Annotated in this window: 52 protein-coding genes (2 of these 52 running past the window's edge); 32 read left to right on the top strand and 20 right to left on the bottom strand. The window is 51.1% G+C overall.

From position 1 onward, the window contains the following. The 4 genes from KDX31_11815 to KDX31_11800 all read right to left on the bottom strand — a co-directional run. On the bottom strand, positions 1-687 hold the 5' portion of the coding sequence (locus tag KDX31_11815) for a homoserine kinase (protein ID UTW02045.1). 258 nt of this gene lie to the left of the window's left edge; only the first 687 of its 945 coding nucleotides appear in the window; it begins with the start codon at positions 685-687; its stop codon lies off the left edge, out of view. A 69-nt stretch (positions 688-756) separates the two neighbouring features. Then, positions 757-1,692, bottom strand: coding sequence for a lipoyl synthase (lipA, locus tag KDX31_11810; protein ID UTW02044.1), 936 nt, complete (start codon positions 1,690-1,692; stop codon positions 757-759). 152 nt (positions 1,693-1,844) lie between these two features. Beyond that, a complete protein-coding gene (gene gcvT, locus KDX31_11805) occupies positions 1,845-2,960 on the bottom strand; it encodes a glycine cleavage system aminomethyltransferase GcvT (protein UTW02043.1) in 1,116 nt (371 codons plus the stop codon). Positions 2,961-3,452: 492 nt separating this feature from the next. Beyond that, on the bottom strand, positions 3,453-4,088 hold the full coding sequence (locus KDX31_11800) for a helix-turn-helix transcriptional regulator (protein ID UTW02042.1): 636 nt from the start codon (positions 4,086-4,088) through the stop codon (positions 3,453-3,455). 306 nt (positions 4,089-4,394) lie between these two features. On the opposite strand from KDX31_11800, the gene KDX31_11795 reads away from it, so the two are divergent. The 5 genes from KDX31_11795 to KDX31_11775 all read left to right on the top strand — a co-directional run bounded on the left by KDX31_11795 (position 4,395) and on the right by KDX31_11775 (position 12,339). Next, on the top strand, positions 4,395-5,774 hold the full coding sequence (locus KDX31_11795; protein ID UTW02041.1) for an L-serine ammonia-lyase: 1,380 nt from the start codon (positions 4,395-4,397) through the stop codon (positions 5,772-5,774). Between the two features lie 37 nt (positions 5,775-5,811). Further along, complete coding sequence (locus KDX31_11790; GenBank protein ID UTW02040.1) at positions 5,812-7,116, top strand: serine hydroxymethyltransferase; 1,305 nt, start codon at positions 5,812-5,814, stop codon at positions 7,114-7,116. 68 nt (positions 7,117-7,184) lie between these two features. Beyond that, positions 7,185-7,571 (top strand): glycine cleavage system protein GcvH, encoded by a 387-nt coding sequence (gene gcvH, locus KDX31_11785; protein UTW05382.1) that lies wholly within the window; start codon positions 7,185-7,187, stop codon positions 7,569-7,571. A gap of 161 nt (positions 7,572-7,732) precedes the next feature. After that, entirely contained in the window at positions 7,733-10,642 is a 2,910-nt protein-coding gene (gene gcvP / locus KDX31_11780) for an aminomethyl-transferring glycine dehydrogenase (GenBank protein UTW02039.1), read from the top strand. Between the two features lie 1,163 nt (positions 10,643-11,805). Further along, a complete protein-coding gene (locus tag KDX31_11775; protein ID UTW02038.1) occupies positions 11,806-12,339 on the top strand; it encodes an HD domain-containing protein in 534 nt (177 codons plus the stop codon). Positions 12,340-13,019: 680 nt separating this feature from the next. Here the strand turns inward: KDX31_11775 and KDX31_11770 are convergent. Continuing rightward, complete coding sequence (locus tag KDX31_11770; GenBank protein ID UTW02037.1) at positions 13,020-13,223, bottom strand: hypothetical protein; 204 nt, start codon at positions 13,221-13,223, stop codon at positions 13,020-13,022. Positions 13,224-13,534: 311 nt separating this feature from the next. Between KDX31_11770 and KDX31_11765 the strand changes: the two genes are divergently transcribed. Beyond that, complete coding sequence (locus tag KDX31_11765; GenBank protein UTW02036.1) at positions 13,535-14,116, top strand: NAD(P)H-dependent oxidoreductase; 582 nt, start codon at positions 13,535-13,537, stop codon at positions 14,114-14,116. Continuing rightward, on the top strand, positions 14,116-14,733 hold the full coding sequence (locus KDX31_11760) for a DUF938 domain-containing protein (protein UTW02035.1): 618 nt from the start codon (positions 14,116-14,118) through the stop codon (positions 14,731-14,733). The genes KDX31_11765 and KDX31_11760 overlap by 1 nt, the downstream gene beginning before the upstream one ends. A 167-nt stretch (positions 14,734-14,900) precedes the next feature. On the opposite strand, the gene KDX31_11755 is transcribed toward KDX31_11760, so the two are convergent. Then, positions 14,901-15,107 (bottom strand): cold-shock protein, encoded by a 207-nt coding sequence (locus tag KDX31_11755; GenBank protein UTW02034.1) that lies wholly within the window; start codon positions 15,105-15,107, stop codon positions 14,901-14,903. 626 nt (positions 15,108-15,733) lie between these two features. After that, positions 15,734-16,291 carry a DUF2058 domain-containing protein gene (locus KDX31_11750; GenBank protein UTW02033.1) on the bottom strand — a complete coding sequence of 186 codons (558 nt, stop codon included), beginning with the start codon at positions 16,289-16,291 and terminating at the stop codon, positions 15,734-15,736. Between the two features lie 284 nt (positions 16,292-16,575). Here KDX31_11750 and KDX31_11745 point away from each other — a divergent pair, with 284 nt between their 5' ends. Together KDX31_11745 and KDX31_11740 are read left to right on the top strand one after the other, a co-directional pair. Beyond that, positions 16,576-17,127, top strand: a complete 552-nt coding sequence (locus KDX31_11745) for a TIGR00730 family Rossman fold protein (GenBank protein ID UTW02032.1) — start codon at positions 16,576-16,578, stop codon at positions 17,125-17,127. A gap of 97 nt (positions 17,128-17,224) precedes the next feature. After that, positions 17,225-17,611 carry an acyl-CoA thioesterase gene (locus KDX31_11740; GenBank protein ID UTW02031.1) on the top strand — a complete coding sequence of 129 codons (387 nt, stop codon included), beginning with the start codon at positions 17,225-17,227 and terminating at the stop codon, positions 17,609-17,611. A 112-nt stretch (positions 17,612-17,723) separates the two neighbouring features. Here the strand turns inward: KDX31_11740 and KDX31_11735 are convergent, their stop codons facing one another. Next, complete coding sequence (locus tag KDX31_11735) at positions 17,724-18,299, bottom strand: flavodoxin family protein (GenBank protein ID UTW02030.1); 576 nt, start codon at positions 18,297-18,299, stop codon at positions 17,724-17,726. Between the two features lie 104 nt (positions 18,300-18,403). Here KDX31_11735 and KDX31_11730 point away from each other — a divergent pair, with 104 nt between their 5' ends. Further along, the gene (locus KDX31_11730) at positions 18,404-19,315 is read left to right on the top strand and encodes a LysR family transcriptional regulator (GenBank protein ID UTW02029.1); all 912 of its coding nucleotides are present in this window, start codon (positions 18,404-18,406) and stop codon (positions 19,313-19,315) included. A 91-nt stretch (positions 19,316-19,406) separates the two neighbouring features. After that, complete coding sequence (locus KDX31_11725; protein UTW02028.1) at positions 19,407-21,521, top strand: 4Fe-4S binding protein; 2,115 nt, start codon at positions 19,407-19,409, stop codon at positions 21,519-21,521. A 58-nt stretch (positions 21,522-21,579) separates the two neighbouring features. On the opposite strand, the gene KDX31_11720 is transcribed toward KDX31_11725, so the two are convergent. Then, complete coding sequence (locus KDX31_11720) at positions 21,580-22,176, bottom strand: LysE family translocator (protein ID UTW02027.1); 597 nt, start codon at positions 22,174-22,176, stop codon at positions 21,580-21,582. A gap of 140 nt (positions 22,177-22,316) precedes the next feature. After that, positions 22,317-23,219, bottom strand: coding sequence for a LysR family transcriptional regulator (locus KDX31_11715; protein ID UTW02026.1), 903 nt, complete (start codon positions 23,217-23,219; stop codon positions 22,317-22,319). A 112-nt stretch (positions 23,220-23,331) separates the two neighbouring features. On the opposite strand from KDX31_11715, the gene KDX31_11710 reads away from it, so the two are divergent. Further along, positions 23,332-23,613: a peptidylprolyl isomerase gene (locus tag KDX31_11710; GenBank protein ID UTW02025.1), complete on the top strand. Its 282-nt coding sequence runs from the start codon at positions 23,332-23,334 to the stop codon at positions 23,611-23,613. Here KDX31_11710 and KDX31_11705 read toward each other — a convergent pair. Then, the gene (locus KDX31_11705; protein UTW02024.1) at positions 23,610-24,623 is read right to left on the bottom strand and encodes a ChaN family lipoprotein; all 1,014 of its coding nucleotides are present in this window, start codon (positions 24,621-24,623) and stop codon (positions 23,610-23,612) included. The two genes, KDX31_11710 and KDX31_11705, sit on opposite strands and share 4 nt — an antisense overlap. A 76-nt stretch (positions 24,624-24,699) precedes the next feature. Between KDX31_11705 and KDX31_11700 the strand changes: the two genes are divergently transcribed. Beyond that, entirely contained in the window at positions 24,700-24,936 is a 237-nt protein-coding gene (locus tag KDX31_11700; protein UTW02023.1) for a hypothetical protein, read from the top strand. Between the two features lie 16 nt (positions 24,937-24,952). On the opposite strand, the gene KDX31_11695 is transcribed toward KDX31_11700, so the two are convergent. After that, positions 24,953-25,384, bottom strand: coding sequence for a PilZ domain-containing protein (locus KDX31_11695; GenBank protein UTW02022.1), 432 nt, complete (start codon positions 25,382-25,384; stop codon positions 24,953-24,955). An 820-nt stretch (positions 25,385-26,204) separates the two neighbouring features. Here KDX31_11695 and KDX31_11690 point away from each other — a divergent pair. The 6 genes from KDX31_11690 to KDX31_11665 all read left to right on the top strand — a co-directional run bounded on the left by KDX31_11690 (position 26,205) and on the right by KDX31_11665 (position 29,779). Beyond that, a complete protein-coding gene (locus KDX31_11690; GenBank protein ID UTW02021.1) occupies positions 26,205-27,176 on the top strand; it encodes a bifunctional helix-turn-helix transcriptional regulator/GNAT family N-acetyltransferase in 972 nt (323 codons plus the stop codon). After that, positions 27,173-27,925 carry an AzlC family ABC transporter permease gene (locus KDX31_11685; GenBank protein UTW02020.1) on the top strand — a complete coding sequence of 251 codons (753 nt, stop codon included), beginning with the start codon at positions 27,173-27,175 and terminating at the stop codon, positions 27,923-27,925. Before KDX31_11690 ends, KDX31_11685 begins: the two co-directional genes overlap by 4 nt. After that, a complete protein-coding gene (locus tag KDX31_11680; protein UTW02019.1) occupies positions 27,918-28,238 on the top strand; it encodes an AzlD domain-containing protein in 321 nt (106 codons plus the stop codon). The genes KDX31_11685 and KDX31_11680 overlap by 8 nt, the downstream gene beginning before the upstream one ends. Before the next feature lie 188 nt (positions 28,239-28,426). After that, positions 28,427-28,669 (top strand): hypothetical protein, encoded by a 243-nt coding sequence (locus KDX31_11675; GenBank protein UTW02018.1) that lies wholly within the window; start codon positions 28,427-28,429, stop codon positions 28,667-28,669. A 191-nt stretch (positions 28,670-28,860) separates the two neighbouring features. Further along, entirely contained in the window at positions 28,861-29,334 is a 474-nt protein-coding gene (locus tag KDX31_11670; protein ID UTW02017.1) for a peroxiredoxin, read from the top strand. A gap of 43 nt (positions 29,335-29,377) precedes the next feature. Beyond that, a complete protein-coding gene (locus KDX31_11665) occupies positions 29,378-29,779 on the top strand; it encodes an SMI1/KNR4 family protein (GenBank protein ID UTW02016.1) in 402 nt (133 codons plus the stop codon). 41 nt (positions 29,780-29,820) lie between these two features. Here KDX31_11665 and KDX31_11660 read toward each other — a convergent pair whose 3' ends face one another. Further along, positions 29,821-31,014, bottom strand: coding sequence for a YbfB/YjiJ family MFS transporter (locus KDX31_11660; protein UTW02015.1), 1,194 nt, complete (start codon positions 31,012-31,014; stop codon positions 29,821-29,823). 148 nt (positions 31,015-31,162) lie between these two features. Between KDX31_11660 and KDX31_11655 the strand changes: the two genes are divergently transcribed. Then, positions 31,163-32,023, top strand: coding sequence for a LysR family transcriptional regulator (locus KDX31_11655; protein UTW02014.1), 861 nt, complete (start codon positions 31,163-31,165; stop codon positions 32,021-32,023). 15 nt (positions 32,024-32,038) lie between these two features. On the opposite strand, the gene KDX31_11650 is transcribed toward KDX31_11655, so the two are convergent. Beyond that, complete coding sequence (locus tag KDX31_11650; protein ID UTW02013.1) at positions 32,039-33,799, bottom strand: DEAD/DEAH box helicase; 1,761 nt, start codon at positions 33,797-33,799, stop codon at positions 32,039-32,041. Between the two features lie 251 nt (positions 33,800-34,050). On the opposite strand from KDX31_11650, the gene KDX31_11645 reads away from it, so the two are divergent. Next, entirely contained in the window at positions 34,051-34,860 is an 810-nt protein-coding gene (locus tag KDX31_11645) for a mechanosensitive ion channel (protein ID UTW02012.1), read from the top strand. Positions 34,861-34,904: 44 nt separating this feature from the next. Here KDX31_11645 and KDX31_11640 read toward each other — a convergent pair whose 3' ends face one another. The 3 genes from KDX31_11640 to KDX31_11630 form a co-directional block, all read right to left on the bottom strand. Continuing rightward, positions 34,905-37,133 (bottom strand): hypothetical protein, encoded by a 2,229-nt coding sequence (locus tag KDX31_11640; protein ID UTW02011.1) that lies wholly within the window; start codon positions 37,131-37,133, stop codon positions 34,905-34,907. A 93-nt stretch (positions 37,134-37,226) separates the two neighbouring features. Further along, positions 37,227-37,490 (bottom strand): membrane protein insertion efficiency factor YidD, encoded by a 264-nt coding sequence (yidD, locus tag KDX31_11635; protein ID UTW05381.1) that lies wholly within the window; start codon positions 37,488-37,490, stop codon positions 37,227-37,229. Between the two features lie 85 nt (positions 37,491-37,575). After that, entirely contained in the window at positions 37,576-38,961 is a 1,386-nt protein-coding gene (locus KDX31_11630) for a PhoH family protein (protein ID UTW02010.1), read from the bottom strand. A 132-nt stretch (positions 38,962-39,093) separates the two neighbouring features. Between KDX31_11630 and cobB the strand changes: the two genes are divergently transcribed. Next, entirely contained in the window at positions 39,094-39,801 is a 708-nt protein-coding gene (gene cobB / locus KDX31_11625) for an NAD-dependent protein deacylase (protein UTW02009.1), read from the top strand. A gap of 169 nt (positions 39,802-39,970) precedes the next feature. Beyond that, entirely contained in the window at positions 39,971-41,353 is a 1,383-nt protein-coding gene (locus KDX31_11620) for an LOG family protein (protein UTW02008.1), read from the top strand. A gap of 14 nt (positions 41,354-41,367) precedes the next feature. Here KDX31_11620 and KDX31_11615 read toward each other — a convergent pair whose 3' ends face one another. Both KDX31_11615 and KDX31_11610 read right to left on the bottom strand, forming a co-directional pair. Further along, positions 41,368-44,391 (bottom strand): L-glutamate gamma-semialdehyde dehydrogenase, encoded by a 3,024-nt coding sequence (locus tag KDX31_11615; GenBank protein UTW02007.1) that lies wholly within the window; start codon positions 44,389-44,391, stop codon positions 41,368-41,370. A gap of 183 nt (positions 44,392-44,574) precedes the next feature. After that, entirely contained in the window at positions 44,575-45,759 is a 1,185-nt protein-coding gene (locus KDX31_11610) for an acetyl-CoA C-acyltransferase family protein (protein ID UTW02006.1), read from the bottom strand. A gap of 160 nt (positions 45,760-45,919) precedes the next feature. Here KDX31_11610 and KDX31_11605 point away from each other — a divergent pair, with 160 nt between their 5' ends. From KDX31_11605 to KDX31_11565, 9 genes are all read left to right on the top strand, one after another. Then, positions 45,920-46,861 carry an AEC family transporter gene (locus tag KDX31_11605; GenBank protein UTW02005.1) on the top strand — a complete coding sequence of 314 codons (942 nt, stop codon included), beginning with the start codon at positions 45,920-45,922 and terminating at the stop codon, positions 46,859-46,861. A gap of 17 nt (positions 46,862-46,878) precedes the next feature. Next, on the top strand, positions 46,879-47,628 hold the full coding sequence (locus KDX31_11600; GenBank protein ID UTW02004.1) for a TIGR00266 family protein: 750 nt from the start codon (positions 46,879-46,881) through the stop codon (positions 47,626-47,628). A 127-nt stretch (positions 47,629-47,755) separates the two neighbouring features. Then, positions 47,756-48,715, top strand: a complete 960-nt coding sequence (locus tag KDX31_11595; GenBank protein ID UTW05380.1) for a peptidoglycan DD-metalloendopeptidase family protein — start codon at positions 47,756-47,758, stop codon at positions 48,713-48,715. Continuing rightward, positions 48,655-49,116, top strand: coding sequence for a polymer-forming cytoskeletal protein (locus KDX31_11590; protein ID UTW02003.1), 462 nt, complete (start codon positions 48,655-48,657; stop codon positions 49,114-49,116). Before KDX31_11595 ends, KDX31_11590 begins: the two co-directional genes overlap by 61 nt. Before the next feature lie 3 nt (positions 49,117-49,119). Next, a complete protein-coding gene (locus KDX31_11585; protein UTW02002.1) occupies positions 49,120-49,914 on the top strand; it encodes a class II glutamine amidotransferase in 795 nt (264 codons plus the stop codon). Positions 49,915-49,947: 33 nt separating this feature from the next. After that, positions 49,948-53,883: an ATP-dependent RNA helicase HrpA gene (gene hrpA / locus KDX31_11580; GenBank protein ID UTW02001.1), complete on the top strand. Its 3,936-nt coding sequence runs from the start codon at positions 49,948-49,950 to the stop codon at positions 53,881-53,883. A gap of 461 nt (positions 53,884-54,344) precedes the next feature. Further along, a complete protein-coding gene (locus KDX31_11575; GenBank protein UTW02000.1) occupies positions 54,345-55,352 on the top strand; it encodes a porin in 1,008 nt (335 codons plus the stop codon). A 161-nt stretch (positions 55,353-55,513) separates the two neighbouring features. Further along, on the top strand, positions 55,514-56,206 hold the full coding sequence (locus KDX31_11570; GenBank protein UTW01999.1) for a VacJ family lipoprotein: 693 nt from the start codon (positions 55,514-55,516) through the stop codon (positions 56,204-56,206). 301 nt (positions 56,207-56,507) lie between these two features. Then, complete coding sequence (locus KDX31_11565) at positions 56,508-57,173, top strand: SDR family oxidoreductase (protein UTW01998.1); 666 nt, start codon at positions 56,508-56,510, stop codon at positions 57,171-57,173. 44 nt (positions 57,174-57,217) lie between these two features. On the opposite strand, the gene KDX31_11560 is transcribed toward KDX31_11565, so the two are convergent. Next, positions 57,218-57,671: the 3' portion of an NYN domain-containing protein gene (locus tag KDX31_11560; protein UTW01997.1), read on the bottom strand. It continues 20 nt past the right edge of the window; the window shows 454 of its 474 coding nt (coding positions 21-474); its start codon lies beyond the right edge, outside the window — the gene reads right to left on this strand; the stop codon is at positions 57,218-57,220.

Here is a 57,671-nt window from a genome sequence, read left to right as displayed (position 1 = left end):
GTCAAAACACCAGGCGTTCAGGGTGACACACAGGTCATACAGGTAGGGGGCCGAGCAGGCATGATAAAAATCTATCAGTCCACAGAGTGTGTCGCCTTCAAACAAGGCGTTGTCCGGAAACAGGTCTGCATGAACAGGGCCGCCCGGCAGGTCGCTCCAGAGGATTTGTCCGGCATCCATCAGGTTGTGCTGCAGGGTCTGCTGATCATCGGCTGACAGGTGAGGCATCAGTCTGGCCCCCAGATCTGAACACCACTGATAGATATCTACCGTCTGTTGGTTTTCGAGTTGTGCCGAGAACTGGTGCATCTGCGCCAGCGTCAGCCCTATAATACTCGCCTGCTGATCATTGGGGTTTTGCAGCGGGCTACCCGAGAGTCGTGACATCAGGACCGCAGGACGGTCGTTCAGTTGTCCATACAGGCTGTTGTCTTGCAAATGGATCGGTCTGGCACAGGCGACACCCTGCTGTGTCAGGTGCTCGATATAATCAAGAATAAAGGGTAGCTGCTCATGGCTGACTGACTCCACCAGTGTCAGGACAAACTCTCCGTCCGTGGTGGTAACAAAATAGTTCGTATTTTCTACACCGGCTTCAATGCCCTGAAAATCGATTAGCTCGCCTACACTGTATTGCTGCAGGTAGCGTTCAAGTTGATCCCGGGTGACTGGTGTGTAGACAGACATTGTCAGTTCCTTTACTCGTTGGGTTGTCAGAGACAACCCGGTTTATCAGTGTTCAGTTTAAGGGGTGGGCTACAGAGCCCTGGCCTGAATATCCGCATGATAGGAGGAGCGTACCATTGGACCGCTGGCGACATTTTTAAAGCCCAACTGGTAGCCAATCTCTTCATACTCTTTAAACTCTTCCGGAGTGACATAGCGCTCCACGGCCAGATGATGTTTAGTGGGTTGCAGGTACTGGCCTATGGTAATCATATCGACATCGTTGGCTCTCAGATCCCGCATCACTTTAATGACTTCTTCTTGTGTTTCACCGAGACCGACCATGATGCCGGACTTGGTATCCACCTGCGGGTGCAGCTTTTTAAATTGGTAGAGCAGGCTGAGAGACCAGAAATAATCAGCACCAGGCCGTACTTTACTGTACAGCGAAGGGACTGTTTCGAGGTTATGATTCAGTACATCCGGTAACTGTGCGGACAGTTTTTCAAGTGCAACTTCCATGCGGCCACGGAAATCCGGTACCAGTATTTCCACCTTCAGTGCTTCATTCAGCGCCCGGGCTTCTCTGACACATTCGGCAAAATGACCCGCGCCACCATCTTTTAGGTCATCCCGGTCCACCGATGTAATGACCACGTAGCGCAACCCCAGCTGGGCGATATTGCGGGCAACATTTTTGGGTTCATCCGGGTCCAGTGCCATTGGTCGTCCATGGGCGACATCACAGAACGGACAGCGTCGGGTGCAGATCGCCCCCATGATCATAAGGGTCGCTGTTTTGTTGCTGAAGCACTCAGCCAGGTTGGGGCAGGAGGCTTCTTCGCATACGGTATGCAGGTTCAGTTCACGCAGCTGCTGTTTAACCTTTTTAACATTGGCATTGGAACGGGCATCAATACGGATCCAGTCCGGTTTGCGTAGTCGTTCCCGCGTCGGGTCAGGTTTTTCCCGCAGGCGAGACATTTTTGATTCGCCTTTCAGTTGTTTTAAAGGGATCTTCTCCATCGGGGGAGGCCTCCGCTGCGTCTGAATCTTCACTGTTTTATGTTTAAACCGGTAACGGATACGCCCGCCTGTTGTGCTGAGCGGGCGTATCTGTCATCGGGGCAAATTCAATTGATCTGTTAAACTGGTTTTACGGGCATAACAGGTTCAGATCAGCCGCGATAGTAACGCTGTTCGATAAAGGGGGTTTTTGATACCACCATCGGTAACTGCTTACCGCGAACCAGAGCATATATTTCTGTTTCCAGTGCTGCATACTCAGAAGCGACATGTCCCATCGCAATTGGAACACCCAGCGTCGGGCCAAAGCTGCCGCTGGTCACTTCACCGATCCTGACGCCATCGGTGTTAACCAGTTCTGCACCTTCGCGGATTGGGGCTTTACCCAGCGCAATCAGGCCTACCCGCTTGCGGGTGACATTTTTGTTGGCGATCTGATCAAAAATCTTCTCGGCGCCGGGGAAACCGCCTGCCCGCTCGCCATCGGCACGACGACATTTACTGATCGCCCAGATCAGGCTGCCCTCTATCGGGGTGGTGTTCTGATCAAGGTCATGACCGTAGAGGCACAGGCCGGATTCCAGACGTAACGAGTCGCGGGCTCCCAGACCGATAAGTTCAACTTCCGGTTGTGCAATAAACAGACGGCAGAGGCGTTCAGCCTGATCGGCCGGAATGGAGATCTCATAGCCATCTTCGCCGGTATAGCCGGAGCGACTGATGAAGCATTCAACACCATCAATGCTGATGTGGCGGGAATCCATAAAGACCATTTCACCGGCCTCAGGACAGATACGCGTAAGGGCCTGAGCGGCTTCGGGGCCCTGCAGCGCAACCAGCGCACGATCGTCCAGTACTTCCAGTTCTACACCTTCGCCCAGATTCGCCTGCATATGTGCAATGTCCTGTGCTTTACAGGCGGCATTCACCACGACGTACAGATGATCGCCGTAGTTGGTGACCATGAGGTCATCCATAATACCGCCATGGGGATTAGTGAACAGTGCATAGCGTTGTTTGCCTACTGGCAGATCGATGATGTCGACCGGAACCAGCTTTTCCAGTTCAGCTGCGGCATTTGCACCGCTCAGTTTCACCTGTCCCATGTGGGAAACATCAAACAGACCCGCATGTTCGCGGGTGTGGATATGTTCTTTTTTAACGCCCATCGGGTACTGAACAGGCATTTCAAAGCCTGCAAAGGGGACCATTTTGCCACCCAGCTCCAGATGCAGGTCGTACAGCGGTGTTTTGTTCAGTTCGGACATGGAGGTCTCCAGCGTTTATGTTCGGGTTTCGTCAGTACTGTTTATCCGGGACGATTAGTTGAGCCAGATAAACAGAGAATAAATGTAGTTTTAAAGGGAAAAGTTTCCAATAGGAAACAAAGTTAAACGATCAGGAAATGTATTGCAATAGTAAAGTTGCGTAGAGGGAACAGAGAGTGTCGTATGCAGGCTAATAACAGCAGTCCCAGACGTTGCTGCGCACTTTGTTGGTGGTTAGTAGATAGGTAGGGAAAAGCCTGAATATCGGAAATGGGAAGAGACTGAAACTAGTGGTTTTTTACAGGTAGCCTTTGGACCTTGCTGCGCAGCATGCTAATGGCTAGCAGAGCGGATGTAGGAGGGGCTTCCAGCAGCGAGGGTTTTAAACAATCGATCGTCTCTGGAGGAAACTCCTATATACAACAAAACCGCCTGACGGCGGTTTTTATGGTTTTACTTTTCTGACTAGCCACTAGCCACTAGCCACTAGCCTTATGCTGTAACCCAGAGTACCTCTGCATCTTTCTGGCTGGTTGAGACGAGCGCATGTCCCATTTCGCAGTCGTAATAGGCGCTGTCACCGGTGACCAGTTCGATCGGTTCATAGAACTCGGTGTAGAACATGATGCTGCCACTGAGTACATAGAGAAACTCTTCCCCGTCATGCCGTATCCAGTCCTCATACTCATCCCAGGAATGGGTGCGTACGGTGGTTTTGAACGGGATCATTTTCTTACTGGACAGCTGGGTGGCCAGCAGTTCATGTTCATAGGTGGGGGTCGGGTGTGGTTTACCCTCCCCATGGCGGGTTATATCGCGACGGCCTCCGCTGCCGGGGCTTTTCTTTTTGGGTTGTGTAAACAGCTGAGGGATATCGATTCCCAGGCCTTTAACCAGTTTATTTACTGCAGTGAAGGTAGGGGAGATCTGTTCATTTTCAATCTTCGACAGGGTTGAACGGGCCAGTCCTGTCAGTTTGCTGGCTTCTTCCAGTGTCAGGTTCTGACTCAGGCGGATCTCACGGACCCGTTTGCCCAGCTCAAGCGGCTCTACAACCGCTTCTGCATTATCCCGGGTAACCGAAAAGAACTGCTGCTCTTCTTTGAGAAACGCTGGCTTATCGGTCATCGGTTACTCCGTTTAATAGGTTAATGCTTTTCGGTTAAGGAGTCCGCGCTCCCTGTTTCCGATAATAGTACACAACCCCTCTGGGCATTGAAAGAATCGGTTATTTAGCGAATTAACGATTTATCGGGGAAAAGTTTCCTAAAAGAAACTTTTTGTTGATTTTAAGAAAATGCGCTGATAATCTGAGTCCCAATTGCTGATTGGCTTGTTTGAAACTGAGATTTGGGTGTATGACCGACCCGGATGTTTCAACCGGTCAGGTTGCAGAGAATAGAAGTCTCTATCATCAGGCTGGAGTAGTTGTCAGTGGCTTTAAGTATTTTTGATCTGTTCAAAGTAGGCATCGGGCCTTCGAGTTCTCATACCGTGGGGCCGATGGTGGCCGCAAACCGTTTTCTGGATGAGTTGCAGCAACGCCAGCAGTTTGAGCAGGTCTGTAAGGTTAAAGTGGGACTCTATGGTTCACTGGCGATGACCGGTACAGGACACTCAACGGATGTGGCTGTGCTGATCGGTTTGATGGGTGAAATGCCAGACCGGGTCGATCCGGATCAGGTGCCGGTCTTTGTAACGCAGATTCAGCAAACCGGTCAGCTGAATCTGGCGGGAAAACGGTTGATTGAGTTCCGGGTTGCTGAACATCTGCCGTTTCACTTTGGTGAGTCTCTGCCTAAGCACCCGAATGGTATGCGTTTTCAGGCGTTTGACGCAGCGGGCCTCGTCTTGCACGACGCGATCTATTACTCCGTTGGTGGTGGCTTCGTGCTGAGTGATGCAGAGGTCGATCAACAGAGCTCCATTGAGGATAGTGTGACGCTGCCCTATGAGTTCAATAGCGGTGCCGAGCTACTGACGCTGTGTAAACAGAATGATATGAGCGTTGCTCAGCTGGTGATGGAAAATGAACGGGTCTGGCGCAGCGAATCAGAGGTTAACGCTGGATTGCGAAATATCTGGCAGGTGATGGATAGCTGCATTCGACGTGGTTGCGCGGAAACCGGTGAGCTGCCGGGTGGTCTGCGGATAAAGCGCCGTGCTCACGAACTCAGTGAAGAGTTGCGTAACAGCCCGGAAGCATCGTTTAAAGATCAACTGACCGTCATGGACTGGATAAACCTCTATGCGATGGCTGTGAATGAGGAAAATGCCGCCGGTGGCCGGGTTGTGACTGCGCCGACGAACGGGGCTGCCGGGGTTATTCCGGCGGTGCTGGCGTACTACGATCGCTTTGTCCACGGCTCCAGTGAGCAGGGTATCTTCGATTTTCTCGCTACGGCTGCTGCGATTGGCATGTTGTACAAGAAGAACGCCTCTATCTCGGCTGCCGAGGTCGGCTGTCAGGGCGAGATCGGCGTGGCCTGCTCGATGGCCGCCGGAGCGCTGTGTGCGGTTATGGGGGGCACCATTGAACAGGTTGAGAATGCTGCCGAGATCGGTATGGAGCATAACCTGGGACTTACCTGTGATCCTGTTGGCGGGTTGGTGCAGGTCCCGTGTATTGAGCGCAATACCATGGGCGCTGTTAAAGCCATCAATGCTGCCCGGCTGGCGATGCGGGGCGATGGCAAACACCATGTATCCCTTGATTCTGTTATAGAGACGATGCGTCAGACCGGTGTTGATATGCAGGACAAATATAAAGAAACCTCGCAGGGCGGGCTGGCGGTTAACGTCGTGGCCTGTTGATTTTGAACCGCTTGAATCTGAATAGAGAATAACAACGATGAATAACACTGAACTGTACCGCGGTGACGCGATATGTGAGGCCTTTTTTACACAGAATCTGGCTGAGCGGGATGCGGAACTGATGGCCGCGGTAAACCAGGAGTTTACCCGTCAGGAAACGCAGATTGAGTTGATCGCTTCAGAAAATATCGTTTCTAAAGCGGTGATGCAGGCCCAGGGCACTGTGCTGACCAACAAGTATGCAGAAGGCTATCCGGGGCGCCGTTATTACGGTGGTTGTGAATATGCAGATAAAGCGGAAGGGTTGGCAATTGAGCGTGCCAAGCAGCTGTTCGGCTGTGAATTTGCCAATGTTCAGCCACATTCCGGTGCTCAGGCCAACGGTGCGGTTATGCTGGCACTATTACAGCCAGGCGATACGGTTATGGGAATGTCCCTGGATGCGGGTGGTCATCTGACCCACGGCGCCCGTCCGGCATTGTCGGGTAAGTGGTTTAACGCCGTTCAGTATGGTGTTTCCAAAGTGGATAACCGGATCGATTATGATGCAGTAGAAGCGCTGGCGGTTGAATGTCAGCCGAAGATGATTATCGCGGGTGGTTCTGCCATTCCCCGCGTAATCGATTTCGCCCGGTTCCGTGAGATTGCCGATAAAGTGGGTGCCTTTCTGTTTGTTGATATGGCGCACATCGCCGGACTGGTTGCGACCGGTGTGCACCCGAGTCCGCTGCCCTATGCCGATGTTGTGACAACCACCACCCATAAGACTTTGCGGGGCCCTCGTGGTGGCATGATCCTGTCCAATAATCCGGACATTGGTAAAAAGATTAATTCAGCGGTTTTCCCCGGATTGCAGGGCGGCCCCCTGATGCATGTTATCGCTGCCAAGGCGGTGGCCTTCGGTGAAGCGCTGCGTCCGGAATTCAAAACCTACATCGATCGGGTTGTTGAGAATGCACAGGTGCTGGCCGGGGTCATGGTTGAACGAGGCTGCGATATTGTGACCGGTGGTACCGACACCCATCTGATGCTGGTGGACCTGCGTCCCAAAGGCCTTAAAGGGAATATTGTCGATGCAGCCTTGGAGCGTGCCGGCATCACTTGTAACAAAAATGGTATTCCGTTTGATCCTGAAAAGCCGATGGTGACCTCGGGTATACGTCTGGGTACACCTGCGGGAACCAGTCGCGGTTTTGGTACCGAAGAGTTTCGCCTGATCGGTAATCTGATCAGTGATGTTCTGGATGGACTGGTGGCCAACCCGGATGACAACTCAACAGTTGAAGCGCAGGTGCTCGCTCAGGTGGAAACCTTGTGCAAACGCTTTCCGCTGTATAAATAAACCTATAATCAAACAAACGTTATGCCGGTGCTGAGTCTGTGCCGGTGTTGATCTTTAAAGGACATACAATTATGAGCATTCCATCTAACTACTGTTTTGCTTCAAGCCATGAATGGGTTCTGGATAATGGCGATGGTACCGTCACTATGGGTATTTCAGATCATGCACAGGAGCTTCTGGGCGATGTGGTTTTTGTTGAACTGCCGGAAGTGGGGCGTGAAGTCGATGCCGGAGAGGAGTTCTCACTGGTTGAATCAGTCAAAGCCGCTTCGGATATCTATTCACCGGTAACGGGTGAGGTCGTCGCGATCAATGAAGCGCTGGAAGATCAGCCTGAAACCGTGAATAACGCGCCTTACGATGGTGGCTGGATCGTTAAGATTAAACTGGCTGATGCATCTCAGCTGGATGGTTTGCTGGACGCCGAGTCCTATGCAGCTACGATTGCAGAATAGATCTGATCTGTGCTGATAGCGTTTATCAGTTAAGATAACCGCTATCACTGTCCCCCGATCAGGTCTTTTCGCAAACGCGGGATGGTAAGCAGAACCATCCCGCACCCTTTATTTTGAGATTAGCGGCCCGCGCTGCTGATCAGTTTAAGCAGGTTATTGTAATGGCTACTGATATATCTACTCCTGTTGCTTCCCTGAGCACGCTTCAGCAGACGAAAGAGTTTACCCGGCGACATATAGGTCCGGACACCCATCAGACCGCGGCGATGCTGGCTGAGCTGGGCCTGGGTTCGATTGAGGAGCTGATGGCTCAGACCGTGCCTGACTCAATCCGGCTGGATGATGCGCTGGCGATGGAAGGTGCGCTGTCTGAAGCGGATGCGCTGGCAATGCTGCGCAGCCTCGCTGATCAGAACAAGGTGAACCGCTCCTATATCGGTATGGGCTATCACAATACCCTGGTACCCAATGTGATTCTGCGTAACGTTATGGAAAATCCGGGCTGGTATACCGCCTATACGCCATATCAGCCGGAGATCTCTCAGGGCCGTCTGGAAGCATTGCTGAACTACCAGCAGGTGGTAATGGATCTGACCGGTATGGATCTGGCCAATGCCTCATTGCTGGATGAAGCGACGGCAGCGGCTGAAGCGATGACCCTGTGTAAGCGTTCCAACCGTAAAAAAAGCGATACCTTTTTTGTCGCGGATGATGTCCATCCCCAGACAATCGATGTGATCAGAACCCGGGCAGAATATTTTGGTTTTGACATTGTTGTTGGCAACCCACTGACGGATCTGGAGGGTTGTGATGCCTTTGGTGTCCAGCTGCAATATCCGGGCAGCTATGGGGATATTACCGATATCAAAACACTGATCGAAAAAGCCAAGGGACAGCAGGCGATGGTTTCTGTTGCTGCTGATCCGTTAGCGCTGGTGCTGCTGAAATCCCCCGGTGAGCTGGGTGCGGATGTCGTATTGGGGTCATCTCAGCGTTTGGGTGTGCCAATGGGTTTTGGTGGCCCGCATGCCGCGTTCTTTGCTGCCAGTGAAAAACTGAAGCGCTCGGTGCCCGGGCGGATTATAGGTGTCTCTATCGATGCCAACGGTAACCAGGCGCTGCGGATGGCGATGCAGACCCGCGAACAACATATCCGTCGTGAGAAGGCGACCTCTAATATCTGCACCGCTCAGGCGCTGCTGGCAAATATGGCTTCCTTCTACTGTGTGTATCATGGTCCTGAAGGCCTTAAAACCATCGCCGAGCGGGTGCATCGTCTGACTGCCATTCTGGCTAATGGTCTGAACGCCAAAGGGGTTACGGTTAACGATAGTTATTTTGATACCCTGACGCTAACCCTGCCGGAAACCGCTGCCGAGGTCTATCAGCGCGCGCTGGATGCCGGTTGTAACCTGCGTCAGACCGCTGCAGATAAGCTGGGTATATCGCTGGATGAAACCACCCGTCCGGCGGATATCGCCGATCTGTTTGATATTGTTCTGGGTGAGGGTCATGGGCTGTCGGTTGCTGATTTGGACGCAGAGATCGTCGCGGGTGCTGCAACGGGTATTACCGCTGAGATGCGTCGTGCCGATGCCATTCTGAGTCACCCGACGTTTAACAGCTATCACAGCGAAACCGATATGCTGCGGTATATGAAAAAGCTGGAGAACAAGGATTACTCGCTGGTGCACGGCATGATTCCGCTTGGCTCCTGCACCATGAAGCTGAATGCGACCTCCGAGATGGTTCCGGTCACCTGGCCTGAATTTTCCAGTATTCACCCCTTCGCACCGGCAGATCAGGTGCAGGGCTACCACGAGATGCTTCGCCAGCTGGAGCAGCAACTGGTGGAGATCACCGGTTATGATAAGGTCTCTCTGCAGCCAAACTCGGGTGCCTCCGGGGAGTATGCCGGTTTGCTGGCAATCCGTAAGTATCAGGAGTCTGTCGGTGAAGGGCATCGCAATGTCTGTCTGATACCATCCTCTGCTCACGGGACGAATCCGGCTTCGGCTGCGATGATGGATATGAAGATTATCGTTACCCGCTGTGACGATAAGGGTAACGTCGATGTTGCTGATCTGCGTGCGCAGGCCGAGTTGCATAAAGACAACCTGTCCTGCCTGATGATCACCTACCCATCCACCCACGGGGTGTATGAGGAGGATATCGTCGAGATCTGTAACATCATCCACAAAAACGGTGGTCAGGTGTATATGGATGGTGCCAACATGAATGCTCAGGTGGGGATCTCTAAGCCGGGCCTGATCGGCTCTGACGTGTCTCACCTTAATCTGCATAAAACGTTCGCTATTCCCCATGGCGGCGGTGGCCCGGGTATGGGCCCCATCGGTGTTAAGAGTCACCTGGCGCCGTTCCTCGCCAGCCATAAAGTCACTCCGGTAGAGGGCCTCAACCCTGACAACGGAGCCGTAGCCGCAACCCCTTATGGTTCGGCGTCTATCCTGCCGATTACCTGGATGTATAACCTGATGCTGGGCAAGTCAGGCCTGAAACGTTCAACGCAGATAGCGATTCTCAATGCTAACTATATGGCGGAGAAACTGTCAGGGCACTATCCGATTCTCTATCGGGGCCGCAACAACAAAGTGGCCCATGAATGCATCGTCGATATTCGTCCGCTTAAGGAGGAATCCGGTGTAACCGAAGAGGATATTGCCAAGCGACTGATGGATTATGGTTTCCATGCCCCGACCATGTCGTTTCCGGTCGCCGGCACTCTGATGATTGAGCCGACCGAATCTGAGTCCAGGGTCGAGATTGATCGTTTTATCGATGCGATGATAAAGATTAAGGCGGAGATCGATCAAGTGAAGAGTGGCATCTGGCCTGCAGATAACAACCCCTTATGCCGGGCGCCACATACTCAGGCGGATATTATGGTTGATGAGTGGGAGCGTCCCTATTCACGGGAAGAGGCTGTATTTCCGAGTCAGGCAACCCGGGAGAACAAGTTCTGGCCAACCGCAAACCGTATCGACAATGTCTACGGTGACCGCAACTTTATCTGCTCCTGTCCTGCTATCGAAACCTATATGGAAGACTGATTATCTGTCGTCTGTTAACAATTAAGTTTGTGACTTGATCATACGAAAAACGGGCCTGGGGCCCGTTTTTTTGTGAACCCGAATACAGGTATCTGCGATGATAATGATCAGCACAAAGTAGAAGGGTAATCCCCATTTTTATTGACGTTAAAATTTTACTGTTCAGGTAAGATGTAGCATCTGTTATGTGAACACATATTCAGGTTGTGTCGCTCGGCGGGTCAGCATTAATTGTAACGCCACGATATATCAGACAAGAAACGGCACGAACATCTTAGTCTGCTTAATGTAGTCCTGATAGGGTGCTCCGAAGAAGCGAATAGATTCTGTTTCTTCCACCCGTGCGGCGATGATTAAAAACAGAGAGGCTGCCAGCGCTAATATCCCGCCTGGCCAGTCCGGATGTTTGACCCCCCCCCCACGCCAGCCACAGAAGAGAACTGTACATGGGATGGCGTATATAGTGAAAGATGCCTGTGGTGATCTGTGTGGTTGTCTTCTCAAAAGTCAGTAGCGAAGAGTCATTTTTCCGGTGTTTAACCGGTTTACCTTTTGTTGTTAAAGCGTTAATGCCCAGGACCAATGGGAAGATAGAGATAATAAGCAGGGACCATGAGATTAACTGGTACCATGCACATGGAGTGCGGAACCAGACGGTCGCATTGACGACGAACAGTGCAATAATGAACTCGAATGCAAAGAAACGATAAAAGCCATGAGATTGTGGTGCCCGAAGCGATGCCCGAAATAGGTAGGCGAAGCCGAGAGATATGACAATGAACGCAATTAGTCTGACTGCATTACCCTCCCACGCACTCCCAAAACATCCGATAGTTCAAGGAGAATCATGTTTCTATCTGATTCATTATTGCCGTTTCACTATAGTCGATAGTCAGGCAAACGCTGTGATTAATCAGGTGTAACGGTTCGTCATTAAACAGTTACATAGAGTTTGTCCTTTGAATCGGTCTTTTTAGTCAGTCTTGAAATCAGTTTTATAAACGGGTCCTTGCAAAAGGCTTCTTCCGAACAGCTTCCCGGACGGATCACGAAGCTGATTCGCCTTTTTTGTATTGTTTGTCAGACCGCTGATCATAATATAGCGGTAACGTCAGTTTAATATCTCTCAGGCATCGTGGTTGATATAACCTGTGGAGGTAAATATGACTGATATCTTTAGTAAGATCGCCAAGATCTATAACGAGATGGGCCATCATCATTATGGTGAGGGGGTCAGCCAGATTGAACATTCGGTGCAATGTGCCAGGCTGGCGGTAGAAGATGGTGAACGATCTGATATGGTTGTCGCTGCTTTGCTACATGATATAGGGCACTTGATTGGTGAGGTTAAACTGGGTCATGGTCATTTCCATCATGATCACGTCGGGGCTGATTTTCTCAGTCATTACTTCCCCCCTGGCGTCACTGAACCTGTGCGTCTGCACGCCAGTGCAAAGCGGTATCTGTGTACCACCGAGGCCGGTTATATTGATAGCCTTTCAGAGGCTTCGCGTCACTCTCTGGACCACCAGGGCGGTCTGATGACGGAAGATGAAATCACTTCTTTTCGGGCAGAGCCTTTTTATGAACAGGCGATACGTTTACGGCGCTGGGATGACGAAGCAAAAGACGAGAAGCTGGCATCGACACCGTTTAACAGCTTTAGTGGTTATGTCGAAGATGTGTGCGGTGCCTGAAAAGTCCCAACCAATCTCAGCAGGCCTGTAGATACAAAAAAACCGCCAGCAGGCGGTTTTTTTTATAATGCTATTACTACAACTGAAACACCCTAATCATCAGGCAAAATGGGGGGGAGGCTCAACTTTCGGATAGTATCAGCCGAAGTAATGATTCCATATAAACAAATTTGGTGCCTGAATGTTATAAGTTCATATATATCATATGCTTATGGTGTATTTTTAGTTTTTTGCTCATGGCTCTCTGAGCTGCTTTTGTTAAAACTGTCCCCGATTGGATACGAGTATTGGGCTTTAATAATTATTTTCATATAAATCAATCATTTATACTGTATCCAGTTGGCGTCATCTGTTTAGGTTTATTGCGTTGACTGTTTGTTTCGATAGTCTGTTTCGATAGCCAGTTTCAGCGGTAACTGGCCGGTTGGCTGCAAGACTGATGATGGGGCTAAACTATGTATTTTGCTTATTTTAACAAAGCGTGATTTTTGAAAAGCACGGTGGTCTGCGGGGAGCGCGCCGGGAGCAGAGTCTGAAGGTAACAGCATCAGATGCTGGCAGGGCTTAACGGTTGCGGTTTTTAAACAAAAAAAAACAGGCCAGGGGCCTGTTAAAATAAGAGCGCTATAACATTACTGGCCAGTCTAAAGCCGGTAATACGCTCTCTAGAGAGAATCGTTTCAAACAGACGCAGTATCTCTGTCCATTGCTTGCATGGACATCTTGTAGTTTGTGCGGCTGGATAGGGGGCCAAAAGCCGGGGCCGCTGATTTAACACGGTCCTTAATGAATGCAAAGGCACTCAGAATAAGTTCCGCCTGAACCTGAGAGCGCATGCTTGCAGCTTGCTTATAGACGCTGTTGTGGGTTTGGGGAATTGCCATTTTACTCACCATCGTTTGAATTCAGTTCGGAGAATGCACTCAGACGGTCATGCTTGACCGGTCAGAACTGAATTCAGGAAACAGAAAGGGATCACCCTTCGGAATATGCTGCGCATTCTAGACTTTAGTCTGGGTTGTGTTAACTGATCAATTTTCAGATAAATGGTGAGTTAAATTCACCATAGAGGTAAGTATCTGTTTTCGTAACGCTATCTTGAAAATTTGAGTCAAAAGCCTGTATTTACCTGCTCTTTAGGCCTGAGTATAGTTGATTAAAATCTATTGAATCGATTTACCCTGGAGGATTTAGCATGAAGATACTGGCGTTATCAGGAAGTACCCGGGCGGAATCCTTCAACCGCAGATTACTTGACATTGCTGTGGCTGGTGCCCGGCAGGCCGGCGCTGAGGTAACGGTTGTGGACCTTGGTGAATATCCGATGCCTCTCTACAATCAGGATCTTGAATACAGCGAAGGCATTCCCGAAGCCGCTGTGCAATTGAAACGACTGATGGTAGAGCATCAGGGGTTGCTGATAGCTTCGCCTGAATACAATGGTTTTCCATCGCCGCTGCTAAAAAACACCTTTGACTGGCTCTCGCGTAAGCAGGCAGAGCACGAACCCCCCATGTTTGCTTTTCAGCACAAAATAGCGGCTGTGGTCTCGGCGTCTCCGGGGGCCGGTGGTGGAACCCGGGGGCTGACTATCTTGCGTATCTATCTTCAGAATCTGGGCATAATGACACTCCCCGGACAAGTTTCATTGGGGCGGGCGAGGCAGGCATTTCGCGAAGATGGCCGGCTGCACAATGATCAGATGCAGAAGGCTGCCGAGTCTTTAGGCGCTGACCTGTTCGATATTCTGCAAAAGCAATCTGACAGGTTCGAATGATGGTGATCGATACGAGTGGTTTTATCGGTTTTTCTCTGGCGTCGGCACGCAATTGCAAACCTATTTTAAAGGAGCTTGCCGGCTTGTTGAGAGGCGATGAGTCTGTTTTAGAGATCGGTAGTGGTAGCGGCCAGCATGCTGTTTATTTCGCTGAGCAGCTAGCGGGCCTCGCCTGGCAACCTTCTGAAATAGCGCCGCAGCTAGCGGTGTTGCAGACCAATCTTGAGGCTCATGGTGGCGCCAACATAAGTCCTCCGGTGCTTTTAGATCTGCGGGATGAAAGCTGGGGCGATAGCGTGTCTGGTGTTGATCTGATATTCACTGCCAATACGCTGCATATCATCAGTTGGGCTGAAGTCATTTCTCTGTTTGATCGCCTGGACAGGGTGCTTAAGCCCGGCGGCCGACTCGTTCTGTATGGCCCATTTCGGTATAACAATGCCTATACCAGTGATAGCAATGCCGACTTTGATCGTTGGCTGACAGCGCGTGATCCTGACAGCGGTATCCGTGATTTTGAAAAGGTCAGTTCGCTGGCGCTTGAGGCAGGATTGATGCTGGAGTGCGATATCAGTATGCCGGCTAATAATCAGTTGCTGGTCTGGAGGCAGGGATAAAGCGGCAGGGGTCCAGCGGACAATACTGTTTGGGGTCTGTTTTCACAGCGTAATAGCGGCGCTTATTTTCTGCACGGCTTAGGGGAGTGTAACAGCGGTCGGGAAGGCAGAAGGTGGCGTTGGAGGATAAGGCTGTAACCCGGAGGTTACAGCCGGGCGGTCAAACATTACAGGATAGTAACGTTCTCAGCCTGTGGACCTTTCTGGCCATCAGTTACTTCGAAAGAGACCTGCTGGCCTTCGTTCAGAGTCTTAAAACCATCGGAGTTGATAGCACGGAAGTGAACGAATACGTCAGGACCGTTATCCTGTTCGATAAAACCATAGCCTTTATCGGCATTGAACCATTTAACGGTACCAGTAGATGTAGACATAATTGTATTCCCTACAATAGTTTTTTTTTGAATAATTGTGCTCTGAATATAGTCAGATACACGGGTTAAGCTAAGAATGCAGGAACTACATTTATGACGAAGGGACACACAGGTTAATCTGATGGACTCTTTGGTGCATAAAAATCGGGCCTTACTTTCAAGCTGATTTAATTCTAAGACATTTGTGAAAATAGTAAAAGCGTTATTTTTAAATCGAATTATTGTTTTAACTTGTTGTATTTAAAGGGTGTTTTTCTTTTTTGTTGTGGCCTTTAAACGTCAGGTAATGGCTCAGGATTATTTTATCCTGATTTTTTTACACCGAAGTTAAGGTTAAGTTAAGGCGGATAAACACTGTTCACAACTGTGATCACTGCTCATATTCGACCGCTTCATGTTGTCTGCCTCTGCTCAGCGGCGTCGTTGGTATTGAAAAATACCGATCTGAATAGGGGGCTGAGTGTGGGTATACGCTACCCATTCAGGCAGGAGGGGGATGCAAAGGGTTGTGCCTTGCCTCGCTGCTTTAGCGCTCTGACGGCGCGGGGGAGATGTTCTGCTGCGTGTCCCGCCTCAGGTGTCTCTGAGGCGGGGCATTGTCAGTCTCTTAAAGGTGAACTGTATCGCTACCACATGAGGTCATCAGGGATCTGGAAGTCAGCATAAGGGTCATCCGGATCAATCTCTTCAACCTTTTGTCGACTGATAATCAGCTCTGGGCGGCGCTCGCTTATCTTGTCAGCAACGCCTGCCGGAATCAGGGTATAACCGCTCTTACCTGAAGCGATCGCCAGATTACCTTTAGCCAGTTGTTCCTGCAGGGTCTTGGTGACATAGAGCTTCTTGATGGTCGTTCCATCAACGAAGTTATACTCAACATCGCCCTCAGCGGACATGTGAACGCTATTCTGCTGCAGCATCTGCAGGCAGGAAGCATCGATAGAGCGACGGGTGAGTTCATCTTCCCGCTGACGATTCAGCTCCCGGTCTCGCTCGAGTTTTTCCTCTTTTGCGGCGGCGATCGCCTGTTCCCGCTCCAGCTGTTCCTGATCCTTAAAGACTTCGCCTTTCTTTACGGCTTTTGCTTGTTTGGTTTTCTTGCGCTTCTCAGCTTTTGCTTTATTAGCCTGTTGCTTGTTTGCCAGACCCGCTTTTAGAAGCTGATCCTGTAAAGATCCTGCCATGTTGTTTACCCTGCTTATGTCGCATTCAGGTTGTGAACTATATCGGACATCGGGTTTTAGCTCCAGATCAACAGCGGATTTGATCGTCGCCCGGGGAAGTTGAATGAATGTTTGTTCTTTTATAAGCGCCGGTGCCAACACGGCGCTTGCTTACTGATTGCTTGCATCCCTAGCCGTGATCATTCATCGGTGGTTATTCTCGCTTCGGCGTTTTTCCCTTTATTCTCCCGGCGCACTGTTGTTGAATAGTGATATCGACAACAAAATCTGTGCGGATCATTAATATGAGAATTGCGGTGTACTGTGGAGCCTCGTCCGGACCAGCAGAGGGGCCCTATAAAAGCGAAGCACGAAAGCTGGGTAACCTGATGGCCCGGCAGAATATTGAACTGGTGTATGGTGGTTCAAGCATCGGGCTGATGGGTAGCGTTGCCGATGGTGTGCTGGAAGCCGGTGGCCATGTGTGTGGTGTGATGCCTCAGGTGCTGGTTGACCGGGAGCAGGTACATGTGGGTCTGAGCGAGCTGCATGTCGTCGAGGATATGCATCAGCGAAAAGCGGTGATGATGGAGCTGGCGGATGCGTTTATTGCACTGCCCGGTGGCACCGGTACTCTGGAAGAGCTGTTTGAGGTCTGGGCCTGGCGGCAGATTGGTATTCATCATAAGCCGTTTGGTTTGTTGAACATTGAGGGGTACTTCGATAATCTTCTGGCTTTTATTGTCCATGCTGCGGATCAGGAGTTTATCCGGGATGAGTATCGGGACTTTTTGCTGGTCGATAATCATCCTGAGGGGCTGCTGGCTCAGCTGTCTGAGAAGCTGAAGCAGGTCTGACTTTCCTGATCTTTAGTATCGGACCTGCATATCTTGCTTTAATATCTGTCTAATCTTTTCAGGCCGTTCTGCCTGTCAGTGTAATTTTGGAGTCACCATGTCAAAAATGCCGGAAGGTCGGCCTTCACTCAGAACCATTGCAATGCCGGGAGATGCAAATCCGGACGGTGATATCTTCGGCGGCTGGATTATGGCGCAGATGGATCTGGCCAGTGGCAGCTTTGCTTCACAGGAGATAAAGTGCCGGGTTGTGACTGTGGCGGTTGATGCGATGACTTTCCATAAGCCGGTTAATATCGGTGATGATGTCAGTTGTTTCTGTAAAATGGTCCGCTACGGTAATACGTCACTGGTGGTTCATGTGGAAACCTGGGTGCAACGGCACCATAGTGAGTTGATAGAAAAGGTGACAGAGGCCAGTTTTACCTTTGTGGCGATCGGTAGCGATGGGCGTCCAAAGCAGATTAACCGCACGAGTACATAAAGCGTACGAAACCGTGTTGGTTTAGTGATACTTCGCCGGGCCAGGTTGCTGCTCAGTACTGCGGCTCCATCGGTGACAGGCGGCATGAACCGCCTGTCATCTTATCCGGTTGTTACTGTTTCCAGCGTTTTGCTGCGGCTGCAACCCGAGCACCCAGTGCCTGAGCGGTATCTCTGTCAGACTGAGGCGGTGTAACCTCTGCGCCTTCATCAGCATTGCTCTGCGCCATCGCGCCGAGAAAACTACCGAGACGGTTGAGGTCTTCCGTTGATCCCTGGCTGCTGTTATTGCCGGGCATTATGCCCAGGCTAACCCAGATCATTCCCTGTTGCGCTGCATAGATAGACATCTGTTGCAGTGTATTGAGTTTGTCGCCACTCTGACTGGAGGAGTTGGTGAAACCTGCCGCCAGTTTATCTTTCCAGCCCCCTTCAGCCCATACCTTTGAGCTGGCATCCATAAAGGTTTTAAACTGACCGCTGACGGAACCCATATAGGTTGGAGAGCCAAAGATAATGGCATCAGCTTCAGCCAGTGCATCCCAGTTCACTGTATCCGCATCCGCGACAGACACTGTTACCGCTACGGCACCCGCATTTTCTGCGCCAGCCGCAACTGCCTGGGCCAGCACTTCAGTGTGTCCGTACCCACTATGATAAGCGACTGCTACTTTTACCTGATCAGACATAAATAATACCTCGTTAAAATGTGTTGGCGGGCTGTTCTCCCGTAGTCATGGTTACTGTAATGATTCATAATGAATTCATCTAATGCATTGTTGTGATGGTTGTTATGCGTGAAGTGAATCTAAGGTCTGTTGATCTGAATCTGTTGGTGGTATTGCAGCGATTGCTGGAAACCCGGCATGTTACCCGTGCTTCAGAGCTGTTGAATATGAGTCAGCCTGCGGTCAGCCGTGCATTGCAGCGGTTGCGGGACACCTTCGATGATCCGTTGCTGGTGAGAACGGCTCACGGCTTTGATCTGAGTGCCCGGGGGGCTGATATTCTCCCCCGGTTACAGGTGCTTCTCAGTGGCATGGAGCAGCTTATTGCTGAGCCGCAATTTATTCCTGCCGAAGCGGAAGATGTGGTGCGGGTCTATGGGCTCGATCTGGAAGTGGCGTGTTTTGTCTCGCCATTGATGAAAGTGCTGCGCTCGGAGGCCCCGAAAATGCGTCTGGAGGTGCGTACCGAGCCGCGTAATCATTTTGAACTGCTGGAAAGAGGCGATGTTCATTTCAGTCTGACCGGCATGGAGCCGCAACAGGGTGAGGGCCAGTACCGCCGTCTGCTGATCGCACAGTCGGGGGTTGTGTGTATGATGGCTGCGGATCATCCACTGGCAGCGGAAAACCTGACACTCGATGCGTATCTCTCAGCCAGTCATGGGTTAGTCTCAATGACAGGGCAGGGGGCGGGACATATTGATCAGCGGTTGGCTCAGATGAACCGTAAACGGCATCTGGCGCTGCGCCTGTCCAACTTTATGACGGCCGCGGATTTTTGTGAAACCTCAGATCTGTTGTTCTATCTGCCACAGATCGTTGCTCAGCGAATCGCTCTGGGGCGCAATATTGTTCTCAAACCGGTCCCCGACGAACTGCAGTCTGCACCAATCAGTTTTTATCTTTACTGGCATGAGCGGCATCACCGTGACCCGATGTGCCGCTGGATCCGGCAACGGATTCTACAGGTGATCTGACGCTAAAGTAGTAGGTTGAACAGACGCAAAGTAGTATGGATGGGGATAAGAACTTTACGGACTATTAATAGTTAACCCGTGGAGTTTCTATATGCCATTTAATGCTTTTCTCAGAACAGTGTTGCTTTTCTGTCTGCTGCTTTCGAGCGGCTTAGCATTGGCACAGGTGTCTGAAACTGAGATCCGGACAATCTTTCCAAAATTGACCCGTATTGGCGACTCCCTGGAAAATCCCTCGGTCGTGCCTGTTTATCAGCTCGATCAGTTGTTAGGTTATGTCTTCGAAACCAATGATCTGACCAACCTTCCCGGCTTTTCGGGGGAACGGATCAATCTTCTGATCGGACTGGATGCCTCCGGTAAAATAGTGAAAATAAAAATACTCAATCACCATGAGCCGATTTTCATGCATGGTCTGGGCGAGCAGCCGATGGTTGAGTTTATCCGTCAGTATGAGGGATTGACGGTTGATAAACGGGTTATTGTGGATAGTCGTCATAGCGGGCAGGATCAGGACGGTTCCGCGACGGTCTATATCGATGGTGTCACCAAAGCCACCGTCTCAGTGCTGGTGATGAATGATACGGTGTTATCTGCCGCGCTGCAGGTCGCCCGTGCTTATCTTGAGGGTTTTGAGCGCCCGCCGACCGTTACCGTTAGAGAAGATGTTTTCCAGCCCTATAGCTGGCAGCAACTGCAGAGCAGTGCTTTGTTGCGCCACTGGACGGTATCTGCAGATCAGTTGCAGCAGGGCTTTCCGCTGGCGCTGGAGGATTATCAGGACCCGGAGCTACGGCAGGCACTGACGGAGTCTGATCTGCCGGGGCGTTATTATTATGCTTACCTGAACACCCCGGTGACCGGGAAAAATATACTGGGTGAACAGGAGTTTGAGCGTTTGTTGTCGGTATTGCGGCCCGGTGAGCATGCGCTGTTGGTCGCGTCAGTGGGGGAATATGGTTTTCTTGAGCCTGAGTTTCGCCGGGGCACGGTGCCCAGCCGACTAGGGATGTCTCAGAACGGTTTGCCAGTGGATATTCGCGATCTGGATTTCTTTGACAACACACAGCCGCAGCTACCGGCCGATGCCCCCGACTTTGAAGAGTTGCGGGTGTTCAGGATTAAAGCCCAGTCGGGCTTTGATCCTTCCCAGCCGATGCACCTGACGCTGGATCTTGATCTGCCGCGTAATCACCTTATCCGTGATCAGGCTCAGTTTGAGGACAGCTATCAACTGCCGGCTGAGTTGTTTGATATTACCGTGACAGAGGAGGTTAAACCCCTGCCGTTATGGCAGCGGTTATGGCTGGATCGCTGGGTGCAGATCACCGGTCTGGTGCTGACCCTGCTGGTGGTGACCGCCACGTTTATCTGGCAACACCGTTTATCAGCCCACAGTCGTTTATTTCACCGGGTTCGTTGGGGAGTGATGCTGTTTACGCTGGGCTTTATCGGGATCTACGCCCAGGGTCAGCTCTCGGTCGTTAATATATACACCCTGTTGCTGCAGCTGGTGAAAGGCTTTGATATAGAGGTGTTCCTGTTAGACCCGGTGCTTTTTGTGCTGTGGACCTATGTGTTTATTACACTGTTCCTCTGGGGGCGGGGGGTCTTCTGTGGCTGGCTCTGCCCCTTTGGTGTGCTGCAGGAGATTGCGGCGAAAGTGGGAGGTCTGTTGAAACTGAAGCAGGTAAAAATTCCTCCGGCAATGCATCAAAAGCTGCAAAAACTGAAGTATCTGTTGCTGCTGGTACTGCTGGGTAGCGCATTCTGGTCAGTCAGTCTGGCGGAACGACTGGCGGAACTTGAACCCTTCAAAACCGCAATCACCCTGACCTTTATCCGTAGCTGGCCTTTTGTTGTTTATGCGTTGCTGCTGTTAGTCACCGGAATGTTTATCCATAAGTTTTTCTGTCGCTATCTGTGTCCGCTGGGGGCCGGTTTGGCGGTGCTGGGCAGATTCAGTCTGTTCCGCTGGCTGCACCGCCGGGCTGAGTGCGGCAGTCCCTGCCAGTTATGCAAAGTACGTTGTGAAATCGACTCCATCAACCGCGACGGCAGTGTCGATTACGATGAATGTATTCAGTGCATGGAATGCATCGTTATTCTGAATAATGATGATCAGTGTGCCATTGCGCTTTCTCAGAATAAGCAGAAGGCTAAAGCGGTCCGGGCGCAGGACGCGATCCCTGTGCAGCAGGTTTAAACTGGGGTCTATCAGAGGGACCGATAAGTGAGGTCGACAAGCGGGGTGGGTGATCCGTTTAGCCCAGCCCCAGCTTGATGCCCAGCAGTACCAATCCGCCGCCGATCAGTCTTTCGATTTTTACCCGTACCCGTTTAAGCCAGCGCTGGATAGCCGGGCGGCTCAGCAGCAGGATAATCATGCTCAGCCAGCTAAGCTCGACAAGTATCGGGGTGGCGCAGTATAAAACCTGCATGGTAACACTTTGAATCTCTGCCACCACGTGACTGAAGATCGCCACAAACATAATCAGAAGCTTCGGGTTAAACAGACTCACCATCATTCCGGCAATAAACGGATGACCGCTGCTTTTTTCAGCACTCTCTGTTTTGGCGTCGGATCGGGTTGCCAGATACACCACACCCAGATAGATCAGATAGGCACTGCCAAGCCAGCGAATGGCCGTATAAAGCGCCGGGATGCTCTCAATCAGGGCTGCCAGCCCGATCACTGACAGAATGACATGAATGGTCAGCGCAGTTGCCAGCCCCAGGGCAGTGATAAACCCCCTGCGTCGTGAGCCTTGCAGTGTGTTGCGTAAAATAATTGCGGTATTTGCACCCGGGAGCATCGCCCCCAGCAGCATCACACCGGTAAAGATCAGCCATTCAGTCATCAGAGTGTTCCATCGGTTAATGGCGTGAATTCTAGAGACGGGGTCGGGGATAAGCGAATATCGATTCTGGATAATGGTTATCAGCTTTAGTTATGACCTTGATGCGAAGGTTGGAGCCGCTTTTCTTTCACAAGAGGGGGTTATTCGGCCAGGCTGTGCAACATCCGCTCCCGCAGATAGCGGTGAGCCGGATCACCCTGAAGCCGTTGGTGCCAGATCAGATAATAGTTGCTGGCGGGAATGACCAGTTGCTCCGGTAGCGCTTTGAAATTGAGCCCGTATACCGGGCCTAGCTGAAGTGCGATGCGGGTGGGCAGGGTCAGAATATAATTGGCGCGGCTGGTTATCGCCATCGCTGAGTGAATAAAGGGGACCGTCAGTTTCATCTTGCGCTGCTGGTTCAGTTTATTCAGCGCCTCATCCACCGCGCGAATTTTATCACCGCCAGCGCTGATGCCGATATGTTCAGCACCGATATAGTCTGACAGTGATAATCTGTGCTCAGCGAGTGGGTGGTTCTGGTTTATCAGGCAGCTGTAGCTATCACTGCCCAACTTTTTACCATAGATATCATCGGGTACGGTATCCAGAATACAGGCAGCCAGATCCATCCGCCCCTGGCGCAGACTTTCCATCATTCCCGAGTGCCAGAGGTGAAAGTGCAGGCTGATCCCGGGGGCGTCCTGTTGCAGTTCGGCCATCAGCGGCGGCAGCAGGTCGTGGGTAATAAAATCGGTGGTGGCGATATTGAATTCACCGATATAACCTGCCGCTTCAAACTGCCCGGGAATAAGCAGGCTTTCAAGATGGTTGAGTGCTTCGGGGAGTTGCTGCCAGAGCTGATCTCCCCGCGGTGTCAGGTGCATTGTGTTGCCCACCCGCACCATCAGCGGGTCGCTGAAGATCTCCCGTAGCTGGCTCAGGTTTCTGCTCATTGCCGGCTGACTGATATGCTGGGCGGCCGCAGCGGCTGTGACACTTTTGCTATGCAAAAGATAGTACAGTGAGATCAGCAGGTTGAGGTTGATTCGGGCCAGTTCCATTGGGCAAGCATATCAGTATTACTGATAACGTCAATCGCCTCTCAGGGGTTGCAGAGGATAGCGAAAAAAGGGATCCTGTGCGCACTATCAACTGACATAGAGAGTTTTATTTATGGCACGTGCAACGGCCCGACACATTCTGGTAAGCAGTGAGACTCAGTGCGCTGATCTTAAATCACAAATTGAAGCGGGTGCTGAGTTCGCTGATCTGGCTAAGAAACACTCTAGCTGCCCATCGGGCGCGCAGGGCGGTGACCTGGGTAGTTTTGGTCCAGGGCAGATGGTTGCTGAATTCGATAAAGTCGTCTTCTCCGCACCAGTGGGTGAGGTACAGGGACCTGTCCGTACTCAGTTTGGTTATCACCTGCTGGAAGTCACCAGCCGCGAAGACTAACGGTCTTTCTGATGAGGCTGCTGTTGCAACGCTGCGCAGTAGTCTTTCTCCTCTGATCTGGAAGTAAACCAGACATAATCTGTTACTCCTGTATTCAATTTAACAGCATCACCAACGGTTTTGATTGCCTCATCGGTCTCGGTCAGCAGGATTGAGGTAACCGCTTCAGAAGTGAGTTTTTGCAGATGCTGCGCTACCCCGGTGTCTTTTCTGGCATGGAACGCCCCGGTTATCAGAAGCGCCTGCATCTGTTCCCCGAGTTGATGGGTTAATGCGTACGCCATGCTGGCATCCCGGCTGATCTGAATATCAGTCATCGGTCCCATCTGATCTATCGGCATCGTCCGGCAGTGGCTTTCATATACCTGTTGCCGGATTGTTGTTCTGATGGCCTCTGGAATCTCGCTGACTGTACTCAGGCGTGGCTGATCCGGCACGCCGCTCTGGTAGATCTGCATTAATACCGGTTTGCTCAGGTTGCCTGTCCTGAGCTGGTTGCCATTTTTCAGGGCAGTACTGATCAGTGGTCCATAATCCTGCCAGGGCCAGTTACGATCATTCCAGTTGAGTTGTTTGCGGATTTCGGTATCGCTGCTTGCGCTGCTCAGAGTGTTGATATTCCCGCTCTGTTGCTCGTCCAGCATCTCCAGCACCAGCCGCGTTTTGGGACCGTTTTGAAGGGCCTGCAGAAGTAGTAGCTCACGCGCGTGGTGTTCAGGGTTATCGTGTTTCTCTCCGACAAGCACAAGGCGGCGATGACGAAGTGTTTCGATCAGTTCCGCCTGGCTGACTGGTTCGCCAGTGGCGATGGCGATAATTTTACCGTTCAGGGGGTGGAGCTCAGTCGGTTTAGAATGGGCCGTCTGGTCAGCAGGAACGGTTTTCCCGTCGGTGGCGGGCTCATTTATCCCCTGAGTTTTGGTAATATGCTGACAGCCAGCGCTTAAGAGTATTAAACCGATCAGGATAAGGGTAAATGGCCGGTTCAGAGTCCGTTCTTTTAACTGCATTTTAATCTGCCCCTTTTCAGTTGCTGAGTGCTGGGGTAACGTTATAGAAAAGTCGAGCGTGAAGGAGAAACATAGCATGAAACCGGGAATTAAAGTTAGCATCCGTAAAAAGGGTGAGCGGGACGGTGGCGTGGATGCACAGATGCAGCAGCGGATTGATGAGGCGGTGCATTTTGTTCAGGGGCTGCGTAAGAAGGGAGATAATGTAAAGCAGATGATGGAAAAGCTTAATGAGCATGACCATAAGCATCCTGACGGCAGTGACTGGAGCTACGATTCACTGCATGACTTTATTGCAGAACATCATATTTAAGAATGTTGTAGGCTAATCATTGCAGCTGCCCGATGGCGGGAAAATCTGCCGCGTGCAGCCTGATCCATTCAACGGCTGCCTGTTCACCTGAGAGCTGGCGGCCATCTCTGAGTTGCTTTAGCCGGTAGCTTTCAATCTGACAGATCTGCTCAATCATGCGGACGCTGTAGGCCTGATCAGGGTCATCGAAACCAATGCCAAGAAGAAAACCGGGTTGTTCCTGCTGGCACCAGATGACATGACCGTTAGCCGACATGCCGGGGTGAGAAAGTCTGACGCTTATTTCGATAGCGGAGCCCGGCGTTATATACGCTTCTGAAAGGCAGCTGAGCCCACCCGGACTGAAGTCTCTGTTTAACTGCTGGCGCAGATTCTGGGGCCGAGACTCTTGTATCGTGCACAGCAGGATTGGAATCTCTGCCGGATGACGTAAGTAGTGTTCAGGCATAGTGCACCTCGAAGCCGATCATTAACATCTGCCGGAGCTTGCGTAATCCCTATTTCAACTGACTCAGATCTCCCTGACTATTAGCAATGTTATCGGCGTATCTTCCGTAGTATTTAGTTTCTTATCTGAAACTATTCTTATTCGATCTGCCTGTATCTCAGCTGAACTGTCTGCTCTGGATTTATTTCACAGCGAGAGTTCTGTTCGGGTCAGATATCTGACCCCTGATTCAATGTTGGTTAGTTGATTAAAGTGCCGGATCGGCCGGGGATGACTGATGGTTGTAATACGCAGATTATTTGTCAAAAACGTCATTTTCTTTGACATATGTGGCATTTTTGAAAGCGGTAAGGGCGTGAGTCTGCTTGCTGTTTTTGAAGTAAGTGTTTGATATTTAATGCTTATAGTGAGTTGGCCCTGTTCCTGCTATGTACGTTGTAACGTAAAAACATATCTGGAGAGTGACTCATGGTACATGAAGAGCAAGGTGTTGAGGTTATCGGTATTGTTTCAACTGTTCTGATGGTGGTAGCCGGTTTGGTGATCGGAATATCACCAATGCTGGTGCATGTAGGGATGTTGATTTCCTGATCTTTTTTGAGGCTGACAGATCGGGAAAATCGGGTCCTACGATTCACCCAACTATTTCGGGGATGCACAATCCCCTTTTTTATAGTAAATTGCGTAACTAGTTACGTAATTGGTTTTTAAAGTCTCTCCATTAAGAGTTTCCGTTTTAAGAATCGCGTTGTTAAGAGCTTTTTTGTTAAAAGCTTCGTTATTTAGAGCCTCTTTATTTAGTGCGCCTGGGTTGAGTTATATGGATTACATGAAAAGTTTTGGCAGCCTGTCACTGGGAAGCCGCTTGAAACGTCTATCGGACCGTCTGGTTCAGGATGTTATTCGCCTGTATCAGAGTCAGGGGATAGAGCTGAACCCCACATTTTTTCCGCTGTTTAATATGCTCCATCAGCAAGGCGCAATGACGGTAACGGAGGCGGCCGAGAAACTGGGGGTCAGTCATCCGGCTATCAGCAAAATTGCCCGTAAGATGCAGCAGGAAGGGTGGCTGAGTAAGACGACTGACCCGCAAGATGAAAGGCGTCAGTTACTCACCCTGACGCTAAAAAGTGAGTCTTTGTTGGAGCAGATAGCGCCGGTCTGGAACGCGATCCAGGCGCAACTCGATTCGCTGATCAGTTCCCAGCAGCATCCGCTTCTGGCATCTCTCGAAGAGTTTGAGGCGGTGTTGCAGCAACAGGGGCTGTATACACCGGTTGTTCAGCAGCTTGAACGTCGTAATGAGGGGCAGAATATAGTGATTCAGGGCTGGGATGCTGAGCTGCGGGCTGATTTTCGGCGTCTGAATATGGCCTGGTTGAATCGTTACTTTGATGGACAAGTGACAGAGAGAGATCGCGAAGCGCTGAATAATCCTGAGGCATATTACCTCGCCCGGGGAGGGTATATCTGGTTTGCCCGTAACACGGCAGATAATCAGGTGGTGGGTTGCGTGGCGCTGGTCAGGCATACCGATGAACGTTTTGAAATTGCAAAAATGGGCGTGGATGAGGCCTGGCAGACTGTGGGTGTCGGCCGACGGTTGTTGATGGCTGCGTTAGATAAGGCCCGGGAGAGGGGGGCCTCGGAAGTGTTTCTTGAAAGCTCAGGTAAACTTGAACGGGCGCTGCAGTTATATCAAAACCTGGGGTTCAGGCAGGTACCCCACCCAGAAGGGGGGTCCTATTATGAAAGGGCTGATATCTATATGACGCTGAGTTTGCGGCCATGAGCTGTAAGGTTATGGATCAGGACACCGCTTCTATTAAGCGCAGGGAGATGCTGGAAGGGGCTAAAGCGACGCTGCCATTGATTATCGGGGCTATTCCTTTTGGTATTATCTTCGGCACCCTTGCCGGGCCGAGTGGGTTATCTGCTCTGGGTGCGCTGGCGATGTCAGTGTTTGTTTTCGCAGGCTCTGCGCAGTTTATTGCGCTGGGGTTACTGGCAGCGGGGGCTGCCGTCCCAGTGATTATAGCGACCACCTTTGTGGTCAACCTGCGGCATATCCTTTATGCCGCTAATCTGGTACCCAAAGTTGGTCATCTGCCGCATCGCTGGCGGGTAATGATGGCGTTTGGTCTGACCGATGAAACCTTTGCCGCGGTCAGTAACCGCTTCCTGCTACAGGACGATACAGAACATGCACACTGGTTTTACCTGGGGTCGGGGCTGGCGATGTACAGCAACTGGATTCTCTGCACCGGTATCGGTATCGCGCTGGGTGAGATTTTTCCCGATATGACCGGCTGGGGGCTTGATTTTGCGATGTCGGTCACCTTCATCGGCATGGTGGTGCCCTATCTGAAGCATAAACCGATGTGGGGTGCAGTGATTGTCTCCGGTGCTATCGCGATGGCGACCCTCGGTCTGCCACACAAGCTTGGATTGATGGTGGCTGCGTTATGCGGTATCGCTACGGGGTTATCGCTGCACCTCTTGCTCAAGCGGCGGTTAGCTCAGGAGGTCGTCCATGACTGAATTCCTGCTGATTGTCGGTATGTTTCTGGTGACCTTCAGCGTTCGTTATGTGTTGTTCGGGGTTGCGGGCAGGGTTCGTTTTCCACCCTGGCTGACGACCGCCCTGAACTTCGTTCCACCTGCGGTGCTGACGGCGATAATCGTTCCTGCACTGTTGCTCCCCCGGGGCGAGTTGTGGCTGGAAGCGGATAACCCATGGTTGATATCCGGAGTATTCGCTGCCCTGATCTCATTCTGGCGCAAGGATCTGCTGACAACTATTGTCGCAGGGATGTTGTTCTTTATGTTGCTGAGGTTAGGTTTCGGTTTATAACGTCTCAAGTATCGAAAGCGGTTATTGTCAGGGCTACCGATCAATCCCCTTATGTTAAGCCTGTGGCGATTGAGAGATCGATAACGTATGTTAGGTAACACTTTATCTGGCAGGGAGTGCTGTGCTGTGTGATATGTTTGATAAACTGATGAGTAGTTTGGTTGCGGTCATTAACAATGGAGGCTTTGATGAAATTAATCGTAATGATAATTGCGCTACTGATCATCGGACTTCTGGTCATTAAACAGATGGCTCCAAACGCTGAGGCGCCTGCTGAATCCGTTGATTTCAACTCTCCTGATTCAAGCCTGGAAACTCCCAGAGTCCCCGCTCGTCCCGACGAGGTAAAGCAGTTTGGCAAACAGATGAGTGTTTACCTTCAGAGCGAGGCGGCGAAAAGAGCGGCGACGATGGACGCGGCGCAAAAATAATAATCCCCTAACTTTCCGTTGTCTTTTGGCTTTGCGAACACAGTGCCCTTTGTATGAATCTTTTCTTCAGGTTTATCTGTATTGTTTGTTTAGCTGCTACTCTTCCTTTATAGCTTGAAATACCGGATGATCCGGGTTCTATGTTGGTCTGTATAATCAGGCACTCAATAACATTTTTGCAGGTAACTATTATGATTCAAGTAGGTGATAAAATTCCGGCTATCAGTGTCAGTACTATCTTCGCTGGCGAGACCTCTGCGGTGAGTACTGAGGACCTGTTTGCCGATAAAAAAGTCGTGTTGTTTGCGCTGCCGGGTGCTTTTACGCCAACCTGTTCTGCGTCTCATTTGCCAGGGTATATCGTTAAAGCGGATGATATCTTCAGTAAAGGTGTTGATCTTATCGCCTGCCTTTCTGTTAATGATGCATTTGTGATGAAGGCATGGGCCGACACTCAGAATGCTGAGCAGATCACCATGATTGCCGATGGCGGTGCTGACCTGACGAAAGCGATGGGCCTGGATATGGACAGCGGTTCATTTGGAGGGGTTCGCTCACGCCGTTATGCAATGATCATTGAAGATGGCGTAGTGACCGCACTGAATGTTGAACAACCGAAGACTTTTGAAGTGAGTAGTGCTGAAGCTATGCTTGAGTTGCTCTGATACAATCGGCTTCATTTAAGCCAGTGAGTAATGTAGGACATGTATGCAAGATGTAATTGATGCACTGCGCGATGCCAATATCGAAGTCGTAACCCCTTTGGATCTGCCGGATTTTGATGATGTCGTCGCGGCGGAGGAGGAGATCTGCGTACCGCTATATCCTGACTTCAAAGAGTTTCTGCTCACGGTCAGTGATGTGATCTGCGGTTCAATAGAACCGGTCACGGTGGCTGATCCATCCTCCCATACTCATCTGCCAGAAGTTGCGGCCTACGCCTGGTCGATCGGATTGTCCCGTGAACAAACGCCAATCTGTGCCCATGACGGTGGTTTTTATGCCGTGACGATTGAAGGCTCAGTTGTTTACTGGACACCGGAGAGTGGTGAGGTTGAGGAGTGGACCACTGTCTGGGAGTGGGCGCGGGAGGTCTGGTTAGTCAGTTAACCTTACGATTCATCAGACAACGGCTCTTTTGAGCCGTTTTTTTATGCCGTTCTCAGTGCCTGTTCCCGCTGTTCACCGGCTTTCAGTATCAAAATCATACCGGCACCTAATACCGAGATTGCGGCGGCGATGTAGAGCGAGTCGGCATAGCTGCCGCCTCTGTCGGCGATTATGCCGGCAATGGCGGGTGCGCCGATCTGGGCGATACCGTAGAGCAGTGTCAGCCTGCCCATCAGCTTTGCGGGTTTGGTGGGGTAGAAACGGCCCGCCATCGCCAGTACCAGGCTGACAATACCGATAAAGCTGCCGCCATAAAGCGCAGCGCTGGTTAACACCACTCCGAGATTATCGTTCAGGGCAGGCAGGATGATACCGACAATCTGAATCAGAAACGCAATCAGCAGAGCGTTGAGCTCTCCCAGTCTGCGAGCGACTCTGTCCCACAGAATAACCGCAGGAGTCGCGCTGAGTCCGACGAAGATCCACACGATCTGGCCATCCCCCTGCAATGCTGGCTGGGCTTCGACGATCGCCACCAGAAAGGTGGCACTGATGACATAGGCATAGCCGGCGCAGAAATACATGATACCCAGTAGTAAAAACCAACGCCGGCTGGGCGGATTATCCTGTAGCTTCTCACCAGAAGAGGTTTGGTGGCTGGTATCCGGGCGGGGCAGCCAGCGCCACGCGGGGATAGCAATCAGTGATCCGATCAGTCCCACAGCCAGCCACTGAGCTCTCCAGTCGAGGTGACCGATCATCAGCTCGGCGGCTAAACCGCTGACAATTATGCCCAGGCCCGCGCCAGCATAGTGGATACCCAGTTCAGGCCGGTGACCGTTACGCAGTAACCAGTTCATAATCAGACCGGCGCTGATCAGCATGCCGCTGGCACTGCTCAGACCGGAGAAAAACCGTAACACACCCCAGAGCCAGACACTGTCCGTCAATGCCATACCGAGAGTGGTAATCACTGCCGTTATAAGACCTGCACGGTAGAGCAGATCTTTGATTTTCAGGTTGCCAATAGTGGCAGCCAGCAGGGCTCCACACATATAGCCGATATAGTTAATGGTGGCCAGATAACCTCCGGCCAGATCGCTGAGTCCCGCCTCTGCCTGCATTGCCGGCAGCAGAGTGGTATAGCAGAAACGGGCGATTCCAATGGTAAGAATCAGCCCGAGCAGACCGGAGCCCAGTACTTTAAGGTGTTGTCTGTCATCGCTTATGTTCATAGAGCTCTGGGTATCTTGATGTTTATTTATAAGCGTATATATTAATATGATTCATCACAAACGAATTATTGAGAACAAATAGTTCTTAAATTGAGAATGGTTGATTGGATTGTATACTGTCTGTTGACCTTGTTTGCTGGAGACTAAGTTGGAACTGATAGCACTGAAAACCTTTGAAAAGGTCGCTAAAGAGGGCGGTATTCTGGCGGCGGCAAAGCAGATGAATACTGTCCAGTCTAATGTCACCACGCGGATTCAGCGGTTGGAAGAGGAGCTGGGCGTCAAGCTGTTTTCCCGCAAGGGCCGGGGGCTTGAGTTAACCCGTCCGGGTGTGATTCTGCTGGAATATGCTCAACAGATTCTGCAACTGGAGCGGCAGGCGGGGATGGCGGTCAGGCTGGCCGATAAAGGTGCTGCTGAGATCAAAATCGGCGCAATGGAATCTTTCACCGCAACCCATCTGCCGCAGTTGCTTGGGGCACTGAGGGAGAGTTGTCCAAAGCTGAAACCGCAAGTCACCGCTACAACCACTGCCGAGTTACTCAGAGCGGTGCTGGAGCACCATATCGATTGTGCCTTTGTTGGCGGACCGATCAGTCATCCCGACCTGATCAGTGTGGATGTGATGAGCCAGGAGCTGGTGTTAGTTAAGCCGAAAACAGTTGCTGCGGCTGATAATCTGGTGCTGTTCCGGGAGGGTTGCGTGTATCGGCAAAAAGCACTGCAGTGGTCCCGTGACTATCAGAATAACCGCTATGGTCTGAGTGAGCTGGGCACCCTTGAGGGAATTCTCGGATGTGTGGCTCAGGGACTGGGTGTGACGCTGATGCCCCGCAATGTCGTAGAACTATCGATCTATCGTAACAGTCTGACCTTCGAAACCCTGCCGGATGAGGTTGCCGTGGTGCCGACCCAGTTTATCCGTCACCGCAATACTCCGCGGTTGAAAGTTATTGAGGCTCTGTTTGATTCCCTGCGTTGGTTACCGGACCGGGCAGAGGCTGTTTAAGCATCAGAGCAGGGTTTATAGCTGATTCGCTTTACGGTAGTTACCCTGATAATCAAAGATTCTCTCCTGTACCCGCCAGTACTGTCCGGACTTGCGGGCAACAACGAAATCCGGGGCGCTAAACAGCTGTGATTCCGCTAATACTTCATCTACTGAATTGAACTGCTGTGGCGCTAAGCTATGAGCAAAGCGGCGGCCGAAGAGATCGTTAAATCGCTTGCGCTGCTTGCTGTTGTGCAGATCAAACAGTTCACTCAGCTCTTCCCCCTGTTCATCATGATAGATCACCCGGAGTCGGCCATTTGATTCGGTCATGGATATGCCGGCACAACGGATCACCATCGCATCCTTCAGCTTAAGGGCCGCTTTCAACTGATCATCCGGATCAATGATGGCGTGGCCGCACTGGTGACAGTTACGCGCCGCAATATCGTTCTCCGCATTGCACTGAGGGCATTCTTTAAACCGAAAACGGTAATCGCACTGTACTGCTTTGCCCTGAGACAGGGTGTCATGCTCCCGCTGGACTAAGCCCTGGCAACGCCGGCCATAGTGCTCAATAATATTGCCCTCCTCATCGGTCTTGCCCCAGAAAATATTGGCAAATTCGCACAGGGGGCAGAATACCTGCACCGGTATACTGCTGCTATCCGGTTTCGGTTGTCCCACTTCGGGTGCAAAAAGATCGAAACCGTTACCGGCGTAGTCCATTACCAGGCAGTCCTTTTTGCCCTCTGCCAGTCGCAACCCGCGGCCTGTGATCTGTTGAAACAGGGAGACGGACTGGGTGGGTCTCAGGATTGCGATAAAATCCACATGGGGGGCATCGAAACCGGTGGTCAGAACCGCGACATTGACCAGATATTTTATTTTTCTCTCTTTATAGCGACTGATCAGTTGATCCCGTTCAGCACTGGGGGTGGCACCGGTAATCAGCGCGGTTTGTCCATCCGGAAGGTAGCCGCATATTTCATGGGCATGTTTGACGGTTGCCGCAAACACCATTACCCCGCAGCGTTCTGCCGCCAGTTCCATGATCTGCTCGCAGATCGCCCGGGTGACCCGAGGGTGACTAATCAGTAACTGGTTAACTTCAGCTTCGGCATAGTTGCCCGCTTTATTAGCGTTGAGCGCAGAAAAGTCATACTGGGCGATGGGCGCGTCTACCATCTTCGGAGGTGTAAGAAAGCCTCGCCTGATCATATATTGCAGGGGAAGCTCATAGATGCAGTGTTCAAAGGGCCGTGGGTCGCTGCTGCGGCAGAATCCCCGGTAGTGATAACGATAGATCCAGCCAATCCCCATACGGTAGGGCGTTGCGGTTAACCCCAGCAGTTTCAGTCCGGGATTATACTCCCTGAGCTGGGCAAAGATCTGTTGGTACTGACTGTTTTCATCATCGCTGATCCGGTGGCACTCATCGATAATCACCAGCGAATGCTCTGTAGCGAAGTCTTTGAGGTTACGGGCGACAGACTGAACGCTGGCAAAGGTGACCTGGTAATGACTCTGTTTTTGTTTCAGCCCGGCGGAATAGAGTCCGCCTTCCAGCCCGTAGCTAAGGTATTTGTTGTGATTCTGTTCAACCAGCTCTTTTACATGGGCGAGTACCAGTATTTTGCGTCGGGCCAGTCGGGCCAGCTCAGCAATGACCAGGCTTTTTCCTGCACCGGTTGGCAGAACGATCACTGCAGGGGCATCACTTTTACGAAAATGTACCAGCGTTGCCTCAACCGCGTCGCGCTGATAATCACGCAGCTGAAAACTACCCGACATATACATTACCGGGCTGGCTTTGAGCGTTGGCCAATGATTTGGCCATACCTTTTGAGGGTTTATAGAATTGCAGCATACGGCTATTCTAGCGTGGAAATGGCTGATTTAAACGGGCTTTTTGGCTGATAATATGAGATATTTCAGCCCACAGAGGGGAGGCGCTCAGTATTCTTTCCATCGCTGAGTGTAATGCGTCTATTCTGAGATAATATTTTTAATTTGCAGTGTCTATGACAAAAGAGGAAATGGAAATGGATCTATCTTTTTTCGATGTTTACGTATTGCCCTGGGCTATTAATATCGCCCTTGCTGCGGCTATTTTTATAGTCGGTCGGATGGTTTCAAAAGTCTTGGTAAACCTGCTGGGTAAAGCACTCCGCAAAGGCAAAATGGAGGAGATCCTGGTCAACTTTATCTCCTCTATCGCCAACATTTTGCTGTTGTTGGTGGTGATTGTTGCGTCACTTGACCGTTTAGGTGTCGATACAACCTCGCTGATCGCTTTGGTGGGTGCCGCCGGTCTGGCAGTGGGTCTGGCACTGCAGGGTTCATTACAGAACTTTGCTGCAGGCGTAATGCTGATTGTATTCCGTCCATTCAAGGAGGGTGACTTCGTCGAAGCGGCCGGTGTTGCCGGTGTTGTTGAGCATATCAGTATCTTTAATACGATTATGCGTACCGGCGATAACAAAGAGGTGATTGTACCGAATGGTAATATCTACAGCGGTGTTATCACTAACTTCTCTGCCCGTGATACCCGGCGGGTCGATATGGTTTTTGGTATCGGATATGGCGACGACCTGAAAAAAGCCAAGGCGCTGCTGGAAGAGATTGTTACCAGTGACGAACGGGTTCTGAAGGAGCCTGCACCGGTAATCGCTGTGTCTGAACTGGCCGATAGCAGTGTTAACTTCGTCGTGCGTCCATGGGTGAAGTCTGGTGATTTCTGGGCGGTAAAGTTTGATACCACCGAAAGCGTTAAGCTGCGCTTCGACGAGGAAGGTATCTCCATTCCTTTCCCGCAGATGGATGTTCATCAGTACAAGCACGAAAGCAACTGAATCAGTTTGCTTCTAAACAGCCGCTTATGCGGCTGTTTTTTTATCTACTTTTTAAGCTGAGTCACTTCAGCGTCTAACGCTTTTTCAATCTTCAGGCTGCTTTCAATCTGCAGTTTGAGAGTCTCATTTTCCTGTCGCACCTTCTGGGTTTCAAGTCGGGTGCGGAAGATCTCCTGATAACGGGCTTCAAGCCGGGCCTCCAGATCTTCAATCTGTTTGTTTTGCATACTGATCGTCTGCTCATGCTTTTTGATCTTATTTTGCAGGTTATTGATCAGGCCGTAGCTCTGGCTGTCTGTTTCAGGATCGTTGAGGTTTTCATGCCCGGGCATTCGTTGCTGATTAAGTTCGACCACCAGATGACTATAGAGCGCCTTAAGGTCAGTGGCTTCCCGGGTGTTATAGCGAATATTGCTCTCCATCGCCTTATGGGCACTGGCAGCGCCAATAGAGCCGGCGAGAAGATGTTCGAGCATGCGATGGAACTCAAGTAGCTCGATAATGGCAATATGGCTTTTGCCGGTGACCTGCAGGTCTTCTGTGATTTGCAGCAGGGCGTCCTTGGTTTTGTCTTGATTCAGATAACTTTCCAGCAGTGTCTGGGCTTCATTCAGCTTATCATCCAGTGGGATGTAGCGGTCCAGCCCTGTAGGCCGGGCCCTTTGGCTGGGGGCGGGCTTCATTGCACAGAGAAATTCTGTGGACAGGTTTCGCTCTGCTTTATGAGGACTGTAAAGGAGTGAGCCGCAGATATAGAAACCGATATTCACCAGCATGGTCCAGAATACACTGTGAGGTATTGAGCCTATCTCACCAAAGCCAAACAGTGCTTCAGGGCGTAACAGCGAAAAACCATACAACCCCTCATTGAGAATAGATTCCGGCAGCCAGCCATGACTGATAAATGCCGGAACCATCAGCGTATATATCCACATCAGGAAACCCGCCAGCAAACCCGACAGGGCGCCGGCACTATTCCCGCGGTTCCAGAACAGTCCGCCAAGCAGCGCCGGAGTAAATTGCAGCACTGCGACAAACGAAATGAGTCCTATGGCCACCAGAATATAGGAATCAGTGAACTCAATGGCAAAACCATAACTGCCCAACAGTATCACCGCTGCCAGTAACCAGCGAATCTGCAGCAGATAGGGTTTAATAAAGCGACAGGCCGGCATTCTTTCCAGTACCGGAAGAATCAGGTGATTTGAAGCCATGGTGGAGAGGGTCATGGTGGTTACAATGATCATTCCGGTGGCCGCCGAAAAGCCGCCGATAAATGCCAGCAGTGTCAGCGCGTTGTTTCCCGCCAGCTGCGGTAGCAGCAGAACATAATAATCGGCGGATTCCTGTGGCAGTCCCATCAGCAGACCACCGGCGGCAATCGGTACCACGAACAGGTTGATCAGGATCATATATAACGGCAGCACCCAGATAGCCGTTTTAATATGTTTATGATCCGCATTCTCAACCACCGCTACATGGAACATACGCGGGAGATTCTGGATTGCCGCAAAGCTTAAAACGATCAGTGTCAACCACATGATGCCTGAGTTTGCGGTGCCGCTGATCTGTACTACCCGTTCAAACCCCTCATCAAACAGGCGCTCGGTAATATCATCAAAACCATCAAACAGACTGAAACTGACAAACAGTCCGATGGTAATAAATGCAACCAGCTTCACCAGGCATTCGGCCGCCAGTGCCGTCATCATCCCCTGGTGCCGTTCGGTGGGATCTAAACGGCGCATACCAAACATGATAGTAAAGGCGACCATGAACAGGGTTATCAGTAAACCGGATAATCCCCAGCCCATGGGGGAGCTATCATGATCGGTAATCAGCTGGAATGATGCGACCACTGCTTTCAGTTGCAAAGCGATATAGGGCAGGACACCCAGCAGGGCGATCAGGGTTACCAGTGCGGCGATGGTTTCGGAGCGGTTATACCGGGTGGAGATAAAGTCAGCGATGCTGGTAATGCGGAAAATCTCTTTGGCAAACACCATGCGTCGCAAGGTGACCCACCAGAATGCAATGCCCAGCATCGCACCGAGATAGACCCCCAAAAACTGCAGTCCGGAACTGGCGGCAAAGCCAACGCTGCCATAAAAGGTCCAGGAGGTATGGTAGACCGCCAGCGACAGGCAGTAGACCCAGGGGCTTTTAAAACCCTCCCCGCGAGTCTGTGTACGTCTTTCAACTAATTGTGCGATACCGAAAAGTACCGCCATATACAAAGTAATGGTGAGAATAACAGTAAGAGAGCTAAACATCCTGATCCTTACTCTGACAGCTTAGTTTGTAAATCAGATAGTTAAGCTATAGCTGGCTTCGCTTCTCAGGTCAATTAAAGGTTACCCAAAATCTTATTCAGGCGGAGCCGTATGGTTAGGTTTATTTGCACTGCAACATGCCGGTGGCACTGGGTCATATCCGCCTGGATGACCGGGGTGGCATTTACCCAGGCGTTTAATGCCCAGCCAACAGCCTTTCAATACACCGTGCGTTTCGATCGCCTCAACCGTATACGCTGAACAGGTTGGGTAGAAGCGGCAGTTTGGCCCCAGAAACGGACTGATCAGGTATTGGTAGGTACGGATCAGAAAGATAAAGCAGCGTCGTAGAATCATCCTGTAAGTGTAGCGCTGCGGGGGAGTGCGAGACAAGAAAAAGCCGCGATCTGTCGCGGCTTTGAGTGAATGACGGCTCAGCGAATCAGAGATGCTCTTCTGCGTACTCCGCCAGTCTGGAACGGAAAATACCTTCTAAGTGGATGGTTGAGGCCCCTTCAAAGCCCTTAAATCGCTCGACTACATAGGTCAGACCCGAGGTCAGCGCGGTCAGGTAATTAGAGTCGATCTGCGCCAGATTCCCCAGACAGATCATCTTACTATCCTTGCCGCAGCGGGTAAGAATGGTTTTCAGCTGCTGCGGTGTCAGGTTTTGTGCTTCATCAATCAACACGACTGCGTTCTGAATGCTTCGGCCGCGAATAAAGTTAAGTGACTTAAACTGGATGTTGGCTTTCTCAATGGCATATTTAACACTGCTCTGAGGACGCTCATCACCTTCGTGCATCGCTTCCAGGTTGTCGTGAATTGAGCTCAGCCAGGGCGTCATTTTCTCCTCTTCGGTACCCGGCAGGAAACCGATATCTTCTGCCACCGGAGGGGTGGAGCGGGTGACGATAATCTTGTTGAAACGCCCCTCTTCAATGACCATCTCCAGGGCGCAGGCCAGCGCGATCAGGGTTTTACCCGAGCCGGCAGCACCGTTTAGCAGGCACAGATCGATAGCGGGATCCTGAATCGACTGCATGGCAAATGCCTGAAAGATATTGATCGGATGAATACCCCAGCACTCCTGCTGCATCAGCTTATCGTAGCCGAGATCCAGCAGAACGATCTCTTCATGGCTGACAGACACTACCCGCGCTGCGAAGTCTTTAGAGTCATCATAGATATACTGGCAGGGATAGGTGTCCGGTAGCAGATCCGGACTGATTTTATGATAGGTGTTGGCGCCTTCCTGATAACTTTTGACCTTATCGACTTTTTCCCAGAAATTACCATCGATATGGTAGTGTCCGGAGGGCAGAAGTTCCAGATCGGAGACGAGCTGGTCCTTACGATAATCCTCTACTTTCTGCAGTCCTGCGCCCATCGCTTTCAGGCGCATATTGATATCTTTGGTAACGAGAATAATTTCGCGATGGGGATCGCTGCCCTGCAGATGCAGTGCACAATTGATTATATGATTGTCGTTGTTCTTGTTATCCGGGAGGAAACCCTGACGGGTAGTGAGTTCGTGATCAGGAAATATACTCAGTTTACCCAGCCGTGAGGTATCTTCGGTTCCGGGAACCTTAATCTGTACTCCTTTGAGTATCTGGGATGGGGTGGCGGCGCTGAGGATATTATCGATGGTGCGGATTACGTGCCGGGCTTCCTGGGCGACGCTTTGTTTACGGTCTTTGATGCTGTCCAGCTCTTCCAGGACGGTCATCGGTATAGAGACATCCTGTTCTTTAAACTCGTACAGGCAGTTAGGGTCATGCAGTAAAACGTTGGTATCGAGGATATAGAGTTTATCAGCACTCATACAAGGGTTCCTTCTCGAGCCGACTCAGATGTTTACACAGTAACCGGCAAAAAAACTCCGGTCTGTATGGTTAGTTAAGCAGAAGTTGACGTAGGATAAAACCCACGAGTCACCATTTTTAAGGAGCAGGGTGTGCAATATCAGAATATTGTGGTTCTTACCGGTGCCGGAATATCGGCTGAATCAGGCATCAGGACGTTTCGGGCGGCGGATGGTTTGTGGGAAAACCATCGTATTGAAGATGTCGCTACGCCTGAAGCATTTGAGCGCGATCCTGAGCTGGTTCATCAATTCTATAATCAGCGGCGCGAACAATTATTGCTGCCGGATATCCGTCCCAATCCGGCACATCAGGCGCTGGCGAAGCTGGAACAGGGCTGTACAGAGCAGTTCCTGCTGGTGACCCAGAACATCGATAACCTGCATGAGCGTGCCGGCAGTCACAACCTGATTCATATGCATGGGGAGCTGCTCAACCTGCGCTGTATCACCTCGGGCCAGGTGTTTAGTAATCACCAGCCGGTGGCACCGGAAGCCCGTTGTCGCTGCTGTGATCAGGCAGGCACACTGAGACCGGATATTGTCTGGTTTGGCGAGATGCCGATGCAGATGGAGCTGATCTATGAGGCGCTGGAAAGTTGCGATCTGTTTGTCTCCATCGGCACTTCCGGTCATGTCTATCCGGCGGCCGGTTTTGTTGAAGTGGCTAACAGTGTTGGGGCTGAAACGGTTGAAATTAATCTTGAACCGTCGAAAAAGCAGTCCGCTTTTGATCGCCACATTTATGGGCCGGCCAGTCGCGAAGTTCCGCTGTTTGTTGAAAGTTTGATCAATAGTTAATTCTTTTTTATCAACAGGTTACTGGAGCTGTAACGATGTGTTAACTATAGTGTAACCTGAACTTTATATTTTTTAGAGGAGTCAGATAGTTTATAGAGGGACCTGACACGCCCTGTGTACAGCCGGAAATATTTTCTGCGCTGGGGTATTTAATTAGAGGGGCAAGACCATGATGACCGAGCAATTTGTAACGGCCAATATTACGCCACTGGATAGTCTGGACACACTTTCACCCTATGAGGTTGCAAAGCTTCAGGATCGTAATCAGGCGGGTTTATATCCCCTGTTCAGACAGTGCTCCCTTGCGGTGCTCAACTGTGGCAGCGAACTGGACAGTACCAAGCAGGTACTGGAAAAGCATAAAGACTTTGATATCAGGGTGAGTGATAAGCATCGCGGTGTGCAGCTGGAACTGATTAATGCACCCGCCAAGGCATTTGTCGACGGTGAGATCATTCAGGGTATTCGTGAGCATCTGTTCTCTGTGGTACGGGATCTGCTCTATGTCGGCGATGAGCTGGATAAGTGCTGCGATGGTCTGCAGGAGGGGGAGCAGATCACCAATATGGTGTTTCATATTCTGCGTCACGCCAAGGCGATAGAACCCCATGTGAAGCCGAACCTGGCGGTTTGCTGGGGCGGTCACTCCATCAGCAGAGAAGAGTATATCTACACTAAGCAGGTCGGCTATGAGCTTGGCCTGCGAGCTATGAGTGTCTGTACCGGATGCGGCCCTGGCGCGATGAAAGGGCCGATGAAAGGCGCGACTATCGCGCATGCAAAACAGCGGATCTCCGACGCCCGTTATGTGGGTATATCCGAACCGGGCATTATTGCTGCCGAATCGCCCAATCCGATTGTTAACGAGCTGATCATCATGCCGGATATAGAGAAACGGCTGGAAGCGTTTGTCCGGCTGGGGCATGGCATTATTGTTTTTCCCGGAGGTGCGGGTACGGCGGAAGAGATTCTCTATATATTGGGTATCCTGCTCCATGAACGCAACTGTACCTGTCCGTTCCCGCTGATCTTCACTGGTCCTGCGGGCAGTGAAGCTTATTTCGAAACGGTAGACCGGTTTATCCGTGCCACTCTGGGTGACCGGGCAGCAAATCTGTATGAGATTGTGGTGGGTGATCCCTACGAGGTTGCGCTACGAATGAAAGCGGGGCTTGATCGGGTGACGGTCTATCGTAAAGCGATCGGTGAATCATTCCACTTTAACTGGCAGCTGTATATTTCCAGTGAGTTTCAGCAACCGTTTGAACCCACCCATGAAAATATGGCCGAGCTTAACCTGACCCGGGATCAGCCTGACTATCTGCTGGCAGCGACCCTGCGCAAAGCGCTGTCTGGTATTGTCGCGGGTAATGTAAAAGCGCCGGGTATCCGCGCAATAGAGGAGTTTGGCCCGTTTGAACTGAGTGGCGAAGCCGACATGATGAATGAGCTTGATGTGTTACTGTCATCCTTTGTGTTGCAGCGTCGCATGAAGATCGATTATGAGGAATATCAACCCTGTTACCGTCTGGTTCAGGCTGAGGTAGCCTGATTTAAGCCAGCCTTTCAAGTCAGGTAGTCCTGACTGGAGGAGCAGATCGTTTCCTGGGTAAAACCGCTAAGATAGTTGGGGCTGCCAGCCTTCGGGCCGGTGCCTGACAGGCCCGTTGACGCGAATCGTTGCGAGCTGGCATAAGGGCTGCTCTGGCTGCGTTTTATCGCGATATTGGCGGGACGGAGCCGGGTGCAGATCTGCTGAATGGTCTGATTATCCTGAGAGTGAATGCTCAGTGACAGCCCGTAAACGGTGCGGTTTATCTCCTCCATTATCCGCTCAAGATTATCTTTCTGGTAGCGGATAATATGTAAAACCGGGCCAAAATGCTCCTCGCTGAGTTCATCGATGGAGTACAGACGGATCAGGGTGGGCGCGACAAAATAGCCGACATCGTGCCGGGCAGTCAGTTCTCCTTCAAATATCAACCTGTCATGTATCCTGCAGTGCTCAATATGTCCATGCAACGCTTGCAGGGCATGATTATCGATCACTGGCCCAAGGTCTGTATCCGGTTTGCCCGGGTCGCCAACAGTCAGGGTCTGGATAGCACCGATCAGCATCGATTCCAACTGGTCGGCGGTTTCCTCTTGCAGATAGAGAACCCGTAAAGCGGAGCAGCGCTGGCCGGCGCTGTTATACGCTGATTCTATAACATCTCTGACGATCAGTTCAGGCAGTGCACTGTTATCGGTAATCATGACATTCAATCCACTGGTTTCGGTTATCAGCGGCACAACAGGGGCGGACGCTCTTTGCGCCAGCAGCCGGGCTATAATGCCCGCACTACGATTCGATCCGGTGAAGGCGATGCCGCTGAGGCGAAAATCGGTGATCAGTTGTTCATCGATACTATCACTGCTGCCGGGCAGCAGGGCGATGGCGTCTTTAGCAACCCCGGCATCTAATAACAGCTGGGTGGCGCGATAAGCGATCAGAGGGGCGCTGCTGGCGGGTTTGGCAACAACCGTGTTTCCAGTCAGCAGTGCTGCAACGACCTGACCGGCCCAGATCGCCAGCGGAAAGTTCCAGGGGCTGATGCAGACAAAGATACCCCGGCCATCGTATCGCAGAACTTTCTCATCGCCGGCCATCGAAACCAGCGGCTGAGGCGCTAAACGACTGCTGGCCTGATCTGCGTATAGCCGGCACAGCGCAACGGCTTCGCGGATCTCACCCATTGCATCCCGCAGGGTTTTACCTGATTCACGGATGCACAGTGCGATCAGCTCCTCACGATGCTGTTCCAGCAGGTCTGCAAAACGGGAAATAATCATCGCCCGTCTGGATACAGTCACTCTGTTCCAGCCGACAAAGCCGGTTCTGGTCACGGTGAAGGCTTCGCGCACATCGTCAACGGAGCTGCGAAACAGCTCGCCGGTTGGCAAGCTCAGGTTAAAGGGGGAAACCGTTATCTCTGCCGGACGGGATCTGACCGGCTCCCCATTGATCAGCGGTGCAGCCAGCCACTGTGTGTTGCAAAAGCTATCAATCTTTTTTAACAGCTGCTGGCGTTGCTGTTGTGAGTCGAGAATAGTCCCTTGTGGTTTTTCATCGACTGACGCATAAACACCAGAGGAGGCTTCTAAATAATCAGGCTTTGGCGGTGCAAAGGTAAAGCCCGGCTCGCTGTTCAGTTGTCGGCGAAACAGATGTGGGGGCAGTTGCGCCTGTGTTCCTATGGTCAGGTATACCCGTTGCACGGCTTCACAGTTGTCGGCCCGCAGCAGCGTAAAGAATTTTTCGCCCAGGCTGTGTTGCCGGTGTAGTTCAAACGCTTTAGTGCTTTGTTCGGCGATGTTTAAAATCTGGCCAATAGTTGTCGCGTTGTGACTGGCAAACTGGGGCCGGAGCAGAGGGCGATGATTATCCAGCAGGTAGTGCACGCATAACCGGTATGAAAGGTCGGTTGTCTCCTGGCGTGTATAAACCGGGTAATCCGGCAGTCCCTGCTGTTGAGCATAGCCGATCTCACCGTTCAGATAACCGCCTTTGACCAGTCTCACCGGGATAGGGGTTTGTAACTCTTCGGCCAGGAAATTTAACCAGCCAAGTATCGGCAAGGCCCGTTTGGAATACGCCTGGAGAGTCACTCCTAACCCTCCCCAGCCCCGGCAGAGTTCACTGCGCAGCAGGTTTTCAAATATCTGCAGCATCAGCTCCTGTCGGCTGGACTCCTCTGCCTCCAGGGTAATCGCGATATTTTCTGAGCGGGCTAGAATCAGCAGATACAGCATACGCTGAGTCACCTCTTCAATGACCTGGTTTGACTTGAGGGGCTCCAGACGGGGATGCAGGGCGGATAGCTTGATAGACAGCGATGGTATGGGGCGGTCTGTGAAGTCCTCCGCGGCTATCGCTTTTAGCGCTTCTACACAGAGACTGAGATAGTGTCTGGCGGATTCATCCGTCACTGCAGACTCCCCCAGTATGTTAATAGTATATGCCTGGTTGTCCGGGTGATTGCGGATCTGCATCAGCCCCTGCCGAATATCGGGACTGAAGATCAGTTGCTGTCTCAGTGCGGCGACTGTATCAGACACCGTTGTGCGAATAAGTGGATAGTCAAGTTGTTGAACCAGTTGACTGAATAGGCTGCGTGCCTCGGTTTCCGCAGGGATCTGCTGCAGGCGAACGGCCTGTTTCCAGGTGGCGGTATGCTGTATAGCCGTGCTATTGAGCTCAAAGAAGGACTGCCCGTGAGTAGATGTCAGTTTCTCTTCTATGAAAGCGCTGATGCACTGCTCATCAGGCAGGTGAAGCAGTGTTTCAGCCAGCGAGATCAACGCTATCTGTTGTTCGTTGTTCAATCGGAGATCGCTGCTCAGCGGTACTGTGCAGAATGGATCTTCCGGTTGCTCTCCGACAGGTGTCAGCTTGCGGAGCGTATGCTGTTCGTTATCCGGGATAAGGTCTGAGAGTTGAGAAACCACTGCCTCTTCATTAGCACAGTAGTATGCCGGAATATTGTTCCACAGTTGCGCTGCGTTCCATTTAACGTGCTGATCTGTAAAATATAGCGAGAGAGGGAACATACAGTGCCTGTCGTTGGTAAACTAATTGAATAATAGACAGAAAACAGTCTAATAATAAACTGTCAGTGGCTCAGCCGTTTAACATGGGGAGTATATAGTTGATCAGTGGAGAGAAAAAAGCCCGCTGACAGTTTGCCGCGGGCTTGGGTTTAGCCGTTAATACAGATTTTTTACAGGCTCGTATCAAATCCGCTCAAGCAGTGCAGCAATACCCTGGCCGCCGCCGATACACATAGTTACAACCGCGTAGCGTCCAGCGCTGCGCTGAAGTTCGTAGAGCGCTTTCACGGTAATGATCGCACCGGTAGCGCCGATCGGGTGGCCCAGAGAGATACCACTACCATTGACGTTTACCTTCTCCATCGGCAGTTCAAGATCACGGCACACGGCCAGAGCCTGAGCAGAAAATGCTTCATTAACTTCCCATACATCGATATCGGTGGTGGACAGGTTATTGTCAGCCAGCAGCTTACGCACTGCGGGTACGGGGCCGATACCCATATATTTGGGTTCTACTCCGGCAAAACTGTAACCGACCAGGCGCGCCATCGGTTTCAGGCCCTTGGCTTCAGCGGTTTCCGCGGCCATTAAAGTAACCGCAGCTGCGGCATCGTTAAGGCCGGAAGCGTTACCCGCAGTGACGCTGCCGTCCTTTTTAAAGGCCGGACGGAGTTTTGCCATATCATCTGGAGTACAGCCATAGCGCAGGTGCTCATCGGTGTCGAACACTGTAACCCCTTTGCGCGACTTGAGCTCAATCGGCACGATCTGCTCTTTAAACCGGCCCTCGGTAATGGCCCGTTCGGCATTGTTGTGGCTCAATACCGCCAGTGCATCCTGATCCTCGCGGCTGATCTGCCATTTTTCAGCGATATTTTCAGCGGTTATACCCATATGCGTGTTATCAAACGGGCAGGTCAGTGCACCCACCATCGCATCCACGATAGCGGCATCTCCCATTCGCTGACCAAAACGCGCCGTGGGCATCCAGTACTGGGATTGACTCATTACTTCAGCACCGCCTGCTACAGCAGCGTCACAGACTCCCAGTTCAATCTGCTGAGTGGCAGAAATAATCGCCTGCAGTCCGCTACCACATAAGCGGTTCATTGTGACTGCAGGGGTTTCAACCGGCAGGCCACCATTGACTGCAGCGACGCGGCCCAGATACATATCCCGTCGTTCGGTGTGAATCACGTTACCAAAAACACTGTGACCGAAATCTTCCGGTGCCGCGCCTGAACGGGTTACCGCTTCACTGACACAGGTGCTGGCCAGATCGCAGGGCGTCTGAGATTTCAGGCTGCCACCAAATCCACCGATGGCAGTTCGAACGCCGCTCAGTACAACTACTTCTCTTTTGCTCATAGTTGAGTCCTATATATTAGCTGTTTGTATTTATTGTTATAGTTTGAAATGTAGTGCAGTCAGGCAGATAACTTATCACTGGCCAGCGTTAAAGGCTCTAGCCAATTAGTGAAACATTTATAACAATTTCGCTCTTTCATCTATTTATTGAGAAACATTCATGCAGCTGCTGTTTGATATCGTAATACCTGTTTTTATCCTGATGGTGCTGGGCTGGGGATGCCGCCGTTCCGGCTTGCTGGAGGAGACCAGTGCATCCGCTCTGAACCGCTATGTCTATTACATTGCCGTGCCTGCCCTGATGTTTACCTCTACCGCATCGGTTGATATTCAGTCAGTTCTGCAATGGCATTTTATCGCTGTTTATACAGGAGGCTCGGTTGTCGCGGTCGTCGTTGCCTTTTTGGGCTGGCGCCGGTTGCAGCTTACCGCCCCCCTTGACTGGACTGTGGTTGCGTTGAATTCAGCCTGGGCGAACACGGTTTATATGGGCGTACCGATATTTTATTTTATGTTTGGCGAGCGGGGCGCGCTGCCGGTTATTATCGCGACCCTGACCAGTAATCTTCTGTTTATTCTGGTGCTGGCTTTGATGTCAGAACTGCAGAACAGTCAGGGCAGTGTATGGGGCAAACTCAAAACACTGTTGTTTCAGGCGCTGCTTAAAAATCCGGTGATGATGGCTCCGGTACTGGGCATGTTGGTATCGTTAAGCGGTATTTCGCTACCGGCCATAATTTTAACTCCGCTGCAGATGCTGGCGCCTTCTGCTGCCCCCGTCGCGTTGTTTGCGCTGGGCATTTCACTCTGTGGCCTTAAAGTCGGAGCAGGCAGTTTTGAGCTGGTCTGGCTGACGCTGGTTAAGTTGGTGGTGCACCCGTTGGCAACCTTCGGACTGGCGCTTATGTTCGGGTTGGAGCCATTCTGGGGTGCCAGCGCAGTCGTTCTTGCCGCGCTGCCAACCGGCGCAATGGTGTACGTGCTGGCCCAGCAATACAACACCCGGGTGACACTGACTTCGGCAACGATTATGGTTACAACCTTGTTGTCTTTGATTACCCTGGCTGTACTGCTGCCGTTGATGAAGCAGTGGGGTGGTTAGCTGTTAAGGAGAGTGATATGAAGTGTCATAAAGTGGATTATGAAATTATAGGGAATTCAATGCCGATGCTGGAGGTGGAACTCGATCCGGGTGAAACCGTGATCGCAGAAGCCGGTTCCATGAACTACATGGAGGGTGATATCAGTTTTGAAACGAAGATGGGAGATGGTGCCGATCCCGATCAGGGGATGTTCTCAAAGCTGTTTTCGGTGGGTAAGCGGATGATCACCGGCGAGTCATTGTTTATGACCCACTTCTCCAATAACGGTGGCCAGAAGCGCAAAGTGGCTTTTGCCGCCCCCTATCCGGGTATGGTTGTTCCGGTCGATATGTCTCAGATCGGCGAGCGACTCTATTGTCAGAAAGATGCTTTTCTCTGCGCCGCGCTGGGAACCCGGTTATCGGTGGCTTTTTCCCGTAAGCTTGGCGCCGGCTTTTTCGGTGGCGAAGGTTTTATTTTGCAGAAGCTGGAAGGGGACGGCATGGCCTTTATTCAGGCGGGTGGCTCGGTGGTGAAGAAAGAACTGAATAATGAGACTCTGCGAGTCGATACCGGTTGTCTGGTTGGCTTCAGTGAAGGCATTGAGTATGACATCGAGATGGTAAAAGGACTTAAATCGATGTTCCTCGGAGGCGAGGGTCTGTGGCTGGCGACACTCTCCGGAACCGGAAGTGTCTGGGTTCAGAGTCTGCCGTTTTCCCGTCTTGCAGACCGTATTCTTGCTGCAGCCCCTGCTGTCGGAGGGGATGACAAAGGCGAGAGTTAGCCGAAGCAGGAAGTGGGTCAGATTAATCTCATAAAATGGTGTGTTTTTGATGTAGCTTTTATGACTTTTAGCCGCAATGAAGGTATATTTCACCGATATTTTTTATCGTGAATATGGTTTTCCGGGCATGCTGCGTAAAAAACTGCTTATCACATTAACCACTGCTCAGGGGTCGCGGCAGTATACTCTGGGTCAGTTGGCCAGGTATCTGCTTGCCCTGTTTTTGTTAATGTCGGTTTGTAGTTTTTTTATCTCTAATCTGCTGTTGGTCAAAACCTCGGATGCCCTCGACGATCTGGAACAGGGGATTGACTCTCTGGCCAGTCAGTACGAGATGACGCTGGGGACTCAGGAGCTGCAAAAAGGTCAGCTCGATCAGCTTTCCTCAACGCTGCAGGAGCTGAAGATCGAGCGGGATCAGTTGCAGGAAGAGAACCTTCGTATCGGTGAACTGAATGAAACTCTGGATGCCAGCCTCTTTGGCCTGGAAGGCCTGTTGGGGTTGCCTCCTTCGCAAGAGATGACCTCTGACCGGGCCGATGACTTAACCGTGATGACCAACCAGCGCCTGTTTTTTCTCAGTGTTCTGCCTAATGGTGAGCCGATTCAGGGGATTCGGATAAGTGATAAATTTGGTATGCGTATGCATCCGATCCGCAAAAAAAGGGTCATGCACAACGGCATCGATTTTAAAGCAAATACCGGTACGCCGGTCTATGCCACTGCCGATGGCGCAGTGGAATATGCCGGACTACACAAGCAGAGCGGTTTTGGCAAACTGATCATCCTGCAGCATGCGCTTGGGTTTAAAACCTACTACGCCCACCTGAGCGATGTAAAAATTAAAAGCGGAACCTTTGTCAGTAAAGGGCAGTTGATCGGCCTGAGTGGAAATACTGGTACCTCTACCGGACCCCATCTTCATTACGAAGTACGCTACCTGTTCAGGCCGGTCGACCCTGAGCCATTTGTGGCCTGGAATTTAAGTAATTTCGAATCACTGTTTTCAGAAGTAAAAGGTGTAAAATGGGCTTCTTTACGAAAAATGTACCCGCTAAATCAGGCGTTGCAAACGGCTCAGCAATAACTATCATTGCTGAAGGCAATAAGTTCAGCGGTGATATGAGTATCATCGGCCGGATGCATATTGATGGTACATTTGAGGGTAATGTATCCTCACTTGATAATATCTCCATTGGCAAAAATGGCCATGTGCACGGGGTGGTGAAAGCAAACCATATTACGGTATGTGGCTTGCTTGAGGGCGAGGTGCTCTGCGACGAACTCGAGATTGACCGTGGTGGTAAAGTCGTTGCAACGGTTGTCAGTAAAGTTATGGCGATTCACCCTGAAGGCAACTTTATCGGTGAACGGCGTATGAAAGATATGGGTGTGTTAGAACACGCACCGCAAGTCGAATCCGGTATCGATGCGATTGATTCTCTGCCGGATAAGGTAACGATTAAAGCGGGCAAGGAATCTGTATAAACGATGTGTGAACTGCTTGGCATGAGCGCCAATGTCCCAACCGATATATGCTTCAGCTTTAGCGGGTTGATGCAGCGTGGTGGGGAGACCGGGCCCCATAAGGATGGCTGGGGTATAGCCTTCTATGATGGCAAGGGACTTCAGGCTTTTCATGATCCGGCACCGAGTAGCCAATCGGAAATTGCACGGCTGATTACCAATCATCCGATCAAGAGTAAGACGGTAATCAGCCATATTCGTCAGGCTAACGTCGGCAGTATCTGCCTGGAAAATACACATCCCTTTACCCGGGAACTTTGGGGATACTGCTGGACCTTTGCTCACAATGGTCAACTGGACCCGAAACTGTTTGATCTGCCCTTAACCTACTATCACCCGATAGGGACTACCGATAGTGAATACGCTTTCTGCTGGCTGCTGGGGCAGGTAAGGGAACGTTTTCCCGTGAGACCGACGGACTTCTCCGAAGTGATTGAGCTGATACACTGCTGCTGTGATCAGTTACGCGAGCTTGGGGTGTTCAATATGTTAATGACGGAGTCTGAATATCTGCTGGCATACTGCTCAACCAAGCTTTCATGGATTACCCGGCGGGCGCCTTTTGGTAGGGCCAGACTGGCCGATGCCGAACTGACCGTCGACTTTTGCAAAGAAACGACCCCTGACGATATAGTAACCGTGGTCACCACCGAACCGCTGACCGATAATGAGCATTGGCGTAAGCTGCAGACCGGTGAGATGATCGTTTTTCGCGAAGGTGTTCAACAGCCACTGAGCCGGTGCTTTGGCCACGCCTGATCTAAACCCTCTTTTAAAACTGAAAATTCCATTGTGACTTCCACTATCAAGCAACTCTATACCCGGCTGGATAACTGTCTGATTGCCGACCGTTTCTCTATTCGAAAGAAGATCCAGCTGCTGCAACGCCGGCTGAAAGACACTAAGCCCTCTGATAAGTTGCAGGATGAGGTTGAGGCACTGCTGCTACGTTCTGAAGAGAAAGTGGCAAAGCGGACGTATAGTTTGCCGGTCAGTTATCCAGATTTGCCGGTCAGTGCTCGTCGTGAGGAGATCGCCAAAGCGATATCTGAGCATCAGGTCGTGGTGATTGCGGGTGAAACCGGGTCGGGTAAAACCACGCAGTTGCCAAAGATCTGTCTGGAACTCGGCTTAGGCCGGGTGGGGCTGATCGGTCATACCCAGCCCCGTCGCCTGGCGGCCCGAACGGTTGCGAATCGTATCGCCGAGGAACTGCAAACCTCCCTGGGAAGTACCGTGGGATATCAGGTACGTTTTACCGAGCAGGTTGCCGAAAACACTCTGGTCAAACTGATGACCGATGGTATCCTGCTGGCTGAAACACAGAACGATCGTTATCTCGAACGTTACGAAGTCCTGATTATCGATGAAGCCCATGAGCGCAGTCTGAATATCGATTTCCTGCTGGGCTATCTGCACCGGATTCTGCATAAACGGCCGGATCTGAAGGTGATCATAACCTCCGCGACAATCGATCTGGAACGTTTCTCTAAGCACTTCAATGATGCGCCGGTGATTGAAGTGTCGGGACGCACCTATCCGGTAGAGCTGCACTATCGTCCCCTTGAAGAGCTGGATGAAAGCAGTGACAAGAGCATTCCGGAAGGGATCGTCTGTGCCACTGAAGAGCTGATTCAGCTGGAGCGGAAAAAGGGGATTTCCGGTGCCGGTGATATTCTGGTATTTCTCAGCGGTGAGCGGGAGATCAGAGAGGCAGCGGAATACCTGAGAAAAGCCGCGCAGCAGGGGCGTGTTAAGCATATCGAAGTGATGCCCCTGTATGCCCGCCTCAGTGTGGCTGAGCAGAACAAGATCTTCTCCTCTGCCCGGGGAGCCGGGCGACGAATAGTCCTTTCTACCAACGTTGCGGAAACCTCATTAACCGTCCCGGGAATTCGGTATGTGATTGATCCGGGTATGGCCCGTATCAGCCGTTATAGCTACCGTTCTAAGGTGCAGCGACTGCCGGTAGAACCGGTGTCTCAGGCCAGCGCCAATCAACGCAAAGGGCGCTGTGGCCGGGTGGCAGAGGGTATCTGTATCCGTCTCTATTCAGAGGAGGACTTTAACGCCCGGCCCGAGTTTACCGATGCCGAGATTCGCCGCACAAATCTTGCGGCGGTTATTCTGCAGATGCTTAATCTGCGACTCGGGGCGATCGATGAGTTTCCTTTTATTGATCCACCGGATTCCCGTTATATCAACGACGGCTTTAATCTGCTGCAGGAGCTGGGGGCCGTTGATGATAAGCGCACCCTGACAAAACTGGGGCGACAGCTGAGCCGCTTGCCTGTTGATCCTAAAATTGGCCGGATGTTGCTGGCCGCAGTCGATAACGGCTGCCTCAAAGAGATGATTATCATCGCCAGCGCCCTGAGTGTGCAGGATCCACGGGAACGTCCCATGGACAAACAGCAGGCGGCCGATCAGAAACACCGGGAGTATGCCGATGAAGAATCCGATTTTGTCACTCTGGTTAACCTCTGGAATCTGTATGAAGAGCAGCGGCAGGCGCTGACACAAAATCAGTTGCGTAAATACTGTCAGAAACAGTTTCTCTCCTTTATGCGGATGCGCGAGTGGCGCGATGTGCACCGTCAGTTGCATCTGATCTGCCGTAACCTGAATTACAAAGAGAACGCTCAGCCGGCAGGCTATGACCCGTTGCACCGATCGCTGTTGGCAGGCTTGCTGGGCAATATGGGCTTTAAGCAGGAAAATAAAGAGTATCTGGGGGCGCGTAACCGTCGTTTCAGTATTTTTCCGGGATCAATGCTGTATAAGAAAGCACCGAAGTGGATTATGGCGGCAGAACTGGTCGAAACCAGTCGTTTGTATGCCCGGATGGTTGCCCGTGTCGATCCGCTGTGGGCGGAGTCGCTGGCCGGGCATCTGGTGAAACGCAGTTATCTGGAACCTCACTGGGAAAAGAAAAAGGCTCAGGTTGTCGCACAGGAGCAAGTGACCCTCTATGGTCTGATTATCGTTCCGGGGCGCACAGTGCATTATGGCAGTATCGATCCAAAAGTCAGTCAGCAGATCTTTATTCGAAGTGCGCTGGTGGAAGGGCAGTTCAGTACTCAGGGGCCTTTTTTCAGTCATAACCGTAACCTGCTGACTTCAATTGAAAACCTTGAAGCCAAGACCCGGCGACGGGATCTGTTGGTCGATGAGGATACCCTGGCAGAGTTTTATGCCTCGCGACTGGAGCAGCATAACGGTGCTGATCCCGGAACCTGGGTAGTTAATGGCGCAGGCTTTGAGCAGTGGCGTAAACAGGTGGAGCAACAGAACCCCAAAATCCTGTTTATGCAGGAGGAGGATCTGTTACAGCGCTCAGCGGAGCATGTCACCCGGGCAAGTTATCCTGAACAGATTGTGCTGAATGGCGCAAAATTGAAGCTCAGTTATAATTTTGAACCCGGCGCCAAAGATGATGGCGTAACGCTGAAAGCCCCGCTGGTATTGTTGAATCAGATCCCCGAAGAGCGGCTCGAGTGGTTAGTACCGGGGATGCTGAAAGAGAAATGTGTCGCTCTGTTGAAAGGCTTACCAAAATCTCTGCGTAAAAACTTCGTACCCATTCCCGATTATGTTGATGCCTTTATTGACGCAGCCGTTTTTGCAGAGGGCTCGTTGAATGAAGCGCTGGCATTGCACCTTAAAAGAATGACCGGTGTCAGAATCAGTCGGGATGATCTGGATGCCGTCAATCTGGATGATCACTATCGGGTTAACCTTCGCCTGACCGGTGAAAAGGGCAATACCGTTACCGAGGGACGCGATCTGCAGAGGTTACAGCAGAATTTTGGACAGCAGGCCCACCAGGCACTGACACAAGCGCCTTCAGAGAGTTGGGGGCGAAAAGGTATTACCGGGTGGGACTTTGGCGATCTTCCTGAATCGATTAAGCTGAAGCAGGCGGGGGGGCTTGAGCTCGAGGTTTATCCAGGATTGCAGGATTGTGGCGATAGCGTCGAACTCAAGGTATTTGAAGACCGGGCCATGGCGGCGAAGCAAAACCGGCTCGGTCTGGCCCGTTTATTGATGTTGCAGTTGAGCGAGCAGATACGCTTCGTAAAAAGCAGGCTACCCGGATTTCAGCAAACGGCCATCTTTCTAGCCAAAATAGAGAATCGTAATCAGCTGCATGAACAGTGTTTGTTGAGTGCAGTCGCCGCAACCTTCCTGGGTGAGGGTGTGACAATACGATCGGAGCAAGCGTTTTCTGATCAGTTAAACCGCTACCGAAGCGAATTTTGTCAGCAGGCAGAGCAGCAGGCGGTATTGTTGGGCGAGATTGCTAAAAAGTATCACAGCATTCAGAAGCAGCTTTCAGGTTCGGTTAATCTTCAGGCCGTTACCATCCTTGCCGATATCCGACAGCAACTGGATGGTCTGGTGTTCAAAGGTTTTTTAATTGAAGTGCCTTTCCAACAGTTACAGCAATACCCAAGATATCTGAAAGGCATAGAGTTGCGGCTGGAGAAATATCAACGAGAGCTGCCGCGACAGCGAATGCTGAGTGAGCAGTTGCAACAGCTGACCCGGCAGTATCGGGGGCAGCTGGAGCTGGACAGTAAGCATAATCGTTACAATGACTCACTGGATGAGTATCGCTGGATGCTGGAAGAGTACCGTATATCGCTGTTTGCTCAGCAACTGGGTACCCGGACAACCGTTTCAGAGAAACGACTGAAACAGCAGTGGCAGCAGCTAGAGCTGTAACACAGGTCAGATATGTTTTGTCGCGTCCAGACCGAGAATTTGTTTTTGAGTTTGATCTGCATCAGCTTTTGCTTATGGAGCGTTGCAAAACAGCCTTAACTGCTTAAAAAACCAGAACAAATGGTTGCGAACGCCCAAAGGCTATGCTGTAATGCGTCAAATTTATTTAAAAGCGGCTTTGAAACCTCGGTTTTAAACAGGTTGTAGCTTATAATAGTCTGGTTGAGTCGGTTAAAAACTAAGGTTGTTAACCGGGTCGCAGATAACAGATACTTAAGGGCTGTTATAGTAGTCAGTCCGGCAGAAATATCCGCTGTTAGAATTTATTTCTTCCACGGGATTGAAATATTTCTGAATTATAGTATTTTTCTTGTTAGCCGAGCGTAGTTGATGACGCGAAGCAAAGTAAGAAATAATAAAGTTTAACTACTAGTACGTTAAATATTGAAGGGGAAACATTAATGAAAAAGTCTATTATTGCTCTGGCTGTAGCCGGCGCTATGGCTGCTCCAATCGCTGCACAAGCTGACGCTACTCTGTACGGCTCTCTGCGTGTTCAAATGGCTAACGCTGACGGTAGTGAACTGGATATCCAGGACAACACTTCACGTATCGGTATCAAGGCTACTTCTGAGCTGTTCTCTGGCGCGACTGCAATCGCTCACTTTGAAACTTATGCAAACACTGAGTCCGGTTCTTTCGGTACTCCAGACAAAGGCCGTCTGGCTTACGTTGGAGCTACTGGTGACTTCGGTACAGTACTGGTTGGTCGTCAGTGGCTGCCAGCTTACCTGTGGACAGTTGGTAAAACTGACATCATGGCAGCTGCTAACACTGAAACAACTCACAGCTATGCTACTGGCGGTCGTCAGGGTAACGCTGCTGCATACATCTCTCCAACTATGGCTGGTCTGCAGCTGGCTGTTGCTGGTGTTGCACGTGATGCTGCTGGTGTTGATGCTGGTGGTAACACTGGTGATGACGCTGATGCGCTGCACGCAGCTGTTAACTACTCAATCGGTGGTTTCGGTGTTGCTCTGTCTACACTGCGTTACGAAGGTACAGTTGATGAGAGCATCAACTCTATCGGCCTGAGCTATTCTGCTGGCGATGCATACGTAGCGCTGTCTGTTGAAGACGACGAGATCAGCCGTATTGACGAAGTATACGTACTGGCTGGTTCTTACGCTATGGGTAACACTAAGTTCCTGGCTTCTGTAACCGACTTCGGTAAGAAAGCTGCGACTGCAGGTTCTACTGCAATAGCTGGAAATGATTTCCACGATGCTGTTGATGCTGTAGCTGCTACTCCTGAAATGGACGGTGGTCAGCGTTACGTTGTTGAAGTTCAGCAGCAGCTGGGCAAGCAGGCATTTGTATTCGCTAACTACATCGAAGCTGATAACGATGCTGAAGATGCTGGTAATGCAGTAGATACTTTCGCTGTAGGTTACAACGTAAGCTTCTAATCTTAATTTAAGATTAAGCTGATAAAAAAGGACCCTTAGGGGTCCTTTTTTTATGCCTGTGGTTTGTGTCTAAGTATTTAGAAAGTTGTTTTTTGCAGTCGCAAAAAACTATGATCTGAGGCACAATTCGGTTTCAGGTACGATTTTGGAAATTCAGCAAGATGCTAATTAAAAACACTCTGTTTACCCTCTTTTTGGTCTTTTCTTTAAATGCTGCTGCCGATGATCGCCGGGAAATTGATCCATGGGAAGGCTTCAACCGGGCGATGTTCAGCTTTAACGACACCCTGGACCGCTATGCACTTAAACCAGCCGCTCAGGGTTATAGGGCGATCACGCCGAATATTATTGAAACGGGTGTGAGTAATTTCTTCGGTAATTTGTCCGATGTCGGCAGTACGCTGAATAACCTGTTACAACTGAAAGGTAATGCCGCCGGGCAGGGACTGGCACGGGTTGTATTTAATACTACAGTGGGCCTGGGCGGCATAATCGATGTAGCAACCCCAATGGGCCTGCCGCAACATAGTGAAGACTTTGGTCAGACGCTCGGTTACTGGGGTGTTGAGACCGGGCCCTATCTGGTGTTGCCATTGTTAGGCCCGTCCAATATACGTGATGGTATTGGCCTGATACCGGACTCAATGGTTGATCCGGTCGGTGAGATTGACCCGATCCGTACCCGTAATCAGCTCTATGGGCTGCGTATTATTGATACCCGGGCCAGTCTTCTGGCGGCTGAGCAGTTGCTGAACGGCGATCGCTATACTGCGATGCGTGATGCCTATCTGCAACGTCGTGAGTTTCTGGTCAATGATGGTCAGGCGGCGGCTTTCGACGAAGATCAGTTCTGAAGCCGGTTTTTAGAACCCACTCTGAAAACTTGCCTTTAAGGTCATATCTTAAAGTCAGTTCTTGAAGATCAGTCCTTACAATAAGTCCTTACAAGAAGTGCATTCCAATGCATGCTCATTGTCCGATGAGTGCTTCGCCAAGACGAACCCTGGTTAGCCTGCCGCTGGGTAGCTGGCCAGACGTGGTGTTGCCGCTTACTACTGGTTAAAGCCCGCGGCCAGTTGCTCAGAAAAACTTTGTTATTACCATTTATCCCAACCTATACTGATACCGTTTAACTCAATGATCGGGTACCGCGCTATGTCTCAGTCAGTTGTAATTACCGGTGCCAGCCGTGGCATCGGTCTCTCTTTTTGTCGCCTGTATCAGGGCCGGGGATCTGATGTCTATGCTGTTTGCAGAACCGCATCTGAAGAGTTGAAATCCCTGGGAGTGAATATCATCGATGGAGCAGACGTCACCCAGCCTCAGGGCATTGAACGGATCGCTTCCGCTCTGGGAGCCGTGACCATCGATCTGCTGATTAACAACGCCGGCATTCTGCGCAACGAAGTGTTGGGGGAGATCGATGCAGATTCGATTCGGCAGCAGTTTGAGACCAATGCTCTGGCATCCCTGCTGGTAACCGAAGCGCTGATGAACCACTTAGCTGAGAATGCAAAGGTGGCACTGGTTTCCAGCCGGATGGGATCGGTTACCGATAATACCAGCGGCGGTCGTTACGGTTATCGCATGTCTAAAGCGGCACTGAATATTGCCGGAGTCTCTCTTGCCCATGATCTTAAACCCCGCGGAGTTGCCGTGGCGCTGCTGCATCCGGGACTGGTCGGCACCGAGATGATCGGTGGACATGGCGATATCACTCCCGATCAGGCTGCCGGGCGTCTGGCGCAAAGAATTGATGAGCTGACGCTGGAAACCAGCGGTACGTTCTGGCATTCGAATGGGGATGTTTTGCCCTGGTAAATTTTACCCCGGTAAATAATGGCCCCAGGTAACGGGTCCTGTTCTTAAAGCAACAGTGTGTCTTCGATAGGAAAAAACTCGCTCGCGGAGCTGATCAGTGAATTGGCCGTTAATGCGGGGACGCCATAGACCTGGGCGGTTACGCCGTATTTCCGTTTGACCCGTTCCAGCAGCAGATCAAAATCGCCATCACCGGAGAGCAGGATTATGGTATCGACCTCCGGGGCGGTATCCATAACGTCGATGGCGATGCCGACATCCCAGTCGCCTTTGGCGGAGCCGTCACTGCGCTGAATATAAGGCTTCAGTTTGACGTTGAAACCGATATGTTTCAGGGCGTTCTGGAACTTTAGCTGGCTGTCGTCACCGCGATGAATGGCGTAGGCGTTAGCGATAACGATCTCCCCCTGCTGACTGATCTCCTGCCACAGTTTACGATAGTTAAACTGTCGCCCATAGGCCTGGCGGGTGGTGTAGTAGATGTTCTGTACATCAACA

The sequence above is a fragment of the Amphritea atlantica genome, assembly GCA_024397875.1.
Taxonomy (GTDB): Bacteria; Pseudomonadota; Gammaproteobacteria; order Pseudomonadales; family Balneatricaceae; genus Amphritea; species Amphritea atlantica_B.
The sequence above is the reverse complement of the archived record's forward strand: the minus strand, read 5'-3'. Positions and strand labels throughout refer to the sequence as shown.

Bases quoted from the DNA above. Each gene is read 5' to 3' on its own strand.
- KDX31_11610 (UTW02006.1), bottom strand. From the start codon at position 45,759: ATGAGCAAAAGAGAAGTAGTTGTACTGAGCGGCGTTCGAACTGCCATC.
- KDX31_11590 (UTW02003.1), top strand. From the start codon at position 48,655: ATGGGCTTCTTTACGAAAAATGTACCCGCTAAATCAGGCGTTGCAAAC.
- KDX31_11615 (UTW02007.1), bottom strand. From the start codon at position 44,391: ATGTTCCCTCTCTCGCTATATTTTACAGATCAGCACGTTAAATGGAAC.
- KDX31_11730 (UTW02029.1), top strand. From the start codon at position 18,404: ATGCGTGAAGTGAATCTAAGGTCTGTTGATCTGAATCTGTTGGTGGTA.
- KDX31_11670 (UTW02017.1), top strand. From the start codon at position 28,861: ATGATTCAAGTAGGTGATAAAATTCCGGCTATCAGTGTCAGTACTATC.
- KDX31_11680 (UTW02019.1), top strand. From the start codon at position 27,918: ATGACTGAATTCCTGCTGATTGTCGGTATGTTTCTGGTGACCTTCAGC.
- KDX31_11685 (UTW02020.1), top strand. From the start codon at position 27,173: ATGAGCTGTAAGGTTATGGATCAGGACACCGCTTCTATTAAGCGCAGG.
- KDX31_11650 (UTW02013.1), bottom strand. From the start codon at position 33,799: ATGTCGGGTAGTTTTCAGCTGCGTGATTATCAGCGCGACGCGGTTGAG.
- KDX31_11735 (UTW02030.1), bottom strand. From the start codon at position 18,299: ATGTCTGATCAGGTAAAAGTAGCAGTCGCTTATCATAGTGGGTACGGA.
- KDX31_11750 (UTW02033.1), bottom strand. From the start codon at position 16,291: ATGGCAGGATCTTTACAGGATCAGCTTCTAAAAGCGGGTCTGGCAAAC.
- KDX31_11690 (UTW02021.1), top strand. From the start codon at position 26,205: ATGGATTACATGAAAAGTTTTGGCAGCCTGTCACTGGGAAGCCGCTTG.
- lipA (UTW02044.1), bottom strand. From the start codon at position 1,692: ATGGAGAAGATCCCTTTAAAACAACTGAAAGGCGAATCAAAAATGTCT.
- KDX31_11745 (UTW02032.1), top strand. From the start codon at position 16,576: ATGAGAATTGCGGTGTACTGTGGAGCCTCGTCCGGACCAGCAGAGGGG.
- KDX31_11705 (UTW02024.1), bottom strand. From the start codon at position 24,623: ATGCAGTTAAAAGAACGGACTCTGAACCGGCCATTTACCCTTATCCTG.
- KDX31_11755 (UTW02034.1), bottom strand. From the start codon at position 15,107: ATGTCTACATCTACTGGTACCGTTAAATGGTTCAATGCCGATAAAGGC.
- KDX31_11790 (UTW02040.1), top strand. From the start codon at position 5,812: ATGAATAACACTGAACTGTACCGCGGTGACGCGATATGTGAGGCCTTT.
- KDX31_11675 (UTW02018.1), top strand. From the start codon at position 28,427: ATGAAATTAATCGTAATGATAATTGCGCTACTGATCATCGGACTTCTG.
- KDX31_11600 (UTW02004.1), top strand. From the start codon at position 46,879: ATGAAGTGTCATAAAGTGGATTATGAAATTATAGGGAATTCAATGCCG.
- KDX31_11630 (UTW02010.1), bottom strand. From the start codon at position 38,961: ATGAGTGCTGATAAACTCTATATCCTCGATACCAACGTTTTACTGCAT.
- gcvP (UTW02039.1), top strand. From the start codon at position 7,733: ATGGCTACTGATATATCTACTCCTGTTGCTTCCCTGAGCACGCTTCAG.
- KDX31_11640 (UTW02011.1), bottom strand. From the start codon at position 37,133: ATGTTTAGCTCTCTTACTGTTATTCTCACCATTACTTTGTATATGGCG.
- KDX31_11665 (UTW02016.1), top strand. From the start codon at position 29,378: ATGCAAGATGTAATTGATGCACTGCGCGATGCCAATATCGAAGTCGTA.
- KDX31_11570 (UTW01999.1), top strand. From the start codon at position 55,514: ATGCTAATTAAAAACACTCTGTTTACCCTCTTTTTGGTCTTTTCTTTA.
- KDX31_11645 (UTW02012.1), top strand. From the start codon at position 34,051: ATGGATCTATCTTTTTTCGATGTTTACGTATTGCCCTGGGCTATTAAT.
- KDX31_11725 (UTW02028.1), top strand. From the start codon at position 19,407: ATGCCATTTAATGCTTTTCTCAGAACAGTGTTGCTTTTCTGTCTGCTG.
- yidD (UTW05381.1), bottom strand. From the start codon at position 37,490: ATGATTCTACGACGCTGCTTTATCTTTCTGATCCGTACCTACCAATAC.
- KDX31_11595 (UTW05380.1), top strand. From the start codon at position 47,756: ATGCTGCGTAAAAAACTGCTTATCACATTAACCACTGCTCAGGGGTCG.
- KDX31_11605 (UTW02005.1), top strand. From the start codon at position 45,920: ATGCAGCTGCTGTTTGATATCGTAATACCTGTTTTTATCCTGATGGTG.
- KDX31_11585 (UTW02002.1), top strand. From the start codon at position 49,120: ATGTGTGAACTGCTTGGCATGAGCGCCAATGTCCCAACCGATATATGC.
- KDX31_11700 (UTW02023.1), top strand. From the start codon at position 24,700: ATGAAACCGGGAATTAAAGTTAGCATCCGTAAAAAGGGTGAGCGGGAC.
- KDX31_11620 (UTW02008.1), top strand. From the start codon at position 39,971: ATGATGACCGAGCAATTTGTAACGGCCAATATTACGCCACTGGATAGT.
- KDX31_11565 (UTW01998.1), top strand. From the start codon at position 56,508: ATGTCTCAGTCAGTTGTAATTACCGGTGCCAGCCGTGGCATCGGTCTC.
- KDX31_11775 (UTW02038.1), top strand. From the start codon at position 11,806: ATGACTGATATCTTTAGTAAGATCGCCAAGATCTATAACGAGATGGGC.
- KDX31_11760 (UTW02035.1), top strand. From the start codon at position 14,116: ATGGTGATCGATACGAGTGGTTTTATCGGTTTTTCTCTGGCGTCGGCA.
- KDX31_11710 (UTW02025.1), top strand. From the start codon at position 23,332: ATGGCACGTGCAACGGCCCGACACATTCTGGTAAGCAGTGAGACTCAG.
- gcvT (UTW02043.1), bottom strand. From the start codon at position 2,960: ATGTCCGAACTGAACAAAACACCGCTGTACGACCTGCATCTGGAGCTG.
- KDX31_11720 (UTW02027.1), bottom strand. From the start codon at position 22,176: ATGACTGAATGGCTGATCTTTACCGGTGTGATGCTGCTGGGGGCGATG.
- KDX31_11770 (UTW02037.1), bottom strand. From the start codon at position 13,223: ATGGCAATTCCCCAAACCCACAACAGCGTCTATAAGCAAGCTGCAAGC.
- KDX31_11740 (UTW02031.1), top strand. From the start codon at position 17,225: ATGTCAAAAATGCCGGAAGGTCGGCCTTCACTCAGAACCATTGCAATG.
- KDX31_11715 (UTW02026.1), bottom strand. From the start codon at position 23,219: ATGGAACTGGCCCGAATCAACCTCAACCTGCTGATCTCACTGTACTAT.
- KDX31_11695 (UTW02022.1), bottom strand. From the start codon at position 25,384: ATGCCTGAACACTACTTACGTCATCCGGCAGAGATTCCAATCCTGCTG.
- KDX31_11800 (UTW02042.1), bottom strand. From the start codon at position 4,088: ATGACCGATAAGCCAGCGTTTCTCAAAGAAGAGCAGCAGTTCTTTTCG.
- KDX31_11575 (UTW02000.1), top strand. From the start codon at position 54,345: ATGAAAAAGTCTATTATTGCTCTGGCTGTAGCCGGCGCTATGGCTGCT.
- KDX31_11765 (UTW02036.1), top strand. From the start codon at position 13,535: ATGAAGATACTGGCGTTATCAGGAAGTACCCGGGCGGAATCCTTCAAC.
- KDX31_11660 (UTW02015.1), bottom strand. From the start codon at position 31,014: ATGAACATAAGCGATGACAGACAACACCTTAAAGTACTGGGCTCCGGT.